The 57,671-nt window shown below is 43.7% G+C and carries 52 protein-coding genes (1 of these 52 running past the window's edge); 31 read left to right on the top strand and 21 right to left on the bottom strand.

Annotated features, from left to right (window positions below; translation table 11 throughout):
- Positions 1–119: 119 nt before the first annotated feature.
- The 6 genes from A3IK_RS0116740 to A3IK_RS0116770 form a co-directional block, all read right to left on the bottom strand.
- Positions 120–584 (bottom strand): hypothetical protein, encoded by a 465-nt coding sequence (locus A3IK_RS0116740; RefSeq protein WP_020561122.1) that lies wholly within the window; start codon positions 582–584, stop codon positions 120–122.
- Between the two features lie 28 nt (positions 585–612).
- Complete coding sequence (locus A3IK_RS0116745) at positions 613–813, bottom strand: hypothetical protein (RefSeq protein ID WP_020561123.1); 201 nt, start codon at positions 811–813, stop codon at positions 613–615.
- A 31-nt stretch (positions 814–844) separates the two neighbouring features.
- The gene (locus A3IK_RS0116750; protein ID WP_020561124.1) at positions 845–1,390 is read right to left on the bottom strand and encodes a hypothetical protein; all 546 of its coding nucleotides are present in this window, start codon (positions 1,388–1,390) and stop codon (positions 845–847) included.
- A gap of 370 nt (positions 1,391–1,760) precedes the next feature.
- Positions 1,761–2,090 (bottom strand): DHCW motif cupin fold protein, encoded by a 330-nt coding sequence (locus A3IK_RS0116755; RefSeq protein WP_020561125.1) that lies wholly within the window; start codon positions 2,088–2,090, stop codon positions 1,761–1,763.
- 261 nt (positions 2,091–2,351) lie between these two features.
- A complete protein-coding gene (locus A3IK_RS0116765) occupies positions 2,352–2,747 on the bottom strand; it encodes a nuclear transport factor 2 family protein (RefSeq protein WP_020561127.1) in 396 nt (131 codons plus the stop codon).
- A gap of 44 nt (positions 2,748–2,791) precedes the next feature.
- The gene (locus A3IK_RS0116770) at positions 2,792–3,163 is read right to left on the bottom strand and encodes a lysozyme inhibitor LprI family protein (RefSeq protein WP_020561128.1); all 372 of its coding nucleotides are present in this window, start codon (positions 3,161–3,163) and stop codon (positions 2,792–2,794) included.
- Between the two features lie 191 nt (positions 3,164–3,354).
- On the opposite strand from A3IK_RS0116770, the gene A3IK_RS0116775 reads away from it, so the two are divergent.
- Entirely contained in the window at positions 3,355–4,053 is a 699-nt protein-coding gene (locus A3IK_RS0116775) for a hypothetical protein (RefSeq protein ID WP_020561129.1), read from the top strand.
- Positions 4,054–4,122: 69 nt separating this feature from the next.
- Here the strand turns inward: A3IK_RS0116775 and dbpA are convergent, their stop codons facing one another.
- Entirely contained in the window at positions 4,123–5,502 is a 1,380-nt protein-coding gene (gene dbpA, locus A3IK_RS0116780; protein ID WP_020561130.1) for an ATP-dependent RNA helicase DbpA, read from the bottom strand.
- A gap of 63 nt (positions 5,503–5,565) precedes the next feature.
- On the opposite strand from dbpA, the gene A3IK_RS0116785 reads away from it, so the two are divergent.
- A complete protein-coding gene (locus tag A3IK_RS0116785) occupies positions 5,566–6,621 on the top strand; it encodes an ATP-grasp domain-containing protein (RefSeq protein WP_020561131.1) in 1,056 nt (351 codons plus the stop codon).
- A gap of 572 nt (positions 6,622–7,193) precedes the next feature.
- Complete coding sequence (locus A3IK_RS0116790) at positions 7,194–8,042, top strand: hypothetical protein (RefSeq protein ID WP_020561132.1); 849 nt, start codon at positions 7,194–7,196, stop codon at positions 8,040–8,042.
- Here A3IK_RS0116790 and A3IK_RS20985 read toward each other — a convergent pair.
- Entirely contained in the window at positions 8,011–8,412 is a 402-nt protein-coding gene (locus A3IK_RS20985; RefSeq protein WP_083915765.1) for a transposase family protein, read from the bottom strand. The two genes, A3IK_RS0116790 and A3IK_RS20985, sit on opposite strands and share 32 nt — an antisense overlap.
- Before the next feature lie 11 nt (positions 8,413–8,423).
- Complete coding sequence (locus tag A3IK_RS0116795; RefSeq protein WP_020561133.1) at positions 8,424–8,921, bottom strand: helix-turn-helix domain-containing protein; 498 nt, start codon at positions 8,919–8,921, stop codon at positions 8,424–8,426.
- A gap of 144 nt (positions 8,922–9,065) precedes the next feature.
- On the opposite strand from A3IK_RS0116795, the gene A3IK_RS0116800 reads away from it, so the two are divergent.
- On the top strand, positions 9,066–9,656 hold the full coding sequence (locus A3IK_RS0116800) for a hypothetical protein (RefSeq protein ID WP_020561134.1): 591 nt from the start codon (positions 9,066–9,068) through the stop codon (positions 9,654–9,656).
- A 47-nt stretch (positions 9,657–9,703) separates the two neighbouring features.
- On the opposite strand, the gene A3IK_RS0116805 is transcribed toward A3IK_RS0116800, so the two are convergent.
- Positions 9,704–10,033, bottom strand: coding sequence for a hypothetical protein (locus A3IK_RS0116805; protein WP_020561135.1), 330 nt, complete (start codon positions 10,031–10,033; stop codon positions 9,704–9,706).
- A gap of 449 nt (positions 10,034–10,482) precedes the next feature.
- On the opposite strand from A3IK_RS0116805, the gene A3IK_RS0116810 reads away from it, so the two are divergent.
- The 6 genes from A3IK_RS0116810 (at position 10,483) to A3IK_RS0116835 (ending at position 15,173) form a co-directional block, all read left to right on the top strand.
- Positions 10,483–11,079, top strand: coding sequence for a TerD family protein (locus A3IK_RS0116810; protein ID WP_020561136.1), 597 nt, complete (start codon positions 10,483–10,485; stop codon positions 11,077–11,079).
- Between the two features lie 10 nt (positions 11,080–11,089).
- Entirely contained in the window at positions 11,090–12,334 is a 1,245-nt protein-coding gene (locus A3IK_RS0116815) for a TerD family protein (RefSeq protein WP_020561137.1), read from the top strand.
- Between the two features lie 47 nt (positions 12,335–12,381).
- Positions 12,382–12,960: a TerD family protein gene (locus tag A3IK_RS0116820; RefSeq protein WP_020561138.1), complete on the top strand. Its 579-nt coding sequence runs from the start codon at positions 12,382–12,384 to the stop codon at positions 12,958–12,960.
- Positions 12,961–12,992: 32 nt separating this feature from the next.
- Entirely contained in the window at positions 12,993–13,571 is a 579-nt protein-coding gene (locus A3IK_RS0116825) for a TerD family protein (protein WP_020561139.1), read from the top strand.
- 86 nt (positions 13,572–13,657) lie between these two features.
- Positions 13,658–14,698: a DUF475 domain-containing protein gene (locus A3IK_RS0116830; RefSeq protein WP_020561140.1), complete on the top strand. Its 1,041-nt coding sequence runs from the start codon at positions 13,658–13,660 to the stop codon at positions 14,696–14,698.
- A gap of 19 nt (positions 14,699–14,717) precedes the next feature.
- Positions 14,718–15,173, top strand: coding sequence for a tellurite resistance TerB family protein (locus A3IK_RS0116835; protein WP_020561141.1), 456 nt, complete (start codon positions 14,718–14,720; stop codon positions 15,171–15,173).
- Between the two features lie 208 nt (positions 15,174–15,381).
- Here A3IK_RS0116835 and A3IK_RS0116840 read toward each other — a convergent pair whose 3' ends face one another.
- A complete protein-coding gene (locus tag A3IK_RS0116840; RefSeq protein ID WP_020561142.1) occupies positions 15,382–16,431 on the bottom strand; it encodes a thioredoxin family protein in 1,050 nt (349 codons plus the stop codon).
- A 158-nt stretch (positions 16,432–16,589) separates the two neighbouring features.
- Here A3IK_RS0116840 and A3IK_RS0116845 point away from each other — a divergent pair, with 158 nt between their 5' ends.
- On the top strand, positions 16,590–17,048 hold the full coding sequence (locus A3IK_RS0116845) for a DsrE family protein (protein WP_020561143.1): 459 nt from the start codon (positions 16,590–16,592) through the stop codon (positions 17,046–17,048).
- Between the two features lie 93 nt (positions 17,049–17,141).
- On the opposite strand, the gene A3IK_RS0116850 is transcribed toward A3IK_RS0116845, so the two are convergent.
- The gene (locus A3IK_RS0116850) at positions 17,142–23,360 is read right to left on the bottom strand and encodes a DEAD/DEAH box helicase (protein ID WP_020561144.1); all 6,219 of its coding nucleotides are present in this window, start codon (positions 23,358–23,360) and stop codon (positions 17,142–17,144) included.
- Entirely contained in the window at positions 23,360–26,725 is a 3,366-nt protein-coding gene (locus tag A3IK_RS0116855; RefSeq protein WP_020561145.1) for an STY4851/ECs_5259 family protein, read from the bottom strand. Before A3IK_RS0116855 ends, A3IK_RS0116850 begins: the two co-directional genes overlap by 1 nt.
- Before the next feature lie 346 nt (positions 26,726–27,071).
- Here A3IK_RS0116855 and soxY point away from each other — a divergent pair, with 346 nt between their 5' ends.
- The 7 genes from soxY to A3IK_RS0116890 all read left to right on the top strand — a co-directional run bounded on the left by soxY (position 27,072) and on the right by A3IK_RS0116890 (position 33,798).
- Positions 27,072–27,557 carry a thiosulfate oxidation carrier protein SoxY gene (soxY, locus tag A3IK_RS0116860; RefSeq protein WP_020561146.1) on the top strand — a complete coding sequence of 162 codons (486 nt, stop codon included), beginning with the start codon at positions 27,072–27,074 and terminating at the stop codon, positions 27,555–27,557.
- 19 nt (positions 27,558–27,576) lie between these two features.
- Positions 27,577–27,885: a thiosulfate oxidation carrier complex protein SoxZ gene (gene soxZ / locus A3IK_RS0116865; protein ID WP_020561147.1), complete on the top strand. Its 309-nt coding sequence runs from the start codon at positions 27,577–27,579 to the stop codon at positions 27,883–27,885.
- Positions 27,886–27,917: 32 nt separating this feature from the next.
- A complete protein-coding gene (gene soxA / locus A3IK_RS0116870) occupies positions 27,918–28,736 on the top strand; it encodes a sulfur oxidation c-type cytochrome SoxA (protein WP_020561148.1) in 819 nt (272 codons plus the stop codon).
- A gap of 15 nt (positions 28,737–28,751) precedes the next feature.
- On the top strand, positions 28,752–29,375 hold the full coding sequence (gene soxX / locus A3IK_RS0116875) for a sulfur oxidation c-type cytochrome SoxX (protein WP_020561149.1): 624 nt from the start codon (positions 28,752–28,754) through the stop codon (positions 29,373–29,375).
- A gap of 12 nt (positions 29,376–29,387) precedes the next feature.
- A complete protein-coding gene (gene soxB / locus A3IK_RS0116880; protein ID WP_020561150.1) occupies positions 29,388–31,109 on the top strand; it encodes a thiosulfohydrolase SoxB in 1,722 nt (573 codons plus the stop codon).
- A 115-nt stretch (positions 31,110–31,224) separates the two neighbouring features.
- Positions 31,225–32,403 carry an acyl-CoA dehydrogenase gene (locus A3IK_RS0116885; RefSeq protein ID WP_020561151.1) on the top strand — a complete coding sequence of 393 codons (1,179 nt, stop codon included), beginning with the start codon at positions 31,225–31,227 and terminating at the stop codon, positions 32,401–32,403.
- A gap of 186 nt (positions 32,404–32,589) precedes the next feature.
- Positions 32,590–33,798, top strand: a complete 1,209-nt coding sequence (locus tag A3IK_RS0116890) for a CaiB/BaiF CoA transferase family protein (RefSeq protein ID WP_020561152.1) — start codon at positions 32,590–32,592, stop codon at positions 33,796–33,798.
- A 12-nt stretch (positions 33,799–33,810) separates the two neighbouring features.
- On the opposite strand, the gene A3IK_RS0116895 is transcribed toward A3IK_RS0116890, so the two are convergent.
- Positions 33,811–35,895, bottom strand: coding sequence for a sialate O-acetylesterase (locus A3IK_RS0116895; RefSeq protein WP_020561153.1), 2,085 nt, complete (start codon positions 35,893–35,895; stop codon positions 33,811–33,813).
- A gap of 203 nt (positions 35,896–36,098) precedes the next feature.
- On the opposite strand from A3IK_RS0116895, the gene A3IK_RS0116900 reads away from it, so the two are divergent.
- Together A3IK_RS0116900 and A3IK_RS0116905 are read left to right on the top strand one after the other, a co-directional pair.
- Entirely contained in the window at positions 36,099–36,572 is a 474-nt protein-coding gene (locus tag A3IK_RS0116900; RefSeq protein ID WP_245539501.1) for an FKBP-type peptidyl-prolyl cis-trans isomerase, read from the top strand.
- A gap of 100 nt (positions 36,573–36,672) precedes the next feature.
- On the top strand, positions 36,673–37,596 hold the full coding sequence (locus A3IK_RS0116905; protein WP_020561155.1) for an AEC family transporter: 924 nt from the start codon (positions 36,673–36,675) through the stop codon (positions 37,594–37,596).
- Here A3IK_RS0116905 and A3IK_RS0116910 read toward each other — a convergent pair.
- The gene (locus A3IK_RS0116910) at positions 37,561–38,430 is read right to left on the bottom strand and encodes a DMT family transporter (RefSeq protein ID WP_020561156.1); all 870 of its coding nucleotides are present in this window, start codon (positions 38,428–38,430) and stop codon (positions 37,561–37,563) included. The genes A3IK_RS0116905 and A3IK_RS0116910 overlap by 36 nt on opposite strands.
- Before the next feature lie 105 nt (positions 38,431–38,535).
- On the opposite strand from A3IK_RS0116910, the gene A3IK_RS0116915 reads away from it, so the two are divergent.
- The 4 genes from A3IK_RS0116915 (at position 38,536) to A3IK_RS0116930 (ending at position 42,158) form a co-directional block, all read left to right on the top strand.
- The gene (locus A3IK_RS0116915) at positions 38,536–39,453 is read left to right on the top strand and encodes a LysR family transcriptional regulator (RefSeq protein WP_020561157.1); all 918 of its coding nucleotides are present in this window, start codon (positions 38,536–38,538) and stop codon (positions 39,451–39,453) included.
- An 85-nt stretch (positions 39,454–39,538) separates the two neighbouring features.
- Positions 39,539–40,594 (top strand): NAD(P)H-dependent flavin oxidoreductase, encoded by a 1,056-nt coding sequence (locus A3IK_RS0116920; RefSeq protein ID WP_020561158.1) that lies wholly within the window; start codon positions 39,539–39,541, stop codon positions 40,592–40,594.
- Positions 40,595–40,605: 11 nt separating this feature from the next.
- On the top strand, positions 40,606–41,412 hold the full coding sequence (locus A3IK_RS0116925; RefSeq protein ID WP_020561159.1) for an SDR family oxidoreductase: 807 nt from the start codon (positions 40,606–40,608) through the stop codon (positions 41,410–41,412).
- A 17-nt stretch (positions 41,413–41,429) separates the two neighbouring features.
- Positions 41,430–42,158: a dienelactone hydrolase family protein gene (locus A3IK_RS0116930; protein ID WP_020561160.1), complete on the top strand. Its 729-nt coding sequence runs from the start codon at positions 41,430–41,432 to the stop codon at positions 42,156–42,158.
- 99 nt (positions 42,159–42,257) lie between these two features.
- Here A3IK_RS0116930 and A3IK_RS0116935 read toward each other — a convergent pair whose 3' ends face one another.
- Positions 42,258–42,485 (bottom strand): hypothetical protein, encoded by a 228-nt coding sequence (locus A3IK_RS0116935; RefSeq protein ID WP_020561161.1) that lies wholly within the window; start codon positions 42,483–42,485, stop codon positions 42,258–42,260.
- The gene (locus A3IK_RS0116940) at positions 42,482–42,919 is read right to left on the bottom strand and encodes a putative toxin-antitoxin system toxin component, PIN family (protein WP_020561162.1); all 438 of its coding nucleotides are present in this window, start codon (positions 42,917–42,919) and stop codon (positions 42,482–42,484) included. Before A3IK_RS0116940 ends, A3IK_RS0116935 begins: the two co-directional genes overlap by 4 nt.
- 261 nt (positions 42,920–43,180) lie before the next feature.
- On the opposite strand from A3IK_RS0116940, the gene gyrA reads away from it, so the two are divergent.
- From gyrA to A3IK_RS0116970, 6 genes are all read left to right on the top strand, one after another.
- Positions 43,181–45,823: a DNA gyrase subunit A gene (gene gyrA, locus A3IK_RS0116945; protein ID WP_020561163.1), complete on the top strand. Its 2,643-nt coding sequence runs from the start codon at positions 43,181–43,183 to the stop codon at positions 45,821–45,823.
- Positions 45,820–46,902, top strand: a complete 1,083-nt coding sequence (gene serC, locus A3IK_RS0116950; RefSeq protein WP_020561164.1) for a 3-phosphoserine/phosphohydroxythreonine transaminase — start codon at positions 45,820–45,822, stop codon at positions 46,900–46,902. The genes gyrA and serC overlap by 4 nt, the downstream gene beginning before the upstream one ends.
- Positions 46,903–47,070: 168 nt before the next feature.
- On the top strand, positions 47,071–48,165 hold the full coding sequence (pheA, locus tag A3IK_RS0116955) for a prephenate dehydratase (RefSeq protein ID WP_020561165.1): 1,095 nt from the start codon (positions 47,071–47,073) through the stop codon (positions 48,163–48,165).
- A gap of 3 nt (positions 48,166–48,168) precedes the next feature.
- A complete protein-coding gene (gene hisC, locus A3IK_RS0116960) occupies positions 48,169–49,290 on the top strand; it encodes a histidinol-phosphate transaminase (RefSeq protein WP_020561166.1) in 1,122 nt (373 codons plus the stop codon).
- Complete coding sequence (locus A3IK_RS0116965; protein ID WP_020561167.1) at positions 49,287–50,159, top strand: prephenate dehydrogenase; 873 nt, start codon at positions 49,287–49,289, stop codon at positions 50,157–50,159. Before hisC ends, A3IK_RS0116965 begins: the two co-directional genes overlap by 4 nt.
- Before the next feature lie 321 nt (positions 50,160–50,480).
- Positions 50,481–51,398, top strand: coding sequence for a glycosyltransferase family protein (locus A3IK_RS0116970; RefSeq protein WP_020561168.1), 918 nt, complete (start codon positions 50,481–50,483; stop codon positions 51,396–51,398).
- Between the two features lie 41 nt (positions 51,399–51,439).
- On the opposite strand, the gene A3IK_RS19890 is transcribed toward A3IK_RS0116970, so the two are convergent.
- Positions 51,440–51,943, bottom strand: coding sequence for a LysR substrate-binding domain-containing protein (locus tag A3IK_RS19890; protein WP_281167289.1), 504 nt, complete (start codon positions 51,941–51,943; stop codon positions 51,440–51,442).
- 84 nt (positions 51,944–52,027) lie between these two features.
- Between A3IK_RS19890 and A3IK_RS21425 the strand changes: the two genes are divergently transcribed.
- Positions 52,028–52,186 carry a cyclophilin-like fold protein gene (locus tag A3IK_RS21425; RefSeq protein ID WP_020561170.1) on the top strand — a complete coding sequence of 53 codons (159 nt, stop codon included), beginning with the start codon at positions 52,028–52,030 and terminating at the stop codon, positions 52,184–52,186.
- A gap of 12 nt (positions 52,187–52,198) precedes the next feature.
- Here the strand turns inward: A3IK_RS21425 and A3IK_RS0116985 are convergent, their stop codons facing one another.
- The 3 genes in view from A3IK_RS0116985 to purH are tightly spaced (at most 27 nt apart) and all read right to left on the bottom strand, a layout consistent with a single transcriptional unit that may run on beyond the window.
- Entirely contained in the window at positions 52,199–52,939 is a 741-nt protein-coding gene (locus A3IK_RS0116985) for a spermidine synthase (RefSeq protein ID WP_026221038.1), read from the bottom strand.
- The gene (locus A3IK_RS0116990; RefSeq protein ID WP_020561172.1) at positions 52,936–56,265 is read right to left on the bottom strand and encodes a DEAD/DEAH box helicase; all 3,330 of its coding nucleotides are present in this window, start codon (positions 56,263–56,265) and stop codon (positions 52,936–52,938) included. Before A3IK_RS0116990 ends, A3IK_RS0116985 begins: the two co-directional genes overlap by 4 nt.
- A 27-nt stretch (positions 56,266–56,292) precedes the next feature.
- Positions 56,293–57,671, bottom strand: partial view of a bifunctional phosphoribosylaminoimidazolecarboxamide formyltransferase/IMP cyclohydrolase gene (gene purH, locus A3IK_RS0116995; RefSeq protein WP_020561173.1) — the 3' portion only. Its footprint extends 205 nt past the window's final position; only the last 1,379 of its 1,584 coding nucleotides appear in the window; the start codon falls outside the window, past its right edge; it ends in the stop codon at positions 56,293–56,295.

Genomic DNA, 57,671 nt, shown 5'->3' on the forward strand with positions numbered 1-57,671 from the left:
CAGGGCAATCGCTTGAAGTAAATCTATGATATTTCAGAAGTTAAGCATAATGGGAGATAGTAATCAGAGCAATTTTCCATGAAAAATTTACTTTTGACTTTTTAACTATCTCAATTTAATCAATAACTTGATTCAAGCGATTGCCCTGGGGGCGGAATAACCTCTACTGGACGCGGCGGTACTACAGGTGTTGGAGGGTTAACAGGATTAAGGCGTGGCGGTACGATCGTTATAGGGTGTAATGGAAAGGTTGCTGCTACAGTGTCTTTGGTCCACGTACTATTATTGCTCCATACAATGGTTTTACCACTGGTATTAATGCGTCCAGTACAACACCCTGTATCATCGGTAAAATCAACAAAAATCAGCTGCTCGCCATCCTGAAATTTGTAAAACCTACCCCGAAAAGGCCCACGCCGTTTATGATCTACGTAAACCGTTAGGTGCGTCTTGCTTTGGGTAATTTGCTCGGAGCCATTATTCCAACTGCCATCAATAGGAATAGGGGTATTCATAGTGCTCTCAGCCTGCACACAGGTTGAGGCATTCAGTAGGCCTAGCAATAGTAATAAAGCGACTTTCATAGCCATACTCCTAAGATAAACTGGGTTCCTAAAGCGGATCACACACGATTTCTTTAGGGCATTTAGGTGGTTTAGGTTTAGTGGGCGGCGTTGGAGTGGGAGGCTGAACAGGTGGTTGTACCACAGGAGGTTTAGGTGTTGGGGGTGGCGTGGTAGCTTTTTGCGCCACAGTGGGCATAGCTAAGGTTAGGCTAATAACACAGGCACTAAGTATAGTGATGAGTTTCATAATAATAAGCTCCTAGTAAGGTGAAAATGGTTTAAAATCCCAGTTTCTTTTTGTCCGCAATACGCACATTGCCTGCTGGGAGTGGCAGGCTCAAAACATCACCCGTCCAACATAAGTTGACACCATATGCCCGCCTGCAACCTACAATCGTGCCGACATTATTACTAAGTGTCATAGGCTCATTGAGTTGAACTTGACCATTAGTACATCCAAAGTGCCAAATATAAAAACCGCTATTGCGGGTACGTGTGGATAGGTCAATACCAAAGTTTTGCCGCTCATTAATCAGGTATTCTTTTTCAATGAACAGGGCAAACGGCTCATTACACTTTAACGGCTGGTCACCGCCCTGAGGTCGCTCAATGCGTGCAAAGTTATTCGGCTCACTAGTCCAAGTGAGATTGACACCATCGCGATCTTTGTAGCGTAGGCAACCTTTTTGATCGAGGCTACATAAACTGAAACGTTGTCCATCTATAATCGGCCCATTGCCCCGAATAACCCAATCTTCGGGATTACCCGCTAAAACGGTCTGTGTAAGCAATAGAGAGGCGGCAGTCAGAACAAGTGTACGCATAATTGCTCTCCTAGAAACGTTGCTAATTAGCATTAAGTACTGCTGGTATTTGAGGTTTTAGTATGGCTAAGCAGACGATTTTTTGTCCTGAAATAGTTACGAAAAATAGACGAAATTTGAGCATAAAAGATGCGCTAAAACTTAAAAACTTAGCGTTTATCAGTCGATATTTTTAGGGCTAAAATCAAGCGTGTGTAAAGTTTTACTCACGTATGGAAGCTGAGGATGGTAGTGTGGGTTCTGACTTTATGGGCATGTATACCCAAGTCATGTTGCAATAATTTTTGGTGTACTAACTCAAACTTAATCTGACAGACATAGGTTTAAAGACTTGACTCTGCCTGTTCGGAGATATTGTCTGGTCTTTTCCTCAATCAATAACGAAAAGCTTAGCACCTTGCTGGGTTGATGACCGATGCGGTTCGGCATTATCAGCTACTTGATAGCTCATGCCGGGTCGAAGAATAAATGTGCGCCCATCTTTAAGTTCGGTGTGTAATTCACCTTCGAGACAGAGCAAAATATGACCCTTTGAACACCAATGATCTGCTACATAGCCTGCCGAATACTCGACCATTCTGACCCGTATTTCACCGAACTGGCAGGTGCGCCAATACGCAACACCACTTTCTCCTTTGTGCTCAGTTGGGGTGATTTTTGCCCAATCGGTTGTACCAAAGGGCAATTGGTTGATTTTCATATCTGTATCTTCCTTGTGACTTAATGTCTATACATTGACTTTGTACTTAAGGTCATTAGCCTCGTCACCAGTTACGCTCGCTTGTCTTCGGGCATACCCAGCACAGACATCATGCACAAGTGAATAACCTCTGATAGCTGAGCCTTAATGGGATTTAATCGCTCTCTAATACCGTAAACAACAATCATTTGTGATTCCTTTGATGTGTAATACTTAAATCTTGATAATTAACCGAGTGATTTTAAGAAAATCCATGCCAAATCAAATAAAATTTTCAAAGCAATCATAATTCCTTTGTTTCAAAATCAAATCGTCTTCAAACTCATAGAACTGTGCAAACTGAGCTGACATCGTATCACCTGCCACCTTTTTCCCTATGGGGATAGCTAAAACACCTGTCCAAGCGGCTTCTATCACGACCACATTACCAAACTCATAGGATTTTAGAATCTCATAGTGTTGGCTAGTTAGAACCTTTTTCCCTTGTTCAGCCGCAGTGATTAATTCCTCTGTGTTGCGATCAACTTTCACTTTGGTCAGGAGATTGGGAAACTCTGTTTGTATGGCTTGTGGGTGATAAAACTCGCGTAATGATTCGGGTGAACCTCCCTCTGAGAGAACCCGAAGAAATTTAACGACGATATTAAGCTTTGACATACTTCATTTCCCTTCGAGAGAACTAAAATGGGTAGTGGATTAGGTTATAGCTTGCTATTTTGACAACCAGAGCTAACACACTCTCGATAACGATCTTGCAGGAACTGTGCGCGGCTAATTGTGACTCTGGTGGCACAATCTAAATTTATAAAAAAACCGTCGCTATCACGTCGGCTACAACTGGAATTGCGCTCTTCTATCCATGCCCGTTGGCCTTTCTTTAAAGCCGAGCTACCTTTGGCATCCAGCTTGGCAATCAATTTTTTATAGTTCACGTTTAACTCGGCATCCGCCTCTTGATAGACCTTGTTCAGGCAATACAGGCCATCAAAGTCATTTTTGGGAATATCACAAGCGGAATTAGCAAAGGCTGAGGTTGCAAACAGAAATGTGCTAAGCGTTAAGAGTAGTTTCATTTTCATTCTCCCGGCTAAAATTTAATATTACTAGTATTTTTACTGTTCGTAAATAACTCAAGAAAATTTACCTAGTTATTTTATTCAGATATCGCTTAAGATTTTTATAAGAATTTAGTTGTATTCCACGAAAGTTATCTTTCTGCTATAATGTTAGCCTCAATAAGTTATAAAAGGGGCTAAGTATCGATATGATTAAAATTATTTTATTGGCGGCACTATTATTATTTTCACCTTGGGCTGTTGGTGATGAGTGTAAGAGTAATGCACCTAAACTATGTAATCCATTTAAAAATTGGCTACAACGGGAAAGAGGAAAAATTCCTCGTATAAAAGTAATACCTCCTACTAGTGAGTATGCTAAATACTTACGTTCAAATGGTGCTGTTATTAATCCCCTCAGAGTTATTGAGTTCCCCGGCTCACTAGGTCCTAGCTCATTCAATCCTATTGTATTTGAAGATAGGAGTATTGCTTTAAATAACCCCCTTAAAGCAAAGTTGATCCTGCTAGAAAAACAAAAAGTCTGTGTAGCTTTGGTTTTAACGAATACTAGTAAGCATGATATTTATATAACCCGCATACAAGTACCACAACAAGGCGCTAGACCCATACCGAACTTTATACTGCTGTCGACTGGCAAGCCCTATAACTATAATGGGCCTTTAGATATGCGTAAGGCCTTTACTAAAGAGGATTATCTAAAAATACCTACTCAACAAGATAATGTAACGTTTCACTGTTTAGCCGATTATTTTAAGTTAGATAGTCCACTAAAATCTATTCAATATGTGGGGCTAAATACTATTTATAAAGCTAGTAAAAACCCCAATCTTATGATCAAAGTAGGAGAGCAAAGAGTCGTATCAAATTCGGTTTTATTAAAATAATCTAGTCTTGTAAAGCAAACAGGGTGGCAAAAGTTGCCACCTTGTAATGTGCTAGCCTATAAGGTTTATCTAGTTTAATTGCCAAACCCGATATTTCTTTCCTTTAATCTTGCTTTGGCTCAATTGATTTAAGGCCGCTTTAGCTAAAGGGCGGGCAATCGCTACATAAGCCGTTTGATCTAAAATATCAATTTTCCCCACCGCCTTACCATCAATGCCCTTTTCTCCGGTGAGTGCCCCTAATATATCGCCTGCGCGTAATTTATCTTTACGTCCGCCTAAAATACAGAGGGTCACAAAAGGAGCTGCCATAGGCTTGGTGGGTTTATGTTCTAGAGCGTGAATAGACTCGGTTTCTAAGGGCGTATTTTGTAATTCTTCTAAATCAATTAATTTAACACGTTCGCTTTCGGTTAATAGATTAAGGGCTAAACCTTCCCGTCCGGCGCGTCCGGTGCGTCCAATACGGTGAATATAGACATCCGGATTTTGCGGTAATTCGTAATTAATCACACACGGCAAATCTTCAATATCTAACCCGCGTGCAGCCACATCGGTGGCGACTAATAATTGACAACTTTGGTGTTTGAATTGAATCAGAACCTCATCACGTTCACGTTGTTCGAGTTCACCGTGTAAGGCTCTGATACTGAAACCGGCTTGTTTTAAATACTCAGTCACTTCGCGCACCCCGACTTTCATATTGCAGAAAATCACGGCAGAACGTGGCTGAAAGGCGTGTAATACGTGCTCTAAAGCCTCTAAACGCTGCTCTTTGCTACAAATAAAGGAGCGTTGTTCGATCACCTGAGCGGTATGGACGGACTCGACTTTAACCTCAATCGGGCGATTTTGAAATTCAGCACTCAGCGCTCGAATATCATCGGGATAGGTCGCTGAAAAGAGCAAGGTTTGGCGATTTTTGGGGGTATGGTGCAGGATAGCATCAATATCTTCTTGAAAGCCCATTTCTAACATACGATCGGCTTCGTCTAGCACTAGCGTATGCACGCGCCTTAAATCTAACGTGCCTTTGCCTAAATGATCGTGAATTCGTCCCGGCGTTCCGACTACAATATGCGCCCCATGTTGTAAGGAGGCGGCCTGAGGGGGCAGCGGTTGCCCACCAAATAAGGTCACGACTTTAATATTGGGTAAATGTTTAGCTAAGCGGCGAATTTCATTAGCCACTTGAGTACTTAATTCGCGGGTTGGGCAGAGCACTAAGCCTTGCACATGAAACTGCTGGGCTTCGAGTTTGTGTAATAAAGTGAGCGCAAACACCGCCGTTTTACCACTGCCGGTTTTGGCTTGAGCAATCAGATCGAAGCCTTTGAGTGCGGGGGGCAGTGCTTCGGCTTGAATCGGAGTCATGGTGTTGTAACCGAGACTGGCAAGGTTTTCAAGTTGGGGGGTAGGTAACTGGAGTGCGGTAAAAGCGGACGACATAATCAGGCTCTGGGCTAATGAAGGGCGCTATAATAGCAGCAAATTGTTAAAAAGGATGATTCCATGCGTATTTGGTTTAATAAAACCTTTTCTAGTATTAGTTCAGTATTAATGTGTTTACGCCAAGCGGTCGATATTGAGCCAATTACCACCATTGTTACCCACACCAATACAGCGGCTCCGGCTTTTTTAGTGGCAGATGAATATGCAGTGGAGCCTAAGGGGTTAATGGGGGAGGCGTACCTCAAGTGGTGTTTGCAATTTTGTGAAGAGCAGGCCATTGATGTGTTTTGGGTGGCTAAAGAGGCGCGTTTTTTGGGGGGACAGCGTGATAAATTCGCGGCAATAGGGACACAACTGTTGCTAGTAGCAGAGCCTGAGGTATTAGCCTTATTAGGTCGCAAAGGTGATTTTTATCGTACCTTACCGCCTGAGGTCGCCCTCGTGATGGACAATATCGCGGTCCATAATAAAACCGAATTTGATCAGGCCGTTGCTACCTTGTCACAACAGCATAAAAGCTTATGCATTAAACCTTCGGTATCAGTATTTGGTTTAGGGTTTCGGGTGCTAGATACTAAGCGCGATAGCATTACCCATTTAGTCAAAGGGGTGGAGTATGAAATTCCCTTGAGTGAATTGCGAGCTGGTATGGAGAATACGCCCGAATTCCCTGAAATGCTCGTGATGGAAAACCTACGTGGGTACGAGTGGAGCGTGGACTGTGCCGGAGATAATGGGCAGTTATTGTGCGCCATTCAGCGCCGGAAACTCGCCGCGGGGTTAGGGCAATTAATTGATAATAATGCCGAGATTCAAGGCATGGTAGAGCGCTTGACCCAACATTTTAAGCTCAATGGGATTTTTAATATTCAATTCAAACTCGGTGCTAATGGCCCGCGTTTATTAGAGATCAATACGCGTCCTTCGGGCGGTTTTGGCATGGCCTGTTTAGCGGGGGTGAATCTCGCACAGTTAGTCGTGCAAGCGCTGCAGGGTAAAGCATTAAGTATGGCTCCACTGCAATACGGTTTACGGGTAGGGGAAATGAGTATGCCAGTGATTTTAGGTAGAAATGATCAGGATACGACGGTAGAGATAGAAGATTTAGAGAGTTAATTGGCTTTATTAGCTCAAACTAATCTGAAAAATCATAGAGTTAAATAAATACTTCTGTTAGTTCAGAGGTGGTATCTAGTTATATAAATAACAAGCCTATCTATTTCTCCTTGGCCTCGAACTTCTAGTCTTTCCTAGTCTGCCAAGGGGACTTCTTATAAAAAACGCCATGAGTTGAGTGACTTATCCATGCTGTAAAATTTCAATTTAAGTATCGATTTAGGTCATGTAGAGCTTAGGCTAAAGTGTAGTCTTATAGTATTTTTATCTTTATGAAATGATATAGTTATCATTAGCTTGTCATCAATCTTATGTCGTGATAATCCAGAGATTACCTTACTAATAAAGTCAACTTATCTAGATCGTACCCTTTATGGTGATAAGCTTGTAAGAGTTACTAATGCCTACCTAGTGATTTCTGTACTTGAAAAATAATATTTTAAATTTTTTAAAAAATACTTTTAGTATAAAAAATATACTCGTATACTTACATATGAATATACCTGATGTAACTAATAAGGGTACTTTTCATGTGAATGTAATTTCAATTATTTACTCTTGAGGTGATGACCATGAGGAAAAAAGCTAATGCTTTAGTTTTTGCTGTTTGTTTTGCCAGTAGTATAGCTGGTTATGCTGCTACACAGGATCAAGAAGTTGTAGAGGTTGAAGCAGCATCGATAGAAAGTCTTAATGACCTTGCTATCGATGACTATCCTATTAAGACTGATCCATTAAAACTAGGGGCGGCTAAAGATGTCAATGAGGCATTAAAATCAACCCAAGTTTCGGAGGATGATTTAAAGAAGTATAATAGCCAGAAACTCATTAAATTGGCTGTTTCTTATCCTGGTGCATTTATGTATCTGGCTTCTAACTCACCTCAGCAAGGTATTGATACTTTTGTGAAAACAAGTAGTATGGTTCAGGAGTTATATTCGAGAAAAGATGCTCCGAAGGAGCTTTTGAAATTCTATAGCCGGTTTGATCACAAATTGAGTACTTCTAATTTAAGTGAAGATAAAAAGAATAAGGTTATCATCAAGTTAGTAAATTTAACCAATATTATTGGTCAATATGAGGTTTTGGATCAATTGACTGATAGTCAAATTAAAAAACTGATTGATATTTCATATAAAAACTTAGTTGATATGAATGATGTGAGCCAAGAAAAGTATTTTGATGATATAGCCAAAGGTAGCAATGCATTACTTTTGCTGAGAGCGATGGTTAAAAAGAGCCCTGATATTGTAAATAATTTAACACAAGACTCAAAGAGTTTTTTAAAAACAGGTGGGCAATTTAATTCATTAATAAATAATGAAATTATTAATATAGCACAAATAGACATTATCTATAAAAATAATATATTAAAAATAAACTTTCCTGTTAATAGACATGATGACGGTGAGCCGTTCTAAAATTATGTAATCCACACGCCAACAGCAGGATCAGATCCTCAAAACCGGGGGTTGTATTACGATACACGTCCTTGACGCAGCGGCAGCGCTTGATACCACTGATCACATGCTCGACTGTCACTCGAATAGAGGCTAGCCAGCGATTATGTGCCTTCTCCTCCTCCGTCAGTGCCCCTCTAGGCGGCTTTTTGTAGGGCTGAACGACCTTCACCCGCTCCCCTAACTCGCATCCCTTAAAGCCTAAATCGTGAGTGATCCACGTGTCGGGTGGCAAGCTCAACTGCTCCTTGTCCACGACCTTCTTATCGTGTGTCTTACCAACGTGCGTCGCACTGAGATATTGAATCTGCCGATCTACCAGCCCGACCACAAGGTTATTTTTTAGGGTATGTCCTTTTTTTTACCACTATAATACTCCCGCTGAAGCGCCGGATCCTGCGGGCGCTGCCGCCGACGCTCCGTAGCATCCATACTCAACACTTGAGTCCCCTCGCGAGCCAACCGCTCCGCCAGTTCAGCCGATACGCGTACCGGCAACTCACCTTGCTCGGCTAAGGCCGCCCGTAAGACCCTACTCAGACGCTGGATCCAATGGTGCGCCGTACTTTGGGGAAGACCAAACGAATACGCTAAGACCTCTTGCAATGGGTAGGTTTTGAGGTAAAACAAGATAAACAATAGCTTATCCTCTATCAGCGCCAGTTGACCCTTAGAACGCCCTCGTGTTTCATCCACACGTTTCCCCCGTGCTAGTAAGTCGGCCTCATACGCCTGTTTGAAGGCAGGGAGCAGAGACTCAAACTCCTTCACCGTAAGGCTGGTCATCGCTAGGAGTATTTTTTCATGTACTTTCAAGGCACTATAATGATAATCAGCCATAGCCAACGGACTCTTTAGGGAGTAAGGGGGAGGACTTAATCTTATAAAATAGAGATCTATTTATCTATCGATTTTTATGCTAATCAATCATATTTGTTTATAGATAATGTCTAATGTTTTCTTATTAGTCAGGAGAGTAATATCATGCAAAAAGCAAAAAAAATAGTACTTGCTAGTACAGTATTTATTTTAGGTTTATTATCTCAGTCATTGGTTTATGCTGGCTATAACTGTTATGTTTATACACCTAATGGGTCAACAGTATGGGGAGAGTGTAAGACAACAGCGCCTAGTCAAGCTACTATTGATCAAGGTAATTGGATAGTAGCAACTTACTTCCCCTATGCTACTAGAATAACTGATCCAAGTCCTAATTATAATTGTCATTCTTATGCATGGCGCGGATTTTATTCTGGAAATACTATGTGGATTGGGCTGGGGGATAATTATTGGACTACCTATGTAAATGATGGAAGCTATACTTATCGTGGATATTCTAATAGAACTGGTAGCCGGTATAGTACTGCGCCAGCTAATAATTCTTTAGCTAATGGAACCAGAGTCCAATATGTGAATGGCGATCACTCTGCTAGAAAATACTCACAAAGTTATTTTATATCAAAATGGGGGCAGTTACCTATGATGATACATTACGCAGAAGATAGCCCTTATACGGTTAATATTAGTGCAATTCAAGCTACTAATAGCACCACAAGTTTTTACTATTACAATTAATTATTTAATTAAAACAGGGAAGCAATAGCTTCCCTGTTTGTATATAACTATAAATTTTTATGAATTAACTGTAATAATTGATTTATTAGCATCAATAACGTATTTTGCTGACTAGAGGATGTAATTGAATTTTTTGGATTCACATTGGCATCAGATAGTTTGAATTCAGGCTGAAGTGTAAAATCATCAATGCCAGGTGCAGCCATGAATATTACAGGTTCTACACCTTTAGCCTCACGTTGAGAGGAAATGAGACTTGGATCAAAACGTTGAGAGGAAATGAGACTTGGATCAAAACGTTGAGAGGAAATGAGACTTGGATCAAAACGTTGAGAGGAAATGAGATTTTTATAAGATGTGGGGTTTATGCTGGTCATGATTTCTAAACTTCCTAAGTTGTTTTCTCTTTTTATACTAGCACTTTAAGTTTTAACTATTTATTTAAAATAGATAACTGGACTACTTATTCTTATAAAGGGCAGGTTAAAATTAAGTTATAAATTAATAATATTTCTTTATTGAATAAGAAACTTATTCAATTCAACTATTTCACTTTTTGTAATAGAACTAGCGTTGTTGTGATGTTCTAGTAGGTCACTACTCATCCGTATCACACAGCTCGATGTTATGCCTTGAGGACTTTAATCAGCTACATCATGAGCATAAGCTAGCTAAAGTTGCTCTGTGTCATGTTGCTAACACTCCCATAGCAAATAACCTGTGAAAACTGGTGTGAGGTTGCTAGAGCCGAGTTCGATTGCTTAGTATGCGTCTAATATTAGCTATTAACAGTTATTACGTTATTAACAGCGAGCGGAGGTTATGTATGGCAGTCAGTTTAACTAAAGGTCAACGAGTATCCTTGACCAAATCCAATGGTGGTGGCTTAACTAAGGTCAAAATGGGCTTAGGTTGGGATCCTGCACCTGCAAAAAAAACCGGCTTCTTGGGTAGTTTATTTGGTGGCGGTGGCTCAGATGAGATTGATCTGGATTCATCCTGCTTACTGCTGGATGCCCAGAAAAATCTGCTGGATGTGGTATGGTTTCGGCAATTACAAAGCCGTGATGGTTCCATTAACCACTCCGGCGATAATTTGACTGGAGCAGGGGATGGCGATGATGAAACTATTTTCGTTGATCTCACCCGCTTACCTGCCAATGTGCAATACCTGGTCTTTACCGTGTGCTCATTCCGGGGTCAAACCTTTAATGAGGTCGGTAATGCGTTTTGCCGTTTAGTCGATGACACCAATGATACCGAATTAGCCCGTTATAACCTCACCGAGCAAGGCGCTCATACTGGTGTAGTCATGGCTATTGTCAGTCGTGAGGGTAATGGCTGGCAAATGAAAGCGGTCGGTGCGCCGAGTCAGGGGGCGATTGCCAATGACATGATGCCTGCTGTATTGGCAGCTCTATAAGGAGACGCCCATGTCCAGCGTATCACTGGTGGCAGGGGCAAATGCTCCTGTACCGAAAGAGGCCTTAACGATTGAAGTACTCCTAAACCCACAACAACTCAGTGGGGTTGAGGTCGATATTTCAGCGTTTCTACTCACAGCTTCCGGTAAAGTACGCGGCGATGACGACATGGTATTTTATGGACAACCGCGCCCCGGAAATGGGGCGGTTGCCCTAAAAACCAGCTCAGCCGGACGTGCTGAATTTGAGGTCAATCTTACTACTTTACCCAGCACCATTGAAAAAATCGCTTTTACTGCCACCATTTATGAAAACCGCCAAACCTTTGGCGCGTTTCAAGCCCTAACCGTCACGGTAAAAAATGCCGCTCAACAAGCCGTCATTGATAGCAATCTACCCGCGAATGGGATGAAAGAATCGGCCTTAATTTTGGGCGAACTCTATTTACGCCAAGGACAATGGAAGTATCGTGCCGTAGGCCAAGGCTTTGCCGGAGGTTTAAAGCCTTTAGCCGAGCATTTTGGCATTGAAGTCAGTGATCCGGCTCCAAGTCCTGCAGTAACACCTAAAGCGGCTCCAGCGCCTGTGCCCCAGCCAGCTCCTGTTCCTAAACCCATTTCTTTAACCAAGATTACCCTTGATAAATCTAAACCAACGGTGAGTTTAGATAAAAAGCCCGAAGGCTTTGGGGAAATCAAGATTAATCTCAACTGGAATCGAGATAATGCCGGACAACCTGCGCCTAAAAAAAGTGGTGGTTTATTAGGGGGCTTATTTGGCGGTTCGCGCTCAGGTGGAATTGATTTAGATGTAGGCTGTTTATATGAATTGCAAAACGGTACGGTGAGTGCGATTCAAGCCTTGGGTAATCGATTTGGTTCCTTTAATCATGACCCTTATATTGAATTACAAGGGGATGATCGTACCGGAGCGATTACAGAGGGCGAGTGGCTACGCATTAATGGTAAGCACTGGACGCATTTCAAACGTATTTTGATTTATGCGTTTATTTATGAAGGCGTGCCGAATTGGGCACAAACCGATGGGGTGGTTACGATTTATGTACCGAATGAAGCGCCCTTAGAAATTCGTTTAACCGAAGGCTCTAGCTCACTAGGTATGTGTGCGACCGTATTATTGGAAAATATCAATGGTGCTTTAAAGGTAAACCGTGAAGTACGCTATTTCCGTGGTCATCAGGACATGGATAAAGCTTATCATTGGGGTTTGCGCTGGACTTCCGGTTCCAAATAAATAGCGATCATAAAAAATATGATAGATATTCATTAAAGGAGGACATTATGGCTTTAAGTTTACAAAAAGGTGGCAATCTGTCCCTGAGTAAAACCGATCCTAGTTTAACTAAAATTATTGTGGGTTTAGGTTGGGATGAGAGATCGACCGATGGTTCAGGTTTTGATTTAGATGCGAGTGCGTTTCTACTTACCGCTTCCGGTAAAGTACGTGGTGATGCTGATTTTATTTTTTATAACCAATTAAAATCAGTCGATGGTTCTGTGGAGCACACCGGCGATAATCGTAGTGGACAAGGTGATGGCGATGATGAGGCGGTTAAAGTGGATTTAAGCAAAGTCCCTGCCGAAATTCAAAAAATTGCTTTCACGGTCACTATTCACGATGCAGAGGCGCGTAAACAAAATTTCGGTCAAGTGGCTAATGCCTTTATTCGTATTGTCAATGAACAGACAGGAACGGAAATTGTGCGCTACGACTTAGCCGAAGATTATTCTACCGAAACCGCTATGGTTTTTGGTGAACTCTATCGCCACAATGCAGAATGGAAATTCCGTGCAGTAGGGCAAGGTTATTCAGGTGGTTTAAAAGCCATGTGTGACCAATTTGGTATTATGATTGGTTAGTTTAATTTTAAGTATATAAAGAGGATATAATAATGGCAGTCAGTTTACAAAAAGGTGGTAATGTTTCTTTAACGAAAGAAGCACCCGGCTTAACAAATGTAATTGTTGGTTTAGGTTGGGACACCCGTCAAACCGATGGTGCAGGATTTGACTTAGATGCGTCTGTGTTTATGTTAGGTGAAAATGGTAAGGTATTATCCGATGCTTCTTTCATTTTTTATAATAATAAAAAATCACCGGATGGCAGTGTTGAGCATTTAGGCGATAATCGTTCTGGTGAAGGCGAGGGTGATGATGAGCAAGTAAAATTAAATCTTGCTACTATGCCGGCTGATGTAAAGAAAATTGTTTTTTCGGTCACCATTTATGATGCCGATACTCGTAAACAAAACTTTGGTCAAGTATCAAATGCCTATATTCGTCTCGTGAATGAAGCGGATAATAAAGAAATTGCACGTTATGATCTATCTGAAGATGCAAGCGTTGAAACTGCGATGTTATTCGGTGAAGTCTATCGCCATAATGCCGAGTGGAAATTTAAAGCCGTAGGGCAAGGTTTTGCTGGTGGCTTAGGTGCAATGGCAGCCTCTATGGGCGTTAATCTGGGTTAGTAATAAATAATAAAAATAACTATTAGAAAAACAGGCATCCCTTCGATGCCTGTTTTTCTATAAGCTAAAGGATTTAAGTAACTGCTATGTTTCAAGATTTTAAATATTCAATTCTCGTCACAATATTATGTGTGGGGTTGGCAATCTGGTGGGGTGCTGTTACTCCTATGGGAGTATTCACGGCTATTTTCCTAGTATTAGTACTAGGGATTATGGAAGTCAGTCTATCATTTGATAATGCGGTCGTAAATGCCTCCATTTTGCAAGAAATGGATGAAAGATGGCAACAGATATTCTTAACCATCGGTATTTTAATTGCCGTTTTTGGTATGCGTTTAGTGTTTCCTATTGTGATTGTTGCAGTAGCAACAGGATTAGGGGTATTTGAAGTCATTAATATGGCATTGAATAACCCAGCACAATATTCACAATATCTAACCGCCAGCCATGCAGGAATTGCCGCGTTTGGTGGCATGTTCTTATTGCTAGTATTTCTATCCTTTATGTTTGATCATGAAAAAGAGGTACATTGGCTAGGAGCATTTGAAGAAAAAATGAGTGCATTGGGTAAGCTTGATGTAATTAGTGTATTAATTGCATTAGTCACTTTATTCCTCATTCAAGAATTTTTGCCAATGCCCACAGAAACCCGTCTAACTGTATTAATGGCAGGCTTAGGTGGGGTTATTTTATATATCGCAGTGAGTAGTCTGGATGTATTTTTCGAAGATAAAGAAGAAGGTGAAGCGGTAGTTGAAGGTGCAAAGCGTAATGGTCTTGCTGGTTTCCTATATTTAGAAGTATTAGATGCATCGTTCTCGTTTGATGGCGTTATTGGCGCTTTTGCGATTACGAATGATGTCGTTATTATTATGCTGGGCTTAGCCATTGGAGCCATGTTTGTGCGTTCGATGACGGTGCATTTAGTGCATAAAGGTACTTTAAATGAGTATATTTATTTAGAGCATGGTGCCCATTATGGTATTGGCGCTTTGGCGATTATCATGCTGCTCAGTATTCACTTCCACATTCCAGAGGTTATTACCGGATTGATTGGTGTAAGTTTTATTGCACTATCGGTATGGTCTTCGATAACATACAAAAAGCAATTAGCTCATTCTGTTTAACTAATTAGGAGTTTCTATCATGTCATTTTTAGATACATTAAAGCAAAAAGCGTCCGAAGCACGCACTATGCTCACTACTGAAATCGCCAAATTCAAAAATAAAGAATTTATGGAAGCCTGTGTCGCAGGCTGTGCTCTAGTAGCCGCTGCTGATGGTTCGATTGATTCGGCTGAAAAGCAAAAAATGATGAAATTCATTCAGCAATCCGATGAATTAAAAGTATTCGATACTAAGGACGTTATTGATTACTTCAATAAGATTGCTAATAATTTTGAATTCGACCATGAAATTGGTAAAGCAGAAGCGTTAAAAGTCATTGGTAAATTACGTTCTAAACCTGATGCAGCACGTCTAATGGTGCGGGTATGCTGTGCGATTGGTATGGCGGATGGTGATTTTGACGAAAATGAGAAAAACATGATTCGTGAAATATGCCGTGATTTAGGTTTGCCAACCGATGATTTTGGTTTATAAGCATTAAGCTAAATTAGCTAGTATCAAGCCTCGATAGTATTATCGAGGCTTTTTTTTGCTTAAATATATTGGCAGTAGGTATATACCAAAGTAATCGAGAATTTCTTCCGCAGCCGCTGTGAATACATCCTTGTACGCTACAAGGCGGCATCCCTGCCGCCAAGACTGCTCCAGAAACACTCGATTACTTTGGCTCAAGTACTTATCACTAATCCATTAAATCCACTTTAATCCCTCTAGCGAGCAAAGCCTCACGGCGTTGTTGTAAAAAGCGTTGAAATTCAGGCTGAGTTTTATAGGCGCTACTAGCTACATAATCTAATGCGCCATGAATATGAAAGGCTTTTAAATAAGCTTCTACTTCAAATACTAAATTCCCCTCTGAGTCAAAAAATAATAAACTAGGGTTGTATTTAATATTTATATCCTTAATCCAATCAGTAATAGGGATATTTTTACCACTAGGTGTTTGAATGAGCGTGGTATCATTTGCTTTAATCCACGCTACATCTAGGTTAGTTAAGCTATAAGCCACTTCGGGACGTTGTAAAGTGGCAATCAATTCTTGACAGGAGGTAGAGCAATCTTCTTGTTCAATGATGAGTAATAGATGGCGACCATTGGCTTTTAAGGTGTCTTGTAACTTAAGAGGTGGGGTGAGTGTACCTGCTAAGGTCTGAAAAGGGGTCGTAGTCACGGCCTTTTGTGGATTAGGTGCCTTTTTTTCTAAATACTCACGGAAATTACTCTCTTTTTCGTGTTTTCCAGCAACATAATCTAAGGCATAATTAAATTGGTCTGGGTTATAATAACCATTAATCCGTAATGCGACTTTACCCTGCTCATCTAAAAACAATAAGGTGGGGGTGTATTGTACTTTTAAACTAGTCGCAAGTGATTTTTCAGTGAGTACAGTTCCGGTTAGATCGGTTACCTCACGGGCACCCCACATATTTAATGCAATAACATCAAAATGCTGTTGGATTTTCTTAGCTAGATCAGGATTGCCAAAATTATCACGATTTAATTTAGCACAATAAGGACAACCATCCTGATAAAAATACAGTAGAATCCGTTTATTATGATCCGTAGCCTCTTTAACATCATCGGGTAAATCTAAAAAGGAGTTTTTAAACCAACTAGGATGCTCACTTTGCGTATCCGTCGTGGTATTAGTAGCAGGAGGAGGTGCGGGTGCAGTTTCAGCGAATAAGCTAGGGGTGAAGAATAATAGTAAGGTGCAAATAAGATATTTCATGCTAACTCCTTTGCGATTACAGTGTTTAGGTCAGGATCTGAACAAAGGTAACAGGGTATTTCTGGAGCAGTTACCTTTGCCCATCTTGTGTTAGCTTGTGAGCTTAAAGGGTTTCTGTTACACCTGCTAATAATAATTATGCTCGAAGAGGGATGAGGATGCTCAGTCGTGGATTAGGTGTTGGTTTATTGCTAGTTGTACTAGTTGGGGTGGGTACGTTTTTGCCACCGAGCTATGCTGCTGAATCAAGCACAGCGGTGCAACAAAGCCACCGTTTGGTCATTCAGATGAATAAAAATGACACGGATTTACAAGATCAGGTGCTGTCTAATATTGTGAATTTACAAAAACACTATGGGCTGGATGAGATTGAAATTGAGCTGGTTGCCTATGGTGCGGGTATTTGGTTTTTGACCGAGCAGTCCGCATTTAAAGCACGCATTGAGAGTTTAATGCTGCAAAATGTGGTGTTTACGGCCTGTGGTAATACCCTAGATATGATTGCAGTACGTGATGGTAAACGTCCGCCCCTTATTGAAGGTGTCGAGCTTACCCAGACCGGACTGGCGCGGCTGATAGAGCGGCAGGAGCAGGGCTGGAGTTATTTAAGTCCATGATAAATGTGTGTAATCTATGTAAAATTTTATATTTAATTTGGGATTGAGCACATCAGAAAAGCCCACAAAATAGTATTTGTGGGCTTTTCTGAACTAACACAGCTTAAAATACCAGTAAGTAGGATGTTTTTTATCTACTTGCTCAATTTGAAAATCTTTATCTTGCAAGAATTTGACTTGTTCATGAATTGTTTGACTAAAAGGGAAGTCTGTACGAACATAACGTTGTACCCCCCAATAGCCAACACCTTGATCCAAACGAATAAGCCATCGTGAATTGGCCCAGACCAACTCCAATTCACGAGCATGAGGCAGTTGCCTATGCTCTTTCAATAACCATTCAAAATGTGGCAAGTTGGTCTTAAATAAGCGTTCGGCAATTTGACGACGTTCCCCATCTTCTGGCCAATCATGATACAAGAATTTAGGGTACCCATCTTTGTTATCATTTAGTTGCGAGGTTATGACGGTAATGCGGGTTGCTTTTGCTAAACCGCCTGCATATTTATTCAAACCTTGTAGCAAACTGTTGAGCAGCATCAACATTAGAGGAGAGCGCAGATATCTGTCAGAGTAACGTATCTCTACTAAGGGTCGGTCATTAGTGAGTTGTTCTGCTAATGTGGGGATTTTTTCACAAATTGTTTCCCATGCTTGTTTACCAAACAAGGTAGCTGCCCCGTTAAACTGATCCGTAATGACAAGTTCGCTAGTACCAGCAGGTATGGTTGGATGTAGAGTATCAGATTTAACTTTTTGCCAGCTTTGAGGAATGGCGGGTAATACTGTGGGAATGTGAACTCTGACAAACACAAACTGATTACTGGCATCACCCGCGACTCCCCATGCAGAGGTTGGGGCGAGTGCATCTGGGCTACTAGCTGCCCAACGGACACATTCGCTTTGACCACCTGCCTCCATCACAATAAGAGGTTTGGATGCTGTTGTTTCACCCACATAAACTTCTGCACCAATAAAGGTGGCTAGCGCATTTAGTTCACCTTTTTGACTAACCTCAAGTTTTTGGAGCATGATCGGAGCTAACATGAGCCGTACGAGCGTCCCAGCTTCTCGTAGGCGGATCAGATCATGCTTTAATCGCCAGGCCAAGGGTTCCCATAAGGAAATATCCCCCCCAAAGTAAATCCTAACTTCATTAAGGTCACGTTGTTGCCATTCACGGTTTAGGGCCAAGGTCAGCGGTTCCAATTCAAATTTTGTTGCGGTACCAAACACCCTTAAGGCTTCGGGTAAAGCTATTGAATCGAGCAAACCACCTTTCAGCAGATCATTTGCCACACGACGGTTCAAATGGTCAATATGGTGTTGCGTATCATAAGTCAACAGGCAGGCTTGGCAGGCGCTGTCACATTTTCGTGGACATAGCAAGACTTCTTTGAATGTTCGTTCAAACAGAGTATCCAGAAAGCCTACAGCTTGTGTGGAATAGCCAGCTCCACCTGTTGCTGTGTCATATAGGTAAATAGAATGGGTTGGTAAATCTGCTACATCCCTGCTTGGAGCAGCAAATGCACCAACCTCTGACTCTTCAATACCCAACTCCATACATAAGGCACGCCTGAATGCTACAGCCAACGTGTAGGCGATAGTTTTATTAATACCTTTACCTTGAGAGTCTCGGAGTTGTAGTTCAAACACTTCAGTCTGTGTTGATATGCCCAGTAATAACCCATCTTTTATTGCCCAATCGCGGTCATTGCCGGGGCAAGCTATTTCTTTGTCATCATTTTTCCCTCCCCGTAAGCGTTTATGGTTTTCCAAGCTGATAGCTCGCTTTATATTTCCGTCTTCAAATATTGAAGAGTCAGCCCAACCACAAACTAGGCACACAGAATAACCTTTCCCATATAGACCATCAGAATGGTGGAATAGATGCCCTTGGTTGCTGCTGCGGTAACGCCCAAATTGCGGATTTGGCAATGACATCCAGTCAGCATGACGCAATGAAATCAATGGATCACGTACAGGTATGTATTGTGGCGTAGTAACATTGTTGTGCACTTTATGCCGTATTCCAACGGCAAACCCTGCTGGCTGTAGAAATTGGCTGGTTGTTATCTCATTTGTATCGGTTTCGCCACAATGTGGGCAACAATCAGGCTTGATGGGGCGTATCCCATTATTGCTGCAGGTGAGGCAGCGCCAGACATATTGTAGAGACTGGATTTCAGGTGCAGCTTCTGCTTCCGGAGGTACTTGCCAGTTTAGGGTCACACCTTGGCTACGGTATACACGTCCATCTAGTACTGTATCTGTACCAGGAGCATAATCTCGGATGGCAACGGTAAGGTTGCGGCTTGGGTAACCTGCACGTTTTGCCCGATTATCTTCACGATCATCCTTGGTATTTTTCTTGTGTGCTAAATCTTCTGCTGTAGTAGTGATCAACGGAACAATATTTGTTGGGAAGCCATAACCAGGTAGGAAGCCAAATGTTGCTAACACTCCGAGCAAATATTCACCACGCAACCGATCTAATTGTAGATCAATAGTTTGCTCAGGTTTGCTATCACCTTTATTGGTTTTAACCAACTCTCGTTGTTGGATCAACGCATTAATATCAGCTAACCATCGGTTAGCTGTTCTATCCAGCATTTCGCAAGAGCGTTCCAACAAATAGTTGGCCTCACGGTCATGTAATACAGAGTGCTTTGTTAAACTGCTCAGTCCTGCATTAATGGATAATTTTTTATGCGCTTGCTGTTTGCACCACTCCTTGAAAATCTCATATACGGCAGAAACTTCCTCAGATTCACTTTCAAAAAACCATCCACTTTTTAGCGTCAGTTTATTTACATCATTATTGGTTCGCTCAGCCAAAAATTCAGATAATACCAAGGAGTTGATATGACGTTGTACAATGGGTTCACTTTGCAGAGCAACTTTGGGCATAGCCAGTTGTGTATTAAAAGGCCAGAGAGGATTATGGAAAACAGCCTCTCCGTGTGGAGTCGCCTTACACAAAGTAAAACTAACTGCTGCGGTTTCTCCTCGTCGTCCCGCACGTCCCGCACGCTGCAAGAAATTAGCAGGATGAGGTGGTACATTGTTCATAGCAACAGCACTCAAGCCACCAATATCAACCCCCATCTCCATTGTTGTGGAGCAACTCAAGAGATTGATTTCTCCTTTTTTGAAACTATTTTCTCGTCGGGTTAAATCATTACCTGATATTTGTGCCGAGTGCTCTGCTGCCCTCCAGTAACGGCTAAAGCGAGCAACTCGATCACTAATATTTATCCATGCTCCGATTTCTCGTAATTTTTTAATAGAGTCGTCTGTTTCTAACCATTGATTTACTGCACTCGTATCTCTATCTAGCCAAAATGGTGAGGGTAAGATAGGCATGCTTACCTGTTCACAAGTAAGTAATAATGAATTATTGAGGTTTTTTGGTAAGTAGAGGGGGATTCCACTTAAGGTAACTGGCAGTAATCGTCGTGTTATTGGGCAAAACCAAGCTGAACGAACCTCTGCAATGTATGCGTTTTTTTCTAAATCTAGCCTATATCCATCTTCGCTAGGTGAAAGTAAAGAAGATATACCTCTCCAAGTTTCTAATAGAATTTCCTCAATATTGGCCTGATCTTCTTTTTTATTTAAATCTAATTTGAAATAAAAAGATACTAACCGAATAAATCTATTTTTACTTGCTTGCATGGTATATGCAGAGGGCCATGATCTTTGTGTAGGCTTTGTTTTCTTCTTATTGGACTCCACTAAAGTGCTGGGTTGACCTGGATAACCGAACCATCTCAGCCACTCAGATGGGAGTGAAATAGATTTATTACCTCTAACAATTATGTTAACAGCCATATAAAGAAGCTGTTTCCATATATCTGCAGAAATATTTTTTTGTTTCATGATAATAGGAATATCAATATTATCAATTGCTGGATAGATGAGTTGTGCAAGCCCTAAATTTTCTAATGAAAATTGTCGCCGTGGAATCTGGAAAAATTCTCGAATTAAACAAAAATCATAAACCTCATTGTCAGTTAGATTCCCGTATGTATCCTTTTTAAGTTTTGGTATTAACCAACGATTGAAATCATCCTCTCCTTTTAGTTTATTGCGCATTTCTATCCAAGAGAATTTATTCAAAGCTGGATTTTCTTTTTTTCTTAATTCGGATTTTTTTTCGGACAATATATTTTTTATAATAGAGGAGTTTTTACTTAATGATTCTAGCTCTAGAATTTCAGATTTTAATTTCTTTATTGCTGAGGTGCTATTATTTTCTGAACCTTTGAAAGCTAGGGTGTGATAGATCAAGCTGCGTACATAATCCCTCTCACTATCCTGCTGTAATTTGGCAGCGAAACGTGCTGTTCCTTGGCGGCTATCGGTGAAGGTGATCAATCTTCTACCATCCAACGGACGTGGCTCATTACCTTTCATAGGAGATAGCGGTTCAAGTAGTGTTGGAATTGCTGTACCTAACATAAATGGTGCGCCAACTCTAATAGAGCGACACAAAGGGGTATCATAAAGCTCTCTCTTGGTATAACAGAAAGGGCATTCATTATTGTCGTCAGTTAAATAAACGGTGAAATTTTCGTTGTCTGTACTATTAACTTGATTAGTTGAAGATAACGATATAGTCCTTGTTGATAAGTAACTACTAGTCAGTAAACGCTTTAACTGAGCTGTAGTATGTTGTGTTGATGTTGGTTCTGTCTCATCATCATCCAATACTTCTAGCTCTTGTTGAAATTCATCTTCACTCTGAAGTGACTGACGAGGTCGCAACCACTCTTGGCCCTTGCTAAACTCTTCGGCAGCTGCCAAATACTCAGAGCCGCATTCGCTACATTGCACCAGTTCAAAGACAGGGCTTTTACAGTGTAAGCAGTGCTGCCGCCGTTCTAGAAAGACAGATCCAAATGGCCACTTATCACTACTCAGAGGAGAGTTTTCACGTCCTTGGCAATGGCTGTTAGCGCAAGCCCAAATACCATTCAGTGTGCGTTGGAAGAAGTGTCCACGTAATGGTAAAAAGGGAGTAAGCTCTGCATCAATTTTTTTATTCGCCTGTGTACAACAATCTAATAATGCTAGGGTGGTATGCCAATCACTTTCGGCTGGACTCTCACCATATAAAGATCTCGTCAAGTTACTTAGTTTACTAGCTCCCTTTATCAACTGAGCACGTAATTTACGGATGAGAGGGTCTCTTGCCAAAGCATCAAACCTGTCGTTCTCCGACATTTCCCACAGTTGTTGCAAAGGTGGGCGCTGCTTTTGCTGGCTTAGTAGATTGTTTGGTAGTTCTGGTACTATACGTTCTCCCGTTACTACTGTAACTTGGGATAGTGGGACACCAGCAATATCAGATAGAAATTTAGCTAAATGTTTTTTGGATGCTTCGCTTTGATCACCTAAGGTGGCAGAGGTCGCAACAAAATGTACATCATCTGGTTTGCATCCAAAAGAATGGATGACCCGACGTAATAACAAAGTCAACTCCGCAGCTTGAGAGCCCATATAGGTATGAGCTTCATCAATGACGATCCAACGCAATTGCCCTTGTGACATCTCAATAATAGGCCGATCTTTATCTCGTACCAGCATGTACTCCAGCATGGTAGTGTTCGTAACGAGTATGGGGGGAGGATTGCTACGTAAAATGTCACGAGTCGGGACCTCGCACTTCCATTCACTTTTTTTATTGTTTTCAGGTGTATCTCCATTATAGAGACAAAATCTTAGCTTACCACCAAACGGTTCCGACCACGCCACTAGACGATCTTTCTGGCTTTTGATCAGGGCATTTAATGGGTAAAGGAAGAGTGCCCTAATACCTGTCAAAGAGGAGTCCTTTTTCTGCTCAACTTCACTCACCAAATCATTAAGAATCGGTACAAGAAAGCATTCTGTCTTACCAGATCCTGTTCCGCTACTCACTAAAACAGAGCGCCGTGGATTTTCCTGTAACAAGGTATTCCAAGCTTTCAGTTGGTGTTGGTATGGATGTCTTTCTAGTGGAAATGCGTAATCTTCTGTTGTATGTTTTTTTTCTGGTTTATCCAGTGCGGACAATAATCGAGGATTGAGTAATTGTTCACCTAATTCACGCATGGGTTGTGCAGATTGTTTCCAGCCAAAGGTAGCCTCAAACACGGGATCAGCTAACAAAGATCCTGCCGCCCCCGGCTTCTGTTTAAACTGTTCATCAAGATAGTTGCGCAAGGCATCGTTACGAAACCCAGTCAAGCCTAAAACAGAACGGCCTGCCCGATTGGTTAGTTGTTCTGCTAAGGTGGTATAGAAGAGTTGGTGCTTACTCACTAAAAATTCTCCTGAAATTTAGCTAGCCCTATTGCAAGGGCAATACTGTAGGCTCCGAAGAACCATTTTGAATCAAAGGCACGTATGAGTCGCAGTTCGTATACCAACAGGGGAGGTGGTTCAATTTCATTGAGACAAATGTATGCTGCTACGAAAGGAGCACAGCGAACAGATCGGAAAACGTAGCTCAAGTGTTGGTAAGAGCGATTTTCTTCCAACTTATAGACTAACTTCATCACTTCATTGCTGGTAGGCCATTGCTCATCAGCATCATGTCGTCTTTGTAAATCCTCCTCTTGTAGCCGAATCATTTCTTGTAATTGATCAACACTTTTTAGCCTTGCCTCCCAAAGTAGACTATTTCCTTTAATAGGTGCTTTGGGAAATAGAGACTCTTGCAGCCAATCTCCTAAAGGAAGCCATGAGGGGCGATTCTCAGCCATTCGCTTATAAAACTCATTGAATAGGCCAACAACCATTTGCTCTCCCCGCTCAAAAGCGGCTAACGAGCTCCGTAGTGTGTCGTAATACAAGTGAGTGACATTTGCCCATGTCTTGGCTGGGATTAAGCTCCATGAGAATGGCATTTGCTCTGATAGTGGCCATACTTTATTGAAATCATCTTCATTAGATTTCAGCAACAATAAAATAAGCGCTGTAGGATGATTTATCAGATGATTTAATATATCCAGTGTACTAGGTGGAAATTCGCTGGAGAGTCCTATGTAAGCAGTAATCAATTCCCAATCTGGGTGTTTAGGGTTATTGCCCAAAGCTTGTATCAAGTTGTTGAGATGTTGTTTACGCTGGTCCGCATCTGCAGTTTTAATGATTACTTCTAGGGGTAACGAACCTTCCTCTGTTGGAGTGACAGTCTCCTCTTCAAGATTTCTGACAGTCCATAATAGTGGACGGAACCGTGCCCAGTTGCCATCTCGCCCGATGATCCACCAAGGTCCTGGGGGTAAGTCAGTAGGAATATTCCAAATCGAGTGAGGTCCTTCTACTTTTGTGAGAAGGATAGGTTCATGGTTAGGGTTCCAGAGGGGAATCATTTCTAAATAGATACGAGATTGCCAACCATCACCTAGTCGTTGTAGGGATTCAGTGTTGATGCTTACACAGGATTGCTCTCGATCTGGTTGCATTTCTACGTCGAAACGAGCTACGTTGACAGTTGCTAGGCATTGTCCACCAGAAATAATCTGAATTTGTACAGAGATATCTCTTATGTGAGTACTTGCTAGTAAAGAAATAATTCTGTCACGTTCACTATCTAGTAAAAACTGTAAGCTGCCGTTTTGCAGGAGAGGTAGTTTTTGTTTAAAACCGAGACTACTACCTTTTAAGTTAACATCTAGGGTGAATATACCACTATCTATTTGATCCTGAATAAATAATTGCAAACCACCCAGACGCCCTAATGGCACAACAGAGTGTGCAGGTAAAACTCTGCCTTCAAACATGAAGACTGCACCACGCTGTGGATAGGGAAGTAATATCTCAAATGCCTCCGTCCTTGGCCAAGAAAGGCGCAGTCGAATAGGCTCAAAGCTAGTATCTTGTATAGAAGGACAGGACAACTGGATAACAGTTCCCATAAGCTGAGTTTCCACAATAGGCTCTGTTGGGGCCAATACATGGATATGAGAAACACCCTGAAACCGATAACTGCCAGAAGTAAGATTAGTGCCTACCGTGCGCGTTATTAGAAATGAACGGGGCACAATGTCCACTTGTCGTCGAATACGTTCAGCTCCTGATTCATCAATAAAGCGTAGCCAAACTCTACCACGACGTTCCATCTCCCCCATGTACCATATACCGGTCTCATATAACGGACGCCATTGTACTTTTCCTTTAGGTTGGTATGTTCGTCCTGTTGGGGTAGACGCCATAATACTAGGAAGACCAAAAAACACAGGGCGCTCATTTAATACTTCTGTTATGGTTTTACCGTGAAATCTATAACTCTCATCAAAATCTGTGTCAGCTTTGCAACAGATAATATAATTATCACCTGCTGATGAAAGGAATTTAGCCTCACCTGTAACCCTGTATAAAGTGCGCCCCACCGATGGAATTGTGCCGAGTATCAATATCTCCCCACCATTCACTCGTGATGGGAAAAAATCATCAGTCACAGCTACTAAGGCAACTTCCTGCTTAGTTTTAGCAGAGCCTTCAGTTAGCCATTCCCATTTACCAGTTTTTTCTCCTCCTGTGAATACCCATGGTAGATCACCCCACGGTTCATCATTATGGATGTAAACCACATAACTGGTATCTGCTGCGCTCAACGAAATTTTATGATGCTGACTAACACGATGGCCATCCAATCTCACGCATCCAGCACGGTGTAGCCACTCACGGCGATAAAAGGTATATTCATGTTGTCGATGTAAGGTCAGCAACGCCACGGTGTCACTACCTTCTGGTGTTTGGAGCACCATTCTGAAACGTGGTACCGGTAATGATTCTGTAGATGCTAGTAGGGAAATTACCTGCTCATTACTAAGCTTTTCGGGAAAGTCTAGCACTTTCGATACTTGCCAATCCTGTAAGGATTGTTGCAAATACCCTTTCCACAACACGCGGGTAGTTGCCTTTTTGATAAGCTCACCAGAGTGGCGAACTAACCCATCCAAAAGAGCTTTAGCAGCATTATCATCCAAATTAAGTGGTAGTTGCTTACGCCATTCGGTCTCTAATCGATCTAATGCTGCAACAGGATCAATAGCATCGCCTACCTTTTGTTGCAATACTGTCACTTGATTGATCAGCTCACCTGCCAATCTAAATACAACCTCTTGCCTTAAACTACTTGGCAGTAGATGTGAATACTGCGTGGCAATTTCCTCGGCTACATTTACTCCCCCAAATCTTTGTGCATGATAGTACTCAAGAACAAGGCGGAAAAACTGCGTCAGTTTAGCATTTTGCTTATGCAATAGATTGAGAGGCAGTCCTCCTTCACAAGCAATGGTAATAAGGAAAGCATTTTTACCTGCTTGATAGCGTATCAAAGGTCTCTTCCATATTTTTAACCCTTGTTCCACCCACTCTCTTACTTTTGTATAATAGCTTTCATCAATCGCTAACGGTTTGAATACTGTATCCCAAGACCATATACCTTCAGTATGCTCTCTATGGAATGTCTCTGCGGCATATAAGCAAAATAGGGCTGGAAAATTATAAGATACGTGGTCACGCTTCTGAGCAGTTAGAATCCCCTGTCGAACTAGTTCTGTTAGCTCGTTATATTTTTTTTCAGAGCATCGATAAGCATATAGTGGTCTTCCATCTGGTTCTGTTGCTCGTACACGTGGAAAAAGAAAATCCGCTAACCAGCTTGACCTATCCATAACAATATCCTGCTATCACCCACAAAAGAAAGCGAAGTATAAATTTAATTAACTTAAAAATCTAATTAGCCCGCAAGTATAAAATAGCTACTACTCATTGAAATAATTTGTAAAAGTTTAGTTGTATATCGGTTTATTAGAGTCCCCTGTTTGACCCTTTGGGCAGGATTCTGGTATTAATGAGTTTTATTCATTTGATAATTGTCATTGCATTATTCCTGTAGACGGGAGGGTGTCTCCTACGGATGATATATAGCTGTGATACTTAGCTACTGCTCTTATTTTTTTGAATCTATCTTATCCCCCTGCCATCGACTGATAGGCAGTAATAACGCAAGGAGATGTTATGAAGCGGAGAACATTTTTAGGTAATACGCTAGCGCTTGCTACTACAGGTGCGGCATTGAGTACCGGCTTACTAGCACCCCAATGGGCAGCAGCGGCAGGTGAGGCCAGCGCAGCCAGCGAGGCGAGTCCTAGTCCTTTTAATCTCAAGGCTTTAGATGAAGTATTAAAGTCACTCAATGCCACCGATGCTAAAACCTCGGATGCGATTAAAATTAAAGCGCCTGAAATTGCCGAAAATGGTGCAGTAGTGCCGGTATCGATTTCCACGACACTAGCAGGTGTAAGTACCATTAGCCTAGTTGTGAGTAATAATCCTAACCCATTAGCGGCAACCTTTACGCTATTAGAAGGTACCAGCCCGGATGTCACGACTCGTATTAAAATGGCGAAAACGGCTGAAGTGATAGCCATCGTGCAAGCAGCGGATGGGGTGCATATCGCCAAACAAAATATCAAAGTAACATTAGGCGGCTGCGGCGGTTAAGGACTAGAGGAGTATTCAAATGCCAAGTATTAAATTAAGAGCAAAAGCCCTAGAGGGTGGACTGATAGAGGTGAAAGCACTGATGACTCACCCGATGGAAACCGGCCTGCGGAAGGATTCAGCCGGTGAATTAGTGCCTGCCCATTTTATTAGTGAAGTCATTGTGACCGCCAATGATAAAGAAGTCATGAAAGCTAATTGGGGCGGCTCTATTTCCAAAAACCCCTATATGGCGTTTACCTATAAAGGCGCGGTGGGCGATAAACTCAAGCTCACTTGGAAAGATACTAAGGGTGGCACTGATTCAGGCGAATTGGTCGTCGCGTAATAGATCGGCGTCCCAACCGCTAGGAGAATTGAATGAGTAGATTGACTATTGCCGGTTTAGTAACTAGTGCTTTGCTAGCCGGTGTTGCCTTTGCCGCCGAAGAGCCGAATGCCGATGCTTACCGCGAAATGACCTATGGCGACCGCGATGCGAATCCTGCCTTATTAGTGATTGATCGGGGCGAGGAGTTATTTAAAGAAAAGCGCGGCCCTAAAAATGTCTCATTAGAGCAATGTGATTTTGGTTTAGGTGCCGGTGTATTGAAGGGGGCATATGCACAATTGCCGCGTTACTTCAAAGATACGGATCGAGTCCAAGATGCCGAATCCCGTCTGCTGACCTGTATGACGGAGCTACAAGGTTTTACGGTGGAAGAACTAACCAAACAAACCTTTGCCAATGATAAGCGCAATGAAGACAACACCGACTTAGAAGCACTCACGGTATATATTGCTGCACAATCGGATGGGATGAAAATTAATGCACCCGCCGAGCATCCTAAAGAGCAAGAAGCAATTAAAGTAGGCGAAGGTATCTTTTGGCGACGTCAAGGCCCCTTAGATTTTGCCTGTGCGACCTGTCATGCGGATGATAAAAAACGTATCCGTTTACAAAACTTAGGTAATTTCTCTAAGGCTGGGGTAGATGTACAAAAAACTATGAGTGCGTGGCCTACCTATCGTGTGTCGCATGCTGCCGTTCGCACAATGCAGCATCGGATGTGGGATTGTATGTGGCAAATGCGCCTACCCGATGCGCAATATGGCTCACCTATGACCGTAGCACTCATTGCCTATCTCAATGCTCAAGGCAAAGATGGCACCTATGCACTCCCTGGCATGTCACGCTAACGCAAGGATTACGCTATGAAAATCAAACTAATCACCGTAGCCCTACTCACCGCCTTAGGGACAACCGTTACCGTTGCAGCCGATAATGATATTGCAGCACTGGTAGAACAATATATTGCTAGCGGCTTTAAACAAGGCGAAAAGCAGCACACCGAGCGCATTGTCCAAGACGAAACGCAAAAGCAGTGTACGACCTACCGCAATAAAATTCCTAGTGAAATGCAAAAGGCCTTTATGGAGCGCGAAAGAGCCACGATTAAATACCCCGAAAGCGGTAAATTAAGTGGTAATTGGGAGCAAGGACAAAAGACCTTTACCGATGGTTTTGCATGGCGCGTAGGGACTATTATGCCAGATAAGCCCGATGCAGTACGGGGCGGTAACTGCTATGCCTGTCATGCAGCCGATCCTAAGGAAGTGGCGGCGGGCAATATCGGCAGTACCTTAACAGGCTATGGCAAATTACGCGGGAATACCCCCGAAACCATTAAGTATACCTACGAGAAAATTTATAACTCCAATACCTATATGCCGTGTTCTAGCATGCCGCGTTTAGGTCATAATGGTGTGTTAACCCCAGAACAAATTGCGGATATTGTGGCCTTTTTGGTTGATCCTGAGTCACCCGTTAATAAATAGAGAGTATCCATTATGGGCATGAATCGTCGGGAGTTTTTGCAGTTATTAGCTGCAGCGAGTGTAGCAGGTTTTGGTATGAACTCGCGTTGGGCCTTGGCTAATCAACCGAGTAATCCGTATGAATTACCCGCCTTTGGTCAGGTTTCCCTCTTGCATTACACCGACTGTCATGCCCAACTCCTCCCTATTTATTACCGCGAGCCGAGTATTAATCTAGGGATCGGTGCTATGCAGGGGCAGCCACCGCATTTAGTCGGGGAGCATTTTTTAAAGCATTATGGCATAGCCCCGAATACTCTGGAGGCGCATGCTTTTACCTATTTAGATTTTGCTGAGGCCGCCAAGCAATACGGTAAAGTGGGTGGTTTTGCCCATTTAAAAACCCTAGTCGATCAGCTTCGTGCTCAACGTCCGGGGGCTTTGCTATTGGATGGCGGCGATACCTGGCAAGGTTCGTGGACGGCGCTTAAAACCAAGGCTCAGGATATGGTGGATGCTCAATTATTATTAGGTGTGGATGTGATGACACCCCACTGGGAAATGACCTATGGGGCTGAGCGGGTCACAGAGGTCATTGAAAAAGACTTTGCGGGCAAGATTGATTTTGTGGCGCAAAACGTCATGAGCACTGATTTTGACGAGCCGGTATTTACGCCCTATGTGATTAAAGAAATCAATAAAATACCCGTGGCGATTATTGGTCAAGCCTTCCCCTATACACCCGTGGCAAATCCTAAACATTTCATTCCTGATTGGAGTTTTGGGATTCGGGATGAGCGTATGCAGGAGATGGTAGATGAGGCACGGAGCAAGGGTGCTCAAGTCGTGATTGTGCTGTCGCATAATGGTATGGATGTTGACCTTAAAATGGCAAGTAAGGTGACAGGCATTGATGCGATTATGGGTGGGCATACTCATGACGGTATTGTGCAGCCGGTCGTGGTGGAGAATGCGGGGGGCAAAACCTTAGTCACCAATGCGGGGTCTAATGGTAAGTTTTTAGGGGTACTCGATTTAGAGGTGAAAGAGGGTAAGGTTGCCGATTATCGCTATAAACTATTGCCGGTGTTTGCGAATTTACTTACCCCTAACCCTGAGATGGTCAAGCTCATCGAAAAAGTAAGAGCACCCTTTCAGAAAGAACTAGCTGAGGAGTTAGCCGTTTGTGATGAGGTCCTATACCGACGCGGTAACTTTAATGGCACGTTTGATCAATTGATTTGTAATGCCTTAATGGAAGGCTTAGATACACCGATTGCCTTCTCGCCCGGTTTCCGCTGGGGGACGAGCTTATTACCCGGACAGCCGATTACCTTTGAACAAGTGGCTAATCAAACCGCGATTACCTATGGCACCGTGACCCGTAATGAAATGACGGGGGCGATGATTAAGACCATTTTGGAAGATGTCGCAGATAATCTGTTTAATCCCGACCCCTATTATCAACAAGGGGGCGATATGGTACGGGTAGGGGGCTTGCAGTTTAGCTTTGACCCGACTGCGAAGATGGGTGAGCGTGTGTCTGATTTGGAGCTTGCTGGTAAAGCCTTAGATATGACAAAAACCTATCCGGTTGCAGGTTGGGCGAGTGTGCAGGAGTCAGTGCCGGAGAATAAGCTCATTTGGGAGGTAGTGGCGGACTATTTGCGTGATAAAAAGACGCTGAGCAAGCTGGAGCTTAATACGCCGCATTTGAAGAATGTGTCAACTAATCCGGGTATGGTAGGGTCGTAGTCGGTCAGCTTAAGCCGATGAACCTGCTGTACAAGTGTTAGAGTACTTGCTTTAATTTATTATAATAAATAGTATAGATATCTGATTTTATCTTAACTGTGCTGAGGTAGAGGCTATGACACCGTTTCAATGGGATGATCCTTTTCGTTTTGATCAGCAATTAAGCGATGAAGAGCGTCAGATTCGTGACGCGGTACGCACCTATTGCCAAGACAAACTCCAAACACGAATACTCAGCGCCACCCGTGAAGAGCGCTTTGACCGCGACATTATGAATGAAATGGGTGAGTTAGGCATGCTGGGCTGTACGGTTGCCGAGCAATATGGCGGCGCAGGTTTAAGTCATGTGGCCTATGGTTTAATTGCACGCGAAGTGGAGCGGGTAGATTCTGGTTATCGCTCGGCTATGAGTGTGCAATCGTCACTGGTGATGTATCCGATTGAAACCTATGGTTCCGAAACCCAAAAGCAAAAATACTTACCTCGCTTAGCTACAGGTGAAATAGTCGGTTGTTTTGGTTTGACTGAGCCGAATCATGGTTCTGATCCGGGGTCTATGGTGACCTATGCGCGTAAGGTCGATGGCGGCTATATCCTCAATGGGCAGAAAATGTGGATTACCAATAGCCCGATTGCCGATATGGCAGTGGTGTGGGCAAAATCCGATGCACACGAGGGAAAAATCAAAGGCTTTATTATTGAGCGGGATATGAAAGGATTTAGTACCCCTAAAATCCACGGCAAAATGTCGCTACGTGCCTCGATCACGGGTGAGATAGTCTTAGATGATGTGTTTGTACCGGATGATAATTTATTACCGAAAGCAAGCGGTTTAGCAGGGCCTTTTGGTTGCTTAAATAAAGCCCGTTTTGGTATTGCTTGGGGGGTATTGGGGGCGGCTGAGTTTTGTTGGCATGCAGCACGTCAATATACGCTCGATCGTCAGCAATTTGGACGTCCACTCGCGGCGACTCAATTGGTGCAAACTAAGCTAGCTAATATGCAAACCGAAATTACCTTAGGGTTACAGGCGGTCTTACAAGTAGGGCGCTTGATGGATACAGGGGATTGGGCACCTGAAATGATTTCCCTGATTAAGCGCAATAACTGTGGTAAGTCGCTCGACATTGCACGGGTTGCACGGGATATGCATGGGGGCAATGGTATTTCCGATGAATATGGCGTGATCCGGCATATGGTGAATCTTGAAACGGTGAATACTTACGAAGGTACCTATGATATTCATGGCCTGATTTTAGGGCGGGCGCAGACAGGGATTCAGGCGTTTTTCTAGTATTGTTTGTGCTCTAGTGAGTCATCAAGTAGGCCAGTCGAGTGATGTTTTCCAGAGACGCTGTGAATACATCCTTGTACGCTTCAAGGCGGCATCCCTGCCGCCAAGACTCTTCCAAACATCACTCAACTGGCCTACTGAGGCAACTATTGTCTATTCTTGTAGCTCAATTAGGGGAGTATTACCATGCCCGCTCAACCACTCAAAGGTATTCGTGTTTTAGACCTGTCACGCGTGTTGGCGGGGCCGTGGTGTAGTCAGCAATTAGCCGATTTAGGAGCCGAGGTGCTTAAAATTGAGCGCCCGCATGAAGGAGACGATACGCGCCGGTGGGGGCCTCCTTGGTTAGGTGATACGCAAGAAGCGGCTTATTATTTAAGTACCAATCGGGGCAAACAATCCGTGACCATTGATATGGCAACCCCTGAGGGACAACAGTTGCTGCATGAGCTAGTGAAACACTGTGATGTGGTACTAGAAAATTTTAAGGTGGGCGGGTTAAAGAAATATCACCTCGATTATGACAGCCTCAAAGCAATTAAACCCGATTTAATCTATTGCTCCATTACGGGATTTGGGCAAGATGGCCCCTATGCAGAACGAGCGGGCTATGATTTTATGATTCAGGGTATGGGGGGCCTCATGAGCCTCACAGGTAAACCTGATGCGGAGGGAGGCGAGCCGGTCAAAGTAGGGGTGGCTTTTGTGGATATCTTTACTGGACTTTATGCAGCAAATGCCATTATGGCGGCCTTATGGCAGCGTGAACGCACCAAACAAGGTGTTTATATTGATTTAGCTCTCTTGGACGTTCAAGTAGGGGTGTTGGCGAACCAGGCCTTAAACTATCTCACCTCAGGCCATGCACCTCAACGCTTAGGTAATGCTCATCCGAATATTGTCCCCTACCAAGCCTTTGCTACCCAAGACGGGCATATTATTTTAGCAGTAGGCAACGACACGCAGTTTAAGCGTTTTTGTGAGGTTGCAGGCCAGCCTGCCATAGGTCAGGATGCCCGCTTTAGTAGTAATGCCTTACGGGTGGAAAATCGCCAGGTATTAGTGCCTATGATTCAGCAACTCATGACACAAAAGACCACCGCTCAATGGTTGCAAGCGTTGGAAACAGTCGGTGTCCCCTGTGGGCCGATTAATACCCTAGATCAAGTGTTTGCCGATCCTCAAGTGCAGCATCGTGGGGTGGAGCTGCATTATGCCCATCCCTTAGTGGATGAGGTGAAATTGGTGAGTAATCCCATTCGTTTTGATGGCGAAGCATTAAATGCACCTGTTCCTCCTCCCTTATTAGGTGAACATACGAGCGAGGTATTAAAGCGTTTATTACAGCTTGATGCAGCAGAGTTAGCGGCATTACGGGCTAAGAAAGTGATCTAGCTGGACGAAACATCATTCTGTTGTAGCGGGTTTAACGAGGTTAGCCATAAACGGTAGTAGTGGCAAAGCATCCTTATTATAAATATTCGCCAAGGGGTTATCGCGCCAAGCATAACGTACCTGCTGGGGATTAGGTACTTTATCGGTTTGCAAGACGATGGTATTACCTTCTATAACAGCGCTTGCAACAAAAAATTGCCCATCTGCACCGGCTAGTTCAAAGGCAGTGATAGCGCCTTTGGCGTATAGGCCGGCGGCATACTCAAAATGAAGTCGTATCCGTTGTCCCTTCTCTGTTGGTTCTGCTTCAAAGGTAGTATAAACTGGCTCTAAATAGGCCACCGACTCACCATACACTTGACTCAACGCTAAATTAGCTAGCCGTGTCCCTACGGTGCGTTTGTCCTTAGGATGTATATTATCCGCCTCCCCTACATCAATCGCACTTACCATACCCGTATTAGCGACCGTTGTTTTTACCCCTGTTTGAACCGCGCGAATTTCTGCCCATTTTTGGCGCGTTGCCTCGGCAGAGACCGATCCAAAATTAGCGAGTTGTACTAAGAAGAAGGGAAATGTCTGCTGCCATGCCATACGCCATTGTTGGATCATGAGTGGGAAAATGACCTTGAAGCGAGCAGCATCGGGAGTATCCGCCTCGCCTTGATACCAGATCACGCCTTGAATAGGGTATGGGGTGAGGGGGGCGATCATGGCATTATACAATACCGCTGGCGTATTGCGGTTGCCTAGGCCATATAAAGGGGTGGGTTGGCTGGCAAAATCGGCCTTCACGGCATCAGCCTGATAGGTAATGTGGTACTTCCAATCCCCTGCTAGACTAATACGCTGTTGTCCTTGTTGTAATACTATCGCCTGTGCCCGACTGGTAAAGCCTCCATCGCCGTACTGGTCAAATACGCGCACCGCTAAAGTATTAGATCCTGCGCGTAATTGCCCAGCGGGAATGGTATAGCGCCGCTCTTGCAACCAATGGTGTGGCTGTTTAGCGGTGGTGGTTCCGACCTGAACTCCATTTACATAGGCCACATCAAAATCATCCACCATCCCAAGCATTAGAGTAGCCTCCTGCCCCTGCCAGCTTTCAGGCAAGATCACTTCCCGCCGAAACCAAACAGCACCATCCCCCTTAAAACCCATTTGGCTAAAGGTTTGTGGTAGTGTCACGTTCTGCCAGCTAGCCGTGTCAAAATCAGCGCGGGCAAAACCTAGTGCTAGTCCCTCGTCACCTGGGTCGGGTAGGTAGTTGTTCGCCTCCCACTGGCGTAAGGGAGCGGAGCGTTGCTGCTGTTCGGCGGCTGATAAGTTTAGTTGCTGACGTGTATCCTCTAGTAGTGGCTGTAGCTCAGGCGAGTGCTGTAGGGCATCCATTCCCGTCCATGCGGCTACTTGAGTACTGCCCCAGCTAGCTTGAATAATACCGATGGGGCGTTGTAACTTTTCTTGGAGTTGATGGGCAAAATGATAGGCAACCCCTGACATATTACCGGCGGTTTGTGGTGTTAGTACCTCCCAATAACCAGAAACCTCTGTCTGTGGGGTTAGCGCCGTTTGTTGGGGCACCCTAAAAACACGGATACTAGGATGATTGGCACGAGCAATGGTCTGTTCGGCATTAGCGGACTGGCTAAGCGGCCATTCCATATTAGATTGTCCTGCGGCGAGCCAGACTGCACCGATAGCAACATCACGAATAGTATGACTACTCAGTATACCCGCAGGGGTTTTACCCTGAATCTGTAGCTCATAAGTGCCGGTAGGAATCTGCGGTAAATAAAGTGACCATTGTCCGTTAGTATCGGCAATAGTGGTAGCACTACGACCCGCTAAATGGGCGCTGACCTGCTCGTTGGGCGTGGCTCGACCCCATAAATGCCCTTGGGTATGTTGTTGTAATACCATATGGTCACTGATGAGAGCTGGCAGTTGTATGGCTGCTGATACATGACCTACCCCAAAAAAGGCTAGTACCCAGACATAACGCAAGCCCTGCCTAAGCGTTGTGTAGCGATACTCGTTGCCATCGGGGATACGAGAATTTTTGCGAGATAGGTAATCAGTAAGGGTCATGCTCATGGTCGGTATCTCAGTCTTATTATGGTGCAATATGAGATGAATTATATCGGATTTTCAAGAGAATGATTTGTGTACTCTCAAGCAAATAAATTCACCCGTACTATTGCTTCCTCTACTAACAATGGTAGAGTTTTTAGTCTGAATTAAAATTAGCCGATACAGGCATCAGTGTTCTTTGTGAAAAATAGTGGAATATCAATCAGTTGAAAAATAATTCTTTATTATCATTAGCCTTAGTATTAAGTGCTAGTGTTCTTATGGCGGCGTGTTCAGAAAAGGCAACTTCTTCTACTGAAACTAAAGCAGCAGCAACAACAATGAGTGGGACTATGAGTGGATTAACTAAAAATGATGTGAAGGTTGGTACTGGCGCGGAAGCCGTTAGCGGTAAAGAGGTAGCGGTACATTATACCGGCTGGCTGTACGACGAAAAAGCAGCCGATAAAAAAGGGACTAAGTTCGATAGTTCTCGCGATCGGGGACAGCCCTTTGATTTTCCTTTAGGTGGCGGGCGCGTCATTAAAGGCTGGGATGAAGGTGTGGTGGGCATGAAAGTCGGTGGTCAACGTACCTTGATTATTAGCCCAGAATATGGCTATGGCGCTAGAGGTGCCGGAAATGTGATTCCGCCGAATGCGACCTTATTATTTGATGTTGAGCTATTAGACGTTAAATAAGTATGCTAGGGGTAGCTCCTATAAGGGAATACCCCTTTATTAGCTAAAAAATAAGAGACTTGTATTTTTCGCAGTTATTTTTTATTGAAATAGGTGTGTCATGTCCACCGTATTTTTGGCAATTATGCCGATTTTTATTTTTCTGTTATTAGGTTATGTAGCACTTAAAACGGATTTTATTGTAGCAAGTACTTGGATTCAGATTGAAAAAGCTACCTATTTTGCCTTATTCCCTTGTTTGCTCATTAATCAATTAGCCAATGCACAAATCGACTGGTCTAGCGCGAGTTATTTAATACTATTTGCTGTGTTGATTCCTATTCTTGGCTCCGTACTAGCCTTTGCAGCACAGTATTTTTTAAAGCATGATGGGGCGAGCTTTACCTCAGACTATCAAGGTTCGATACGGTTTAATACCTATATTGGCTTAGCTTTAATATTTGCTTTATTACCGCGTGAGGCTACCCCCTTAGCGGCGATTGTGATTGCCATTATGATTCCGTGGATTAATGTATTGTGTATTTTGGTATTTGCCCGTTATGCCAAGGGTGTACCGAATACTAAAGCGATTTTACAGCAAATGGCGCGTAATCCTTTAATTTTAGGCAGCTTAATAGGGCTAATACTGAATTTGAGTGAGTGGCATTTACCGAGTGTCGTCAATGAAGTATTCAAACGCTTAGGGGATATGACGTTACCTTTGGGGCTATTAACCGTAGGTGCTGGGTTAAAATGGCGTTCCTTTCAGGCGTATACTAAAAGTTTGGTGAGTAGCAGTGTGATTAAATTGCTGATTTTACCCCTCTTGATCTTGGGCATAGGCTTAGCCTTGGAGTTGAATGCTTTGACCCTAGCGGTGGTGGTGATTTTAGCCGCGTTGCCGACAGCCTCTAGTGCTTATATTTTAGCGCGGCAACTAGGGGGGAATGCCGATTTAATGGCGGCGATTATTACTGTACAAACCCTAGTTGCCTTACTCTCATTGCCACTAGTGTTGTGGTGCTTGAGTCGTGTTGGCGGATAATGCTTTACGTCGTTGAGAGTGTAATAAGGCTAAGCCTGCGATAGTGACGAGTAGACCTCCTAGTAGCACACGCTGGGAGGGGACTTCATGCCAAATCATAAAGCTTAATAACGCGCCCCAAATCAATTGGCTATATTGCATACTGCTGACCATAATGGGCGAGCCACGATGAAAAGCGCTAATCACGAGCGCACTAGCGAGGGCATAACATACACCACCGCCCATACTAATCCCGATATCGGTTAAGGGCATGGCTTTAAAGCTCCATAACATTGCAATGCCTGTGCTGAGTGTCACTAAACTTAAACCATAAAAAGCAAAAGCTTGTGGGGTTTCCTGTGCGCGATAATGCCCCACCAGTAAAAAGCTAATGGATTCAATAATGGCACATAGTAATGCAGCCACGAGCGCCCAATGAAAATGCCCAAAGCGCGGCGATAACATCAGATATACCCCACTGAACCCGATGAAAGTGACCACCAAAGCCAGCGGATTTAAGGGTTCATGCTTGAATAACAAGGCAAATACGGCAGTGAATACCGGCATAGTCAAAATTAGCGTATAGGCTTCTGCTAAAGGCACTTGCCCATAGCTATAAAAGGCCAGTAAATCAGCGACTAGAATCAGGGTAGCTCGGATTAAATGGATTTTAATCTGTTTGGTTTTCAGTAGTTCAACACGTGGATAAATCCACACGAATAGCCCCACCATTCCAAAAAAACAGTTAAAAAAAGTGACTTGCATAAGGGAGTAGGATTGCAACAGCCATTTAATACTTAAATCCATTAAAGTAAAACTAAAAAACCCTGCTAAGGCCAAGAGGATTGCTTGCATAACACGATCTCAAGGTGGTGAATCAATAGCCTTAGTGTGCGGGAACGGTTAAAATAAATAAAACGTAACTTTTTTAAATGAAAAGACAAATTTTTTGATTTTTTTATGACTATCCCTTCTCATCTCCTCGCTCATTTGCCCTATTTTGCGGCGGTATCTCGTTTCAATAGCTTTACCCTAGCGGCGGAGTATTTGCACGTCTCACCCTCTGCGATTAGTTATCAGATTCGCCAACTCGAAGATAAATTGGAGGTAAGTTTGGTCTTGCGTCAGTCGGGGAGTAAGTTGAATTTAACCACGGCGGGTAAGGCGTTGGCGCAGGCTTATCAACAGTTTGAGCAAGGATTAGAGCAAGTTTTAGTGCAATTACAACCCAGTCATTTAAGCGGTAGGGTGCAAATGACTGCGCCGGTTGATTTTGCCAGTCGAGTATTGCCCTATGTATTGGCGGAGTTAAAAAGCATTGCCCCGAATTTAGTGGTGGAGTTAGAGGCGAGTGATGCGCTGCGTGATTTGATTCAAGACGGATTTGATCTGGCGATTCGTTCCGAGCCTAATGATGAGCGCTTACGGCATAAGGTATTGTTGCAAGTACGTAAATCCGTGGTAGCCAGCCCTGCGTATATCCAACATTATGGTGTGCCTAAGTTATTGTCTGAGTTAGATAGGCATACTTTATTGGTGCGTGGGCTAGGGCAATATACGAGCTGGAAACAGTTATTAGCGCTACAAAACCTAGAGTGGAGTGAGGGATTTAATACCCTAATTTTAGGTAATTCATTTGCACTTGAGGAAGGAGCCAAAGCAGGTTTAGGGCTGGCCTTATTAGCGGATTTTGTGGTGGCGGATGCCTTAGAGCGTGGGGAATTGGTGCAGATTATGCCGCATTTGACTCAATCACTGAGCACCACATTTTATGTGAGTTTTGCCCCCACCCCACAAGCGCGGGTCTATGTGGAGGTACTACAGCAGGCCTTAAAGCAGGTGTTGGAAAAGCGCTTTATGGGGGCGTTGCTGAGGTAGTCATTACGCCAGCATTTGGCATAGCTTTAGATTAAAAAGTGTTTGCTGATTTTTTCAAACTATAGTGACATCGGAGTACACCATTATGCACAAGGTAAATATCAAGAATCTACTAGGAACCAAGTTTCCTATTATTCAAGCGCCTATGGCAGGTGTTCAAGATAGTACATTGACTATTGCGGTGAGTGAGGCGGGTGGATTAGGTTCCTTGCCCTGTGCGATGCTGAGCATAGAAAAAATAGTTAGTGAAATCCAAGAGATTAAGGCAGCAACGGATAAACCCTATAATCTAAATTTTTTCTGCCATAAAGCGGCTGCTTATGATGCAGAGAAGCAGTTAAATTGGCAAAAAATATTAAAGCCCTATTTTAAGGAGCTGGGAATTGAGTTTGACCCTTTGGCACGAGGGGCTAATAGAGTACCGTTTAATCATGATATAGCCGATGCTATTGAACCATTTAAACCCGCATTGATTAGTTTCCATTTTGGGCTACCGGATAAAACTTTAATACAGCGTATTAAAAGCTGGGGGACTAAAATTATTTCATCCGCTACGACGGTTGAAGAGGCTATTTGGTTAGAATCAAAGGGTGCCGATGGAATTATTGCTCAAGGTTTAGAGGCGGGTGGGCATAGAGGTATGTTTTTATCGAATGATATTAGTACTCAAATGGGTTTATTTGCCCTGTTGCCTCAAATCATTCAGCGCGTCAATATTCCTGTTATTGCCGCAGGTGGTATTAGTGATAAGCAAGGAGTGCAAGCTGCTTTACTTCTGGGGGCTAATGCAGTACAGATAGGAACGGCTTATTTATTATGTTTAGAAGCACAAACCTCTGCATTACATCGCGCCGCGATAAGTAGTGCTCAATCTGCTCATACGGCATTGACTACGCTATTTTCGGGTAAACCCGCGCGAGGTATTGTCAATCGAGTGATGCGCGAATTAGGTTATATCAATCCACTGGCACCCGACTTTCCCTATGCAGCTATTGAAATGACGCAGTTACGCAATCATGCGGAGAAATTAGGAGTCAATGATTTTTCACCATTATGGTGTGGTCAAAATACTTTAGATTGCCAAACCATATCCGCTAGAGAATTGACGCTACAATTAGCTGGAATAAATGAAAAAATTTAAAAAGGAATAGTATGCTCAGGCTTCAAAATAAAATAGCCCTAATAACAGGTGCAGCACAAGGTATTGGGCAAGCCATTGCTGAGTTATTTGCTCAAGAGGGTGCAACCGTTATTGTGACAGATATTAATGATACTCTCGGTCAGGCTGTGGCTAATCAGATTGGTAGGAGCGCTGACTATTATCATCTAGATGTATCTCAAGAATCAGAATGGCAAAACCTAACGCAATACCTTAAAGCACACTATGAAAAAATAGATATAGTGGTGAATAATGCAGGGATTACTGGTTTTATGCATACGAAAGGTGCACATGATCCCGAATATTTAGATTTAGCAAGCTGGCATACGGTGCATCATATTAATTTAGATGGTGTGGCATTAGGCTGTAAATACGGTATTCAATTACTCAAAACCTCCTCGGCGGGTAGTATTGTGAATCTCTCCTCCCGTTCTGGCATGGTCGGTATTCCTGCGGCTGCGGCTTATGCCTCTAGTAAAGCGGCGGTGCGCAATCATACTAAATCGGTGGCGTTATATTGTGCGGAACAGGGCTATCCGATTCGGTGTAATTCGATTCATCCGGGGGCGATTTTAACCCCGATGTGGGAGGCCATGTTAGGTGAGGGCGAGGCGCGAGAGGCTGCCATAAAAGCCATTGCTGCGGATATACCACTAGGCAACATGGGTACACCCGAAGATGTGGCCTATGCAGCTTTATATCTGGCCTCGGATGAGTCTAAGTATGTGACGGGTATTGAGCTGACCATTGATGGTGGTATTCTCGCTGGTAGTGCAGCAGCACCTACGAAGAAAACCTAAGGCTCAAGGAGGAAACGATGCCTATTGAAACGCGCTTGATTGAATATAGCCATAAAGACACGGTGTTAGAGGGTTTACTGGCGTGGGATACGCAATATCAAACACCCTTGCCTGCAGTGCTAGTGGCTCCTGCTTGGAGTGGGCGTAATGCGATGAGTGATAATGTAGCTCGCCGTTTGGCAGGGCTGGGGTATGCGGCCTTTGCGCTGGATATGTATGGCAAAGGTGTAGTCGGAACAAATCGGGAGGAGTGTGCTGCACTCAGTCATGAGCAAAGTCGTGATCGACACCATTTGCAGGCGCGGATGCAGGCCGCTTTGGATACACTACGAGCGCAAGACCCTGTGGATGCGGGACGTGTCGCTGCGGTGGGGTATTGCTTTGGTGGTTTATGTGTACTGGATTTAGCTCGAAGTGGGGCAGATGTGAAGGGAGTGGTGAGTTTTCACGGCCTGCTATATCCGACACCGCACCCGAATGCCCCTATTACCGCCTCCATACTAGCTTTACACGGCTATGATGATCCACTGGCGACTCCAGAGCAGTTGCATGCGTTCCAGCAGGAAATGACGGCGGCTAAGGCAGACTGGCAAGTGGTAGCGTTGGGTAACACCATGCATGCCTTTACCAATCCACAGGCCAATGATCCAGCATTCGGGACAGTCTATAATCGCCGTGCGGATGAGCGTTCGTGGCGGATTGCTACGGGGTTTTTGGCGGAGGTATTAGGGGATGCTGGAGCTTAGCTGGCAAACTATTGCTATTAAATGAGGTATTGTTGCAAAGATTGTTGCAGCGTTGCAACAATCTTTGCAACAATAACGAATTCAAATGCTAGCTTACCTTTACATTTTGTCATAATCAGCAGCAGGTATATCTGCCACTTTATCTAAGACCTGTAACGCATGCTCTCTTGAGCCACGTAAGGCACGCTCTTGTAAATAAGCCTCGGTACGTAAAGCAGCAATTTTTTCAGCAATAGCATTAATAATAAACTGATTAATAGAGGCTTCGCCCTTGAGCTGCATAATTTCGTCTTTGTAATAATCAGGTATTCTGAGCGCAAAGTTCATTTCTGTTCCCCTTTGTGTAACTGCCAAAAGTCCTTAGGAGCAATGGGCTGGATATTAAAGTTATCTCTTACTTGTCTAAAATCTCGTAAATTATGAGTAATAATATAGTCAGCTCCCGCATTAAAAGCTGTTTCCAATATCATGTCATCTTTTGGATCAGGCAGAAAAGGACGCCATAAATAGTAAATTTTTTGATGCCAAGAAATATGGCATATATCGTCTATAAAGCCTTCAATATCAAGCTGGCTGAGTTGAGGATAACGAGCCATTTGTTCGGGACGTGTCAAAACATCTTGATACTCAATAACCAACGGTGTCGATACAACGCTGAGCATCTGCTCTTGTTGAAATAACCATTTGATGAGTGCATAAGAAGCTCCCTTTTTAGAGTACAAAGCGGAGGATAGGACATTAGTATCAATCACGAGTTTCATGCATGATATTTTAGGTGATATCATGGTTTTTGAAAAGCTTAATAAGTTCCCAGCCAGATTTGTAAAATAGGCTAGGGTATCTGGTCTATGACACAGGTAGCTTCAACTCACCTAAAAGCGCTTTGAGTCAGCTAGGATTTGTGCTTGGTTCTAACGTCAAACTATGCCAAAAAGTGTCTATCTTACCGCATTAGTTACACCTTAATTGAGGTTAATCTGGTATACTAAGCGGCTTCTCTTAACAGCGATTAGAAAGATAATATGGCCGATTTTGCCAAGGAAGTCCTTCCCATTAATCTCGAAGATGAGATGCGTCAATCGTATCTTGATTATGCCATGAGCGTCATTGTAGGCCGTGCTTTGCCGGATGTGCGCGATGGTCTTAAACCCGTTCACCGCCGTGTGCTGTATGCCATGAGTGAGCTGGGTAATGATTGGAATAAACCCTATAAAAAATCCGCTCGTGTCGTCGGGGATGTGATCGGTAAATACCACCCCCACGGTGATACGGCCGTCTATGACACCATCGTGCGCATGGCACAGCCTTTTTCATTGCGCTATATGCTCGCCGATGGTCAAGGTAACTTTGGTTCGGTCGATGGCGATGCACCCGCTGCCATGCGTTATACCGAAGTGCGTATGTCTAAAATTGCCCACGAACTACTGGCTGATTTAGACAAAGAAACAGTGGATTTTGTCCCTAACTATGACGGTGCCGAATCCGAGCCTGTCGTATTTCCTACTCGTGTTCCTAATCTATTAGTCAATGGCTCCTCCGGTATTGCGGTGGGGATGGCGACTAATATTCCTCCGCATAATATTAATGAAGTGATTAATGCCTGTTTAGCGCTGGCGAATAATCCTGAATTAGATATTAGTGAACTCATGGAATACTTGCCGGGGCCTGATTTCCCCACGGCAGGGATTATCAATGGCGCACGTGGTATTCATGAAGCTTATCATACGGGGCGGGGACGGATTTATGTTCGTGCGCGTACTGAAATAGAAGTACATGAAAAAACCGGACGCGAGACTATTATTGTCCATGAATTACCCTATCAGGTGAATAAAGCGCGGTTACTGGAAAAAATCGCCGAATTAGTCAAAGATAAAAAAATCGAAGGTATTTCAGAACTACGCGATGAGTCTGATAAAGACGGTATGCGCATGGTCATTGAAATCAAGCGCGGCGAATCAGGCGAAGTGGTTTTAAATAACCTCTATAAGCAAACCCAAATGCAAAGTGTCTTTGGGATTAATATGGTGGCCTTAGTTAATGGGCAGCCTAAACTACTGAATCTTAAACAAATTATTGAATCCTTTTTACGCCATCGCCGTGAGGTGGTGACGCGTCGCACGATTTATAATTTACGCAAAGCCCGCGAACGTGCGCATATTTTAGAAGGTTTAGCGATAGCCATCGCGAATATTGATGAGATTATTACCCTCATTAAAACGTCGGCGAATCCAGCAGAAGCAAAAGTCGCTTTAATGCAAAAAGGTTGGCAGCTCGGTGTCGTGCAAACCATGCTAGAAAAAGCCGCTGGAGTAGTTAAATCCGATACAATTAGTGCTGAATTAGGACTAAGAGAGGGTTTATATTGGCTGTCTGATATTCAAACTCAAGCGATATTAGAATTACGCTTACATCGTTTAACTGGGTTAGAGCAAGATAAAATCCTAGCGGAATATCAAGAACTCATTTATAAAATTAATGATTTTCTAGAAATACTCAGTAATCCAGATCGTTTATTACAAGTAATTCGAGAAGAGTTACTCGAAATTCAAACTAACTATGGCGATAAACGTCGTACTGAAATTCAGACCGTAGCTGAGGATTTAAGTCTTGAAGACTTAATCGCTGAGGAAGATGTGGTCGTGACGCTATCCCATGAGGGCTATGCTAAAGCGCAGCCGCTGGATACCTATCGCGCCCAGCGCCGTGGTGGACGTGGTAAAACCGCGACCACTATGAAGGAAGAGGATTTCATTGAGAAGCTGTTTGTAGCGAGTACGCATGACACGATTTTATGCTTCTCTAGTCGTGGTCGCATGTATTGGCTCAAGGTATATCAATTACCCATAGGTAGTCGTACTTCACGCGGTAAGCCGATGGTGAATCTATTGCCTTTGGAAGAGGGAGAACGCATTCAAGCGGTACTGCCGATTCGCCACTATGCCGATGATGCCTATATCTTTATGGCAACCACGAATGGTACGGTCAAGAAAACTGCCTTAAAAGCCTTCTCTAATCCGCGCACGGCGGGCATTATTGCCTTAGATTTACGTGAGGGTAATCAGCTAGTCGATGTGGCGCTGACTAATGGTAATAATGAGGTCATGTTATTTACCAATGAAGGTAAAGCGATTCGCTTCCACGAGGATGATGTACGCGCGGTAGGGCGCCAAGCGGCAGGGGTGCGCGGTATTCGCCTAGAAGGGGATAATGCGGTGAATGCGCTGATTATCTTAGGTGAGGGGGATATTCTGACCGCGACCGAAAATGGTTATGGTAAGCGTACTCGAGTGGATGAGTTTACCCCTCATTCCCGTGGTGGGCAGGGTATGATTGCGATTCAAACCTCCGAGCGTAATGGTCGCGCAATTGGAGCCGTGCAGGTGCAGGCGGATAGCGATATTATGCTGATTAGTGATGGGGGCACCTTGGTACGTACTCCGGTGAGTGGTGTTGCTTTGGTCGGGCGTAATACCCAAGGTGTGACCTTAATTCGTATGGGGGATGCTGAAAAATTAGTACAATTAGTGCCCATTATCAGCGATGATGACGAAAACCTACAAAATCTACCAGAGGGGGAAGGGGATGATAGCCGTCCTAGCGCTTTAGCCCAAACAGATGAACTGGATAATGATGAAAATAATACCATTGAGGATCAAGCAACATGACCGAAATTTATAATTTTGCTCCAGGCCCTGCGGTGATGCCGCGTGAGGTATTAGAACAAGCCCAAGCAGAAATGCTGGATTGGCGCGGTTCTGGTACTTCAGTGATGGAAATGAGTCACCGTGAAGCGAATTTCATGTCCATAGCCCATCAAGCCGAAGCCGATTTGCGTGAGCTGTTGACTATTCCCAATAACTACAAAGTATTGTTCTTGCAAGGGGGGGCGCATATGCAGTTTGCGATGATCCCGCTTAATCTCTTGCGTGGCAAGGACAGTATGGATTATTTGGATACCGGAGATTGGTCAGCTAAAGCGCTCGAAGAGGCTAAACGTTTTGGTAAGGTCAATGTGGTAGCCTCCACTAAAGACACGGCTTACACCACGATTCCAGAGCAGAGTACATGGAAATGCAGTCCGAATGCGGCCTTTTTGCATTACACCAGTAATGAAACCATTCGGGGCGTACAGTTCAAGTCTATTCCTGAGTTAGGCGATGTACCGTTAGTGGCAGATATGTCATCTGATATTTTATCTAAGCCCATTGATGTGAGTCGTTTTGGCTTGATCTATGCGGGGGCGCAGAAAAATATAGGTCCTGCGGGCATTACGGTGGTGATTGTACGTGAGGATTTAATTGGAAAGGCCGTCGCGAATACGCCCTCTATGCTGGACTATAAAGTCTATGCTGAGAGCGAGTCGATGTATAATACGCCGCCCACTTATGCGTGGTATCTAGCGGGTTTAGTCTTTAAGTGGTTAAAGCGCAAAGGCGGCCTAGCAGCGATGGCTGAGTTTAATGAGCTAAAAGCCAAAGTATTATATGACGCGATTGATGCCTCCAGCTTTTATCATTGTCCGGTGGATAAGCGTTATCGTTCGACCATGAATGTACCTTTTACCTTAGCGAATTCAGAATTAGATAAGGTATTTCTAGCCGAATCGGCTAAAGCAGGTTTAATGTCCCTGAAAGGGCATCGTGTGGTCGGGGGTATGCGGGCGAGTATTTATAATGCTATGTCGATTGAAGGCGTTAGTGCTCTAGCGCAATTTATGCGTGAGTTTGAACGTCAACATGGCTAACATGGCCTGAGACAAAGTAAGCGGGTCTTTCTGCCGCAGTCGCTGTGAATACATCCTTGTACGCTACAAGGCGGCATCCCTGCCGCCAAGACTGCTCTAGAAAGACCCGCTTACTTTTCAGAATACCTAAGCATTAAAGCCAACTAAGATGAGTTGAGGATTAGAGGAGTGAGCCAAGCGGTGAGTGCCGATTTATTAAGTTTGCGTGAGCGTATTGATGCCCTTGATACGCAATTGCTGGAATTATTGAATGAGCGGGCGCGTTGTGCTGAGGCCGTTGCCCACGCCAAACTAGCGACCGATCCGGATGCCGTGTTTTATCGCCCTGAGCGCGAGGCACAGATTTTACGGCGTATGGTGTCACTCAATACCGGCCCCTTGCGTCATGAGCAAATTACTCATTTATACCGAGAAATTATTTCAGCCTGCCTCTCCCTAGAAGAGTCCATGACTATTGCCTATCTAGGGCCTGAGGGGACATTTACGCAAGAGGCCACCCGCAAGCATTTTGGCAATACCATAGGCTTATTATCTTGTGATTCGATTGCCCAAGTATTCCGTGAGGTAGAGACCTATCGAGTACGCTATGGTGTAGTACCGATTGAAAACTCTACCGAAGGCATTGTGTCGCATACCCTTGATGTATTGGTCAATTCACCGCTGAAGATTTGTGGCGAAGTGGTGTTACGCATTCATCAAAACTTATTGTGTAAAGACGCAACGAACTGGCAGCAAGTCACAAAGGTCTATTCGCATGCCCAGTCCTTAGCGCAATGCCGGTATTGGTTAGATAAAAATCTGCCTCATGCTGAACGTATTGCCTGCAGTAGTAATGCTGAAGCGGCTCGCAAAGCCGCCTTAGAACCTCATGTCGCTGCTATTGGTAGTATACAAGCTGCGCCTCTTTATGGTTTAGACGTAGTACAAGCCTCGATTGAGGACAATACCAATAATACCACGCGCTTTTTAGTGGTCGGGCATCAAGAGGTAGGGCCGAGTGGTCAGGATAAAACCTCGCTCTTACTCTCCATGCCAAATCGTCCGGGATCACTGTATAACTTACTCAAGCCTTTTGCCGAGTTTGGTATTGATATGACCCGCATTGAGTCCCGCCCCGCACGGAGTAATAATTGGGAATATTTATTCTTCGTTGATATTCGTGGGCATGTGAAAGATACAGCGGTGCAACAAGCCTTACAAACCTTACAAAATCAAGTAGACCTAGTGCGTGTACTAGGCTCATACCCTGTCGCGGTAATGTAAACTATGACTATTAATTTTCGTGAACAAGCCGTGTCCGGCGTACAAAAACTGCAACCTTATCAACCCGGTAAGCCGGTTGAAGAATTAGAGCGTGAGTTAGGGATTAGTAATATTATTAAGCTCGCCTCAAATGAAAACCCGCTGGGCATTAGTCCTAAAGCACTCGCTGCCCTACAAAAAGGCTTGAGCGAACTAGCAATCTATCCCGATGGGGCAGGCTTTAATCTCAAACAAGCGCTCGCGCGTAAGTTTGGGGTGAATACGAATCAGATTACGCTCGGCAATGGTTCGAATGATATTTTGGAATTGATTACCCGCGCTTATTTAGATCCGAATCGCGGTGTGGTGATGTCTGAACATGCCTTTGCGGTGTATTACATTAGTTCGCAAGCGGTGGGAGCGCAATTACAAATTGCCCAAGCGAATCCGAGTGATGCGGCAATGCCCTATGGTCATAATCTAGACAATATGCTCCACGCTATTCAGGATAATACCGCCGTATTGTTTCTAGCGAATCCAAATAATCCGACCGGAACCTGGTTTAAGAGTGAAGAGCTATATCACTTCTTAAAACAAGTCCCTGAGCGAGTCGTGGTGGTCTTAGATGAAGCTTATACCGAATATGTAACGGATACGGATTTCCCAGATGCTTTGCCGTGGTTGAAGGAATTTCCGAATTTAATCATCACCCGTACCTTTTCAAAGATTTATGGCATGGCGGCCTTACGGGTAGGGTATGCCCTGTCTAGTCCTGATATTGCCGATATGCTGAATCGGGTACGCCAACCGTTTAATGTGAACTCACTCGCACTCTTAGCGGCTGAGGCTGCTTTAGGTGATGATGAGCATTTACAACGCAGTAAAGATACAAATACAGCCGGTTTAAAGCAGTGGCAAGCCGCGTGTGCTAAGCAGGGCTGGGAGTATGTACCGACACAAGGTAATTTTATTACCATTAACTGCGAGCGTAGTGGGGTGGAGGTATTCAATGCTTTATTACGCGAGGGGGTGATTGTGCGCCCTATTGCGAATTATGGCATGCCTAACTATGTGCGTATCACGGTGGGTACACCGGAGCAAAACGAGCGCTGTATTGCAGCATTGGCAAAGGTACTTAAAGCATGATTCAGCGCTTAGTAATCGCAGGTGTAGGGCTAATCGGCGGTTCACTAGCGCTAGCCTTAAAAGCTAAACAATATTGCCATGAGATTGTTGGGTTTGGGCGTGATGAGGCTTCATTGTGCCATGCCTATGAGTTGGGGGTGATTGATCGTTTTAGTACCAGCGCTGAGGAAGCCTTAGCGGGTGCTGAAGTGGTCTTATTAGCGGTTCCGATGCAGGCTATGTTGCCGGTATTAAACAGTATGCAACCCTATTTACCCGAACACGCGATTCTGACTGATGCCGGTAGCACTAAGCAAAGTGTGATTCATGAGGTTGAGCAGGTATTTGGGCCAAACTTTTCCCGTTTTGTGCCCGGGCATCCGATTGCGGGGCGGGAAAAGAGTGGGGTAGCTGCGGCACTGCCTGATCTCTATGAGGGGCGGCGCGTGATTTTAACCCCTACCCCTAGTACCGATGCTCAAGCGCTGCAAACCATTGCAACCATGTGGCAGGTCGCCGGTGGGCGGGTGGAGTATATGACACCGGCTTTGCATGATCAGGTATTAGCCGCGACAAGTCACTTACCACATGTATTAGCCTTTGCCTTGGTTGATACCTTACTGAAGCTTCCTGATCATGATGACATTTTACGTTATGCGGGCGGAGGGTTTAGGGATTCCACCCGTATTGCTTCGAGTGATCCGACGATGTGGCGCGATATTTGTCTGACCAATACGGGGGCGATTGTAGAAGTGGTGGAGGCCCTGCGCGAAAATCTAGCCGAATTTATCACCATGATGCAGCAGCAAGATGGTGAAGGTTTGCATAATCGCATGGCAACCGTTAAACAAGCGCGGGATGCGTATATGTCTAAATATGATGCAAGATAATAATAAATAATAGGGGTAATTAATAAGGAGGATGAGGCTATAATTTTAATTTTAAATAAGCCAATTTACGTTTGTCGACGATAAAAAAAGGGTGGTATATGTATAATGTATTAGTTTTTTATAGAGGATTTACGGCTCTTCAGGATCTTCCGTGGTGAGAACCTTTCTCATTATTCTGTTGGATAATTCTGCTTAACGAAATCAACAAGTTGAGATGTTCAGTCTGCTAAATTTCGCTCTTAATATGATTAAAAATTCAGCATTACCACGGGAAATCCCAAAGAGCCGGATTTACCTCTATTGTTAAGGGTTTTGAGGGGCTTGGGGGTAAATGTAGAAAATTTAAATGATTACCCTGATTTGGAAGAAATTAAAAAAATAAAAAATTTAAAATTAGCGCTCTTTAATATGTATCATATTGTTAAAAGACCTTTTTTATTTTTTAAGGTGAAAAAATACTTACAAAGTATTAACTGCCCTGTGATAGTTTGGAATAGAGATGGCTCCTCTAATATGGGAATGAAAGTGTGGAGGCAGTTTATTTTGAAACACGCCCCTCTTTTTGATCTATATGCCTCTCATACTTTACAGGATTTAGGAGCGCTTAGAGAAAAAGTTCTCTATTTGCCAAATGCAGCCGTTATAGATGATTATTATCCAAGCCCAGCATTAAAACAGCACTATCAGTATGATGTCGCCTTTATAGGTAATATGAATGCTAATAAATATCCTGAAGTGAAAAAAAGAGTTAGTTTCTTAAATCAATTAGCTATTAATCTAAAAGCACTGAATATTAACTATTATTTCGTTGGTCAGGAGGCAAGTTTAGAGCAACAACGCCATATTATTCAACAGTCTAGGATTAATCTTCAGTATCATGCAGGTTGTGATACACGCTTTCGAGACAAAACTCGATTTGAGCGCAGTTGGGGTCTACCTGAGAGATGTTATGGTATACCAGCCTGTGGTGGTTTTTTACTGAGTGATGAGCGAAAACATGGTAGTGATGATTTTGGGGAAGACTGGTGTTTTTTTGAGGATAGTCAAGAAGATTGTATAAATAAAATCCAATACTATCTAAATAATTTTGATTTAACTAGAGCCATTGCTGAAAGACAACAGCAGCGAGTATTAGAGCAACATACCTATCAACATAGAGCTTTACAGTTACTTCATTATGCTGAGGAATGGCAACGGCAATCTACTAAATCCCAACAGATACAGTTAACTCCTATCTAAAATGTTTAATATACTGTAAATAGATGGGATGGCTATAGTAACTATATTATGGATTTTTCCAGTAAAAAATTGATAACGGTACGGATACGCCCCGCTTTTTGGCTATTTTGTAGATAGTAAAGATAGACCCCTGGATAGTTGCGCCAGTAAGGTTCTAGTACGGGGATAAAGCTGTCTCGATCCGGTAAGCGGGCATGTACGGGCACAAAGAGTCGCCCAATACCCAGATGCTGGCGCACCCCATCGGCAATGACTTCAATATCATTGGTAATAATGCTGTGCGGCATTTGTACCGTGAGTTCCTCCCCCTGATTATTCAAGATCAGAGGTAAAATGCGTTTAGCAGTAATAAAACGATAGCCAATAAGACGATGCTGTGACAGCTCTTCAGGGGATTGTGGCAGACCGTAACGTTCCACATAGCCTGCGGATACATAGAGTCCTTCCTTAAAGGGGGCTAGTAATTGGCGAGCGACCCTGTTTTCCTGCAAATGATCACCAAAACGAATGTCACAAGATGCGTATGAGGTTGCCGCCGAACCCAAAAAGCTAGTTATTGTCCCTGATGCGAATTATGTGGATCTCTATGATCGTATGGACAAAATTCCATTTGATACGATCATGACATCATGCTGTATGGTGCGGATTGTCTGGTTATTTTTTATAAAGATTTCCCGACAAGTTATACCTATACCCGCCTAGCTCGTATCGAAAACCCTGCTGAATTAGTGGCGGCATTAGGTAAAACAGATGTAACCATCACTTTTCAGTTAAGTAACGAGCTATAGTTTGAATAGTAGTCATAGCGACTCACAGCTCAAGCGATTCAAATGCGCACTCAATGAAAACCCTAATGCTTTAGATAGCTCATGTGCTTTTTGTTTTAAGGTTTGATGCGTATCGGTATTAGGTACTCGTCCGGCAATAATAATCCAATTATGGCTGGAGGTATGTGTGGTTCTAATATCAGAAAAATAGGGCTTGAGGTCGTCTAATAAAGACGTATCATTTTGATGTTCCATCCACGCATTAATCACGAGCCAGCCATCTAGCTTTAATTGTTTAACACAATTCTCAATAAAGGTCGCGTGAAATTGCCCTTGATCAGCCCCTTGAGCTTGATATAAATCGGTAAAAATAATATCGACTTTACGCTCTACGCCCGTTTGCAGCCAATTATTCGCCTCGGCCTGAATAATCTGCATTCGTTTACCATAGGGTAGGTAAAAATATTTAGTGGCTAATTCAATCACGCTTGAGCGTAATTCTACCGCAGTAATGTGTACCCCTTTTAATTGATAATGCAAAGCCGTTGCCAAACATCCACCGCCTAACCCTAATAATAAAACACGAGCAGGTGTTTTAAATAATAAGACTAATAACATCGCCTGTGCATATTCATGCTGTAGCCAATGCGGTTGATGTTTTAATAAACGACTTTGCTCGTCACCTGCACCAAAAGATAACACCCGATAAACACTATCATCTTTGACAGTTACTACCCCCCATTCATCCGTGCGCGAGTCTAGGGTTTGCATCATTCACCTAAAGGCTTTAATAAATCGAGTAAATCGTCAGCGCTTAAATCATTACTTTCAGACTCTTTACCAGAATAAATACCATCTGCAAGGGCTTGTTTGCGTTGCTGTAAACGTAAAATCTTCTCCTCAACGGTTTCCTCAGTAATCAGCTTATACACGAAGACTGGCTTATCTTGCCCTAAGCGATAAGCGCGATCCGTGGCCTGATTTTCAGCCGCAGGATTCCACCACGGGTCATAGTGAATGACTGTATCGGCCGCCGTGAGATTTAATCCTGTACCGCCTGCTTTAAGGCTAATTAAAAATACGCTGGCATCGCCTTCTTGAAATTCATTAATGACCTCTTCACGTCTGCGGGTTTGTCCGGTGAGTTTAGTAAAACGAATATTGGCATTAACCAATTCCGTCTCAATTAAACTCAACATCGAGGTAAATTGGGAAAATAATAATACCTTGCGCCCTTCTTCAACCATTTCAGGTAATAAGGTCATCAATAGTTCAAGTTTAGCGGATTGAATAATGTTTTGTGCTTGCTCTAATTTAATTAAGCGCGGATCACAGCAAATTTGGCGTAATTTAAGTAGTGCATCCAAGAGCATAATATGGCTGCGAGCTAGACCTTTTTGATTGATTTCATCTCGCACCTTTTGATCCATCGCTAAACGCACAGTTTCATATAAGTCACGCTGTTTACCCTCTAAGGCGACCGTGCGTATAATCTCGGTTTTAGGCGGTAATTCACTAGCTACTAACGCTTTAGAGCGGCGTAACATAAAAGGCTGAATGCGTTGGCGTAATTGATGTTGTCGGGCTAAGTCTTGGTGTTTTTCAATAGGGGTACGGAATAAGCGCCCAAATTGATCATGACTACCTAAAAAGCCCGGCATTAAAAAGTGGAATAATGACCATAATTCACTTAAATGGTTTTCCATCGGTGTGCCAGTTAAACACAGGCGATGCTGGGCTTTAAGGCTAAAAATCGCTTGGGAGGTTTTAGATTTAGCGTTTTTAATCGTTTGCGCTTCATCTAAAATCAAATAATGAAAATTATATTCAGCATAGAGAGCTTCATCGCGCACAATCAAAGGATAGGTGGTGAGAATCAGATCATAATTTTTTAAGGTTTCAAAATGCTGATGGCGCTCGCTACCGTGTAAGACTAATACCTTGAGCTGCGGGGTAAAACGCTCGGCCTCGCGTCGCCAATTACTCATTAAACTAGTCGGTGCCACAATGAGACTAGGTGGGGCATCGGGTAGGCGTTGTTGCTCTATTAATAAATGCGCGAGGGCTTGCAGGGTTTTGCCTAGCCCCATGTCATCGGCGAGAATGCCATTGAGTTGATACTCGCGCAGAAATTGTAACCAATTTAAGCCTTGCTGTTGATAAGGGCGTAAGGTGGCTTGCAATCCTTCTGGCGGAGGAACAGGGGTAATGCCTGAGAAGTCACTTAAGCGGGTGGCGAGTTGTTGAATCGCCTCCGCACCACTCCATTGCAGGAGGGGGCTATTGAGCAGTTCGCTAAAGGCGGCACTTTGCAGTTTATGCAGACGTAAACGCCCATCTGTACCTAAGGCATTGTAATCAAAGAGTTCAATTAGGGTGTCAAAGATAGTGATTAAGCGTTTAGATTCTAGTTTGACCCAGTGATAATCATGAATAGGCACTAACAGATATGGCTCGTCTTGTAGCTTTTGTTTCAGTGCTAATGGATTTGGGCTTTGTTCTAGTAACTCAAGCAAAAGCGGCAATAAATCAATGCGTTGCCCATCAATCTCAAACCCCATACTGATATCAAACCAAGCATTATGAGGGGCGCTATCATGTACTTCAGCGCTCCAGTGCTCCACATTGTCAAAGCGCAAGACAAAGCTCTCATCAATGGTAAAGCGCCACGCGCCGGTCTGGGTGAGTTCAGGAATATGGACTTGCAGCAAGCGTTCCCACTGTGTGGCGGCCTGTTGTGGATTATCATGATTCATCACTAAGTCATATAGATCGAGTGACTCAAACCACGCATCCGGTAGGTCAAAACCTAGCTCAAATAAGGTATTCGTGAGTGCATCTTCGGCTGTTAGATGATGGTGAATCCGGTAGCGCTGCTGATCTTTATTAACAATGGTGATTTTAGCCATGGCCTCCGGCTGTACTAAGTGACCACCATAATCAAAGCGTAAACTAGCGACATGTACCGTTTTATTGAGTTCGGGGAGCTGTACCGCGCGTAGTATGACATCGGCAATGGGTTCTTGAGCGGGCACATCAATAATATTGGATTGCACTTTGCTAGCTGGTAGCGGCACATCCCCTTGCGGAATGAGCTGGAGAATTTTTTGGCTCACCCGCTCGGCTTCTAAGTCTGGAATCGGGGGCGCTTTGAGTAGGTGTAATAACTGATTAATGCTGAGGGTAGGGTGCTCTAGTAAGCCATAGGTACTGTGTTGAGTATCAACATAAAAGAGCTGGTCTAACTGGAAAAAATCGGTAATTTCGGGTTCAACGACTAAGGTGATACGGGAGTTTTTACCGTTTTTAGTCCATTCCAAACGTGCGTGGCGGGGTGTACCACGCTTGAGTGGCGGATGATCCGTCGATTGCCAAAATAAGCGTTCGGTTTGAGTCATGAGATCAAGTGCTATTCGCCCTAATTGCCCCGTGAGTTCAATCGGTTGGGCTTGCACATGGTCGCGTGGCACAATCATTTGCAAAATATCACGATCCATTTCACTAAAGCGAAAACTAGGACGCGCCCAACGGCTTAATAGGGTTGAGTATTCAATACGGTAATGTTGTCCATAACCCCCGCGTTTAAGTTGATTGGCACGGCGTGGCTCGACGGTGAGGCGGCGTTGTTTCGCGCCATTGCTCAATAAATAAATAATATCGGAGGCAGAGAGTAAGCTTTCTTTTAAGTTAGGATCATCCTGAGGCGTCGTTTGTTCTAGATCATTAAGCCAGCGTTGTACCTCATTCGCTGAGTTGGAGCGTGCGACCGCCATGACCGATTGATGCGCGACTGCTTGAGCATATTCGAGTACCGAGGCTACCCCGTGTTTGCACTGTTCACCAGTGCTACAGGAGCAGGTATTACGCACATTATAGGTATTACGATCAATCAGGGTATGGGTTTCATAGGGGTTATTACCTGTAACCGAAGATTCAATAGCAATCGAATCCTCGGTACTTGCATGCCGCTTTAATTGCACCCGTCCTTCCTGAAAATAATTCGCACCGCGCCGAATGGAGTTTAAATCGTAGCTAACTAAAATTCCCTCCGGGGGTAAGCCGGCAAGTTTTAAAAGACGAATATGTTCAGGCTTTAGCATAAGGACTTATAATTCAATGACTGTAATTTAATGGCGGAAATGGCGCATACCCGTAAAGACCATTGCCATACCGTGTTCATTGGCAGCAGCGATCACTTCATTATCACGCATGGAGCCACCGGGTTGAATGACGGCTTTAATCCCCGCAGCGGCAGCATTATCGATCCCATCACGGAAGGGAAAAAACGCATCCGAAGCCATCACCGAGCCTGTTACCGTTAGCCCTGCGTGTTCTGCTTTAATCGCTGCAATGCGCGCAGAGTTTACACGGCTCATTTGTCCAGCACCGACCCCAATAGTCATGGCATTATGGGCATAAACAATGGCGTTAGACTTAACAAACTTGGCGACTTTCCAAGCAAACTCTAAATCGCGTAGCTCTTCCTCAGAGGGTTGACGCTCCGTGACGACGGTTAAACCCTCTAATAAGGCCATATCAGCGGTTTGCACCAATAAGCCACCATGTACCCGTTTGAAGTCGAGCCAAGGCTGAGAAGAAGCTGCCCATGGCTCAACACTTAATAGGCGCACATTCTTTTTAGTGGCAATGAAAGCTTGTGCATCGCTACTGACACCGGGGGCGATAATCACTTCAACGAATTGGCGCTCCACAATGATTTTAGCCGTTTCAGCATCCAATGCTTGATTGAAGGCAATAATGCCACCAAAGGCCGATTCTGGATCTGTACTATAGGCACGGTTATAAGCTTCTAAAATAGAAGCACCGACCGCCACACCACAGGGGTTCGCATGTTTAACAATAACACAAGCCGGCGCATCAAACTGTTTTACACATTCCAGTGCAGCATCGGTATCGGCAATATTATTGTAGGATAGTTCCTTGCCTTGGAGTTGGGTGGCAGTGGCTATTGTACCTTGAGGCGCATTGTGCTCGACGTAAAATGCAGCGGCTTGGTGGGCATTTTCCCCATAGCGTAACTCTTGTTTCTTAACAACTTGTAGATTAAACGTGGCGGGGAAATTCAGTGGTTGTGCGTGACTACCCCCTTGTACACGAGTACCTAAGTAGTTTGCAATCATGCCATCGTAATGGGCGGTGTGTTCAAAGGCTTTGACGGCAAGTTCTAGACGTGTTTCTGGGGTAATACAGCCGTCATGGTTTTGCATATCTGATAGCACAGCCGCGTAGTCACTGGGGTTAACTACAATCGCTACATGGGCATGATTTTTAGCACTCGCGCGTACCATTGCAGGGCCACCAATGTCGATATTTTCAATCGCATCGTCCCATGAGCAATTAGGTTTGCTAGTGGTGGCCTCAAAGGGGTAGAGATTCACCACAATCAGATCAATGCGCCCAATATTATGCTCTTGCATAACGGCATCATCTTGCCCGCGTCGCGCTAAAATCCCGCCATGAATTTTAGGATGTAAGGTTTTGACCC

Source organism: Thiofilum flexile DSM 14609 (assembly GCF_000380185.1).
In the GTDB taxonomy this organism is placed as follows: domain Bacteria; phylum Pseudomonadota; class Gammaproteobacteria; order Thiotrichales; family Thiotrichaceae; genus Thiofilum; species Thiofilum flexile.

Coding starts and splice junctions, on each gene's coding strand:
- A3IK_RS0116740 (WP_020561122.1), bottom strand. CDS start 584: ATGAAAGTCGCTTTATTACTATTGCTAGGCCTACTGAATGCCTCAACC.
- A3IK_RS0116745 (WP_020561123.1), bottom strand. CDS start 813: ATGAAACTCATCACTATACTTAGTGCCTGTGTTATTAGCCTAACCTTA.
- A3IK_RS0116750 (WP_020561124.1), bottom strand. CDS start 1,390: ATGCGTACACTTGTTCTGACTGCCGCCTCTCTATTGCTTACACAGACC.
- A3IK_RS0116755 (WP_020561125.1), bottom strand. CDS start 2,090: ATGAAAATCAACCAATTGCCCTTTGGTACAACCGATTGGGCAAAAATC.
- A3IK_RS0116765 (WP_020561127.1), bottom strand. CDS start 2,747: ATGTCAAAGCTTAATATCGTCGTTAAATTTCTTCGGGTTCTCTCAGAG.
- A3IK_RS0116770 (WP_020561128.1), bottom strand. CDS start 3,163: ATGAAACTACTCTTAACGCTTAGCACATTTCTGTTTGCAACCTCAGCC.
- A3IK_RS0116775 (WP_020561129.1), top strand. CDS start 3,355: ATGATTAAAATTATTTTATTGGCGGCACTATTATTATTTTCACCTTGG.
- dbpA (WP_020561130.1), bottom strand. CDS start 5,502: ATGTCGTCCGCTTTTACCGCACTCCAGTTACCTACCCCCCAACTTGAA.
- A3IK_RS0116785 (WP_020561131.1), top strand. CDS start 5,566: ATGCGTATTTGGTTTAATAAAACCTTTTCTAGTATTAGTTCAGTATTA.
- A3IK_RS0116790 (WP_020561132.1), top strand. CDS start 7,194: ATGAGGAAAAAAGCTAATGCTTTAGTTTTTGCTGTTTGTTTTGCCAGT.
- A3IK_RS0116795 (WP_020561133.1), bottom strand. CDS start 8,921: ATGGCTGATTATCATTATAGTGCCTTGAAAGTACATGAAAAAATACTC.
- A3IK_RS0116800 (WP_020561134.1), top strand. CDS start 9,066: ATGCAAAAAGCAAAAAAAATAGTACTTGCTAGTACAGTATTTATTTTA.
- A3IK_RS0116805 (WP_020561135.1), bottom strand. CDS start 10,033: ATGACCAGCATAAACCCCACATCTTATAAAAATCTCATTTCCTCTCAA.
- A3IK_RS0116810 (WP_020561136.1), top strand. CDS start 10,483: ATGGCAGTCAGTTTAACTAAAGGTCAACGAGTATCCTTGACCAAATCC.
- A3IK_RS0116815 (WP_020561137.1), top strand. CDS start 11,090: ATGTCCAGCGTATCACTGGTGGCAGGGGCAAATGCTCCTGTACCGAAA.
- A3IK_RS0116820 (WP_020561138.1), top strand. CDS start 12,382: ATGGCTTTAAGTTTACAAAAAGGTGGCAATCTGTCCCTGAGTAAAACC.
- A3IK_RS0116825 (WP_020561139.1), top strand. CDS start 12,993: ATGGCAGTCAGTTTACAAAAAGGTGGTAATGTTTCTTTAACGAAAGAA.
- A3IK_RS0116830 (WP_020561140.1), top strand. CDS start 13,658: ATGTTTCAAGATTTTAAATATTCAATTCTCGTCACAATATTATGTGTG.
- A3IK_RS0116835 (WP_020561141.1), top strand. CDS start 14,718: ATGTCATTTTTAGATACATTAAAGCAAAAAGCGTCCGAAGCACGCACT.
- A3IK_RS0116840 (WP_020561142.1), bottom strand. CDS start 16,431: ATGAAATATCTTATTTGCACCTTACTATTATTCTTCACCCCTAGCTTA.
- A3IK_RS0116845 (WP_020561143.1), top strand. CDS start 16,590: ATGCTCAGTCGTGGATTAGGTGTTGGTTTATTGCTAGTTGTACTAGTT.
- A3IK_RS0116855 (WP_020561145.1), bottom strand. CDS start 26,725: ATGGATAGGTCAAGCTGGTTAGCGGATTTTCTTTTTCCACGTGTACGA.
- soxY (WP_020561146.1), top strand. CDS start 27,072: ATGAAGCGGAGAACATTTTTAGGTAATACGCTAGCGCTTGCTACTACA.
- soxZ (WP_020561147.1), top strand. CDS start 27,577: ATGCCAAGTATTAAATTAAGAGCAAAAGCCCTAGAGGGTGGACTGATA.
- soxA (WP_020561148.1), top strand. CDS start 27,918: ATGAGTAGATTGACTATTGCCGGTTTAGTAACTAGTGCTTTGCTAGCC.
- soxX (WP_020561149.1), top strand. CDS start 28,752: ATGAAAATCAAACTAATCACCGTAGCCCTACTCACCGCCTTAGGGACA.
- soxB (WP_020561150.1), top strand. CDS start 29,388: ATGGGCATGAATCGTCGGGAGTTTTTGCAGTTATTAGCTGCAGCGAGT.
- A3IK_RS0116885 (WP_020561151.1), top strand. CDS start 31,225: ATGACACCGTTTCAATGGGATGATCCTTTTCGTTTTGATCAGCAATTA.
- A3IK_RS0116890 (WP_020561152.1), top strand. CDS start 32,590: ATGCCCGCTCAACCACTCAAAGGTATTCGTGTTTTAGACCTGTCACGC.
- A3IK_RS0116895 (WP_020561153.1), bottom strand. CDS start 35,895: ATGAGCATGACCCTTACTGATTACCTATCTCGCAAAAATTCTCGTATC.
- A3IK_RS0116905 (WP_020561155.1), top strand. CDS start 36,673: ATGTCCACCGTATTTTTGGCAATTATGCCGATTTTTATTTTTCTGTTA.
- A3IK_RS0116910 (WP_020561156.1), bottom strand. CDS start 38,430: ATGCAAGCAATCCTCTTGGCCTTAGCAGGGTTTTTTAGTTTTACTTTA.
- A3IK_RS0116915 (WP_020561157.1), top strand. CDS start 38,536: ATGACTATCCCTTCTCATCTCCTCGCTCATTTGCCCTATTTTGCGGCG.
- A3IK_RS0116920 (WP_020561158.1), top strand. CDS start 39,539: ATGCACAAGGTAAATATCAAGAATCTACTAGGAACCAAGTTTCCTATT.
- A3IK_RS0116925 (WP_020561159.1), top strand. CDS start 40,606: ATGCTCAGGCTTCAAAATAAAATAGCCCTAATAACAGGTGCAGCACAA.
- A3IK_RS0116930 (WP_020561160.1), top strand. CDS start 41,430: ATGCCTATTGAAACGCGCTTGATTGAATATAGCCATAAAGACACGGTG.
- A3IK_RS0116935 (WP_020561161.1), bottom strand. CDS start 42,485: ATGAACTTTGCGCTCAGAATACCTGATTATTACAAAGACGAAATTATG.
- A3IK_RS0116940 (WP_020561162.1), bottom strand. CDS start 42,919: ATGAAACTCGTGATTGATACTAATGTCCTATCCTCCGCTTTGTACTCT.
- gyrA (WP_020561163.1), top strand. CDS start 43,181: ATGGCCGATTTTGCCAAGGAAGTCCTTCCCATTAATCTCGAAGATGAG.
- serC (WP_020561164.1), top strand. CDS start 45,820: ATGACCGAAATTTATAATTTTGCTCCAGGCCCTGCGGTGATGCCGCGT.
- hisC (WP_020561166.1), top strand. CDS start 48,169: ATGACTATTAATTTTCGTGAACAAGCCGTGTCCGGCGTACAAAAACTG.
- A3IK_RS0116965 (WP_020561167.1), top strand. CDS start 49,287: ATGATTCAGCGCTTAGTAATCGCAGGTGTAGGGCTAATCGGCGGTTCA.
- A3IK_RS21425 (WP_020561170.1), top strand. CDS start 52,028: ATGCTGTATGGTGCGGATTGTCTGGTTATTTTTTATAAAGATTTCCCG.
- A3IK_RS0116985 (WP_026221038.1), bottom strand. CDS start 52,939: ATGATGCAAACCCTAGACTCGCGCACGGATGAATGGGGGGTAGTAACT.
- A3IK_RS0116990 (WP_020561172.1), bottom strand. CDS start 56,265: ATGCTAAAGCCTGAACATATTCGTCTTTTAAAACTTGCCGGCTTACCC.